A 57,229-nucleotide genomic window follows, 5' to 3' on the forward strand; every position below is an offset into this window, starting at 1 on the left:
AAGGGCTCGAAGTCGCGTCTGATCGGACCGAACTGCCCGGGCGTGATCTCGCCGGGCAAGGCGAAGGTTGGCATCATGCCGGGGCGGATTCACAAGGAAGGCAACGTCGGTATCGTCTCGAAGTCGGGCACGCTGACCTACGAGGCGGTGTATCAGTTGACGACGCGCGGGATTGGCCAATCGACGGCAATCGGCATCGGTGGCGACCCGATCATCGGAACGACACACATCGATGCGTTGAAGATGTTGAATGAGGACCCCGAGACTGCAGCGATCATTATGATCGGCGAGATCGGTGGGACGGCGGAAGAGGCTGCTGCGAAGTACATTAAGCAGAACGTAAAGAAGCCTGTAGTTGGGTTCATCGCCGGTCAGACTGCGCCTCCGGGCCGCAGGATGGGTCACGCAGGCGCGATCATCTCGGGCGGTGAGGGAACCGCTGCAGAGAAGATGAAGGCGATGGCTGAGGCTGGAATTACAGTTGTGAAGTCGCCTGCTGAGATTGGCGAGGCCATGGCACGGGTGTTGGGCAAGGCTTAGCTTTGCTCAGCGTTGCTGTGCGCGATAGAAGAAGCCAGCGACAAGGAAGACCATTGCTACGCAGAAGGCCAGACGAGCGTGGAGCGGGTCATGGTAGCGAAGGCTGATGAAGCCATCGAAAACCCATGCTGCGCAGCCCACGAACCATATCCAGAGTGTCTTCCGCATCAGCGTCCTGCCCAACGTTAGAACGATGCTGACCGCAGCGAAACGCCACTTAAGAGGCATTGTTCTACACTGTTATTAGACACTTTTCCTGAGGAGACACACGTTGTCACAGCGCACATTCAGCATCATTAAGCCCGACGCGGTCCGGAAGGGCCATGCAGGAGCCATTCTTGCCGAGATTGAAAAGGCAGGGTTTAGGATCGTTTCCATCAAAAAAGCTTCCATTTCAAAGGCTCAAGCCGAAGGTTTTTACCATGTTCATGCGGCGCGTCCGTTTTTCGGTGAACTCACGGACTTCATGTCAAGCGGGCCGATCTTCCCGATGGTTCTCGAAAAGCAGAATGCCATTGCAGACTTGCGCAAGCTGATGGGGGCGACTAATCCGGCGCAGGCCGAAGAGGGCACGATCCGCAAGAAGTTCGCAGCGTCGATTGGCGAGAATGCAATTCATGGATCAGACGCCGAGGAGACTGCAGAGTTTGAGATTGGGTACTTCTTCGCTGGCTATGAACTGAAGTAGCTTCGTTATAAAGCAGGAGCAACGGCAGTAGCGGTCATGACGGCCTGACTGTTGGATGCTCCTGATTTATTTTGAGGCAAAGGAACAGTGCTATGACGGCAGATGTTGCTACAAAACGGGCGGTATTTCGAGAGTTGCACCGTGAAGGCTGTTTCGTTTTGCCAAACGCCTGGGACGTAGGTAGCACTGTGCGACTGGTACGAGCTGGGTTCAAAGCAATAGCCTCAACAAGTTCCGGTGCGGCATGGGCTATGGGGCGTGAAGATGGTGAGCTCTCTCGCGACACAATTCTGGTTCATCTTCGGATGCTGTGTTCGTCGACAGACCTGCCGATCAACGCTGATTTTGAAGCTGGCTTTGCGGATGATCCCGCGGGTGTTGGCGCGAATGTTGAGCTTGCTGTGGCGACTGGTGTAGCTGGGCTTTCGATTGAAGATCGTACGGGTAGAGAACTCTACGAACCTGCTCTTGCAGTAGAGCGGATTCGTGCTGCGCGGGAAGCGATTGATCGTACCGGCGAAGACGCTTTGCTCGTGGCACGTTCTGAAGGTTTTCTGATTGGCCGCACACAAGTGGACGCGACGATTGCGCGCCTTACTGCCTATGCCGATGCTGGCGCTGATTGCCTGTATGCTCCAGGCGTTAATGACATTGCGGCAATTCGTGAGATCGTGGCAGCAGTTGCGCCAAAGCCGGTGAACGCCTTATTGATCAAGCCGGAGATGCGGGTTGCAGATCTGGCTGCAGCGGGAGTGCGAAGAGTGAGCGTTGGTGGGGGGCTTGCTGCGGCAGCCTGGAAGGGTTTCGATCAGGCCTTGCGAATGCTAGTTGAAGACGGTCGGATTCCGCCGCGCTGATCTCTTTTCCAGCTTGGCGACTCGGCCCCATTCATTACTAATGATCACGTCGACCGATGCAGCGCGCTGACCTCATCGAAGGCGGTTCTCGGCGAGAGCCACCCCTTTATCACCCAGCAGAGATCTTCAAGCACCGCCCAGCTACCACCGGCAAACTCTCGCTATCATGCATGCTCGCCACTCAGGTAGCGGGGCAAATCTTTGTAGTGCCCATGCGGGCAGCGTTGGCCTGCTACAGGCAGCATCATGGCTGGCTAGTCAACGCTAGAGGCGAATCTCGTCGCTGTCCTCCAGGAAAACCCAGGGCCGCAAAAGGCAATACTGAGGAACGCTACCTATTGTCTTAGCGCAGCAGATCTTCGAGTGCTGAGGAAAGCGCTGTTTTCTCGTCGCGGTATTTCACGATTACTGGTGTGGTGACGCTCAATCCCCACTCCTGCCCTTTACCCTTGGTGACGGAGCGGGACCCAGGAACTACGACAGCTCCCTCGGGAATCACCAGCGGCGACTCGTCTGAAGCTTTGTAGACTTCACCCTTGACCAAGTCATAAACCGGGGTTCCGCGCGTTAGGATCGTTCCAGCCGCCAGCACAGCCCGCTGGCGCACCACTGTGCCCTCGTAGACTCCAGTGTTGCCGCCAACCAGACAGTCGTCCTCGATGATGACTGGCGATGCATTTACCGGTTCCAGCACTCCGCCAATCTGTGCTGCCGCACTCAGATGCACGCGCTTGCCGATCTGCGCACAACTGCCTACCAACGCATGGGAATCTACCATTGTCCCTTCGTCCACATATGCGCCGACATTCACGTAGGCTGGCGGCATCACGACGACGCCCTTCGATACATACGCGCCAGCCCTTACGCTTGATCCTCCGGGTACTACTCGCACACCGTCGGAAGCTGAGAACCGCCGCGCAGGATACGTGGCCTTGTCTACGAACGAGAGGCTTTCTCCGCAGCCCATCTCGGCCAATTGTCCCAAGCGAAAGCCCAGCAATATTCCGCGTTTCACCCAGGCATTTACCCTCCAGCCAAGGGGCAGGGAAGCGTTCGGCTCCGCCGATCGCAAGGTTCCGGCCTCAAGTGCTGTTCGCAGTTCCAGAAATGCTGCTTCGGCGTCTTTATTGCCAACTGCTTCAGCGCCTTGCGCGAAAAAATGCTCAATTCGTTCCTGTAATGTCCCGTTCAAAGCCACAGAACCTTTCTCTTGTTGTTTGTTGGAAAAACTAGAACATCCGCAGATCTTCGCCCGTCGGTCCTACTCCGGCAAATAGCCCCAGTTCACCTATGATTCGTTCCAGCTTGCGTCGTGTGGATTCTGTTACCGGAACCATGGGAAGGCGGAGCACATCCTCTCCACGACCCAGCATAGCTAGCACAGCTTTCACTGGAGCAGGGCTCGGCTCCCAGAAGTGTGCCTGCATCAAACGGAAGAACTGGCGGTTGATGCGCCGTGCTGTAACCCAATCATTATCAAGGGCTGACCGAACCATCCGTGCCATCTGTGCAGGAACTGCATTCGATGCCACAGAGACCAATCCACTGCCACCCAGCGCCATCACAGGCAGCGCCAAACTGTCATCGCCGGCGAGCACTTTGAAGTGCCGTGGTACTGTCGTGATCAGTTCCGTGATCTGAGCAATGTTGCCGCTCGACTCCTTCACCCCGATAATGTTCTTGATCTCCGCCAACCGCAGAACAGTCGCAGGTTCGAGATTTGTGCCCGTTCGAGAAGGAATGTTGTAGAGCAGAATCGGTAGCTCTACTGCCTCGGCAATTGCCTTGAAGTGCTGATACTGCCCTTCCTGCCCTGGCTTGTTGTAGAAGGGGTTCGCGGTCAGGATGCCGGTCAATCCATGAATCTTAGCTAGCTTCCGCGCCCGTGCCACAGCCTCGTGCGTCGCGTTGTGCGTGCATCCGGCAAAGACGGGAACCCTGCCAGATGTGGCTCCAACGACGATCTCAACAACCCGCAGCCACTCCTGCTCTGTCAGGGTCGCGGCTTCGCCCGTCGTGCCGCATGGCACCAGGAACTCAATCCCGCTCTCAATTTGCCAGTTGACCAGCGCATGAAGCGCAGATTCAGCCACACTGCCATCTCTTCGGAAAGGAGTGACCAGTGCGGTCCCACAGCCCATCAGTTCCATAATGATTCAAAGTTTAGCATCGGTCATGCGGTGAATAATTGCACTGGCCGACGCTAGACCCATTCACCCTTTCGCATCAGCGGCTCGGCGGTTCCATCCGCACGAATGCCATCTACATCCATTGATCCTGAGCCGATCATCCAGTCCACGTGGATCAGACTGGAGTTTGCGCCATGAGCAGCCAATTCGTCGGTGCTCATTTTATCGCCACCGATTAGACAGGTTGAATATGCCTGACCCAGAGCAATGTGGCTCGCAGCATTCTCATCGAACAGCGTGTTCCAGTAGAGCAGGCCGCTCTGAGCAATTGGTGAGCCATGCGGCACCAGAGCTACCTCGCCTAGCCTGCGCGCCCCATCGTCCGCGCTGATTAGGCGATTCAACGCATCTTCTCCTGCTGTGGCCGTTGCTTCGACGATCTTTCCATTTTCAAATCGCACGACAATGTTTTCAATCAATGTTCCCTGGTGCGAGAGCGGCTTCGACGCGCGCACTCTGCCGTTCACGCGGTCTTTATGCGGAGTTGTAAAGCACTCCTCGGTAGGAATGTTTGGCTGGCAATAAACTCCGTTTCCGGCAGTCGTGCCACCCCCAGCCCATAGATGGTCATCCGCAAGCCCAACCGTAAGATCTGTGGCACCATCTTGCGATTTAAAGTGCAGCGCCGAATAGCGTTTCGCATTCAGCATCTCGACGCGTTTCTTCAGACGTTCGCCGTGTGTACGCCACTCAGCGACAGGATCGTCAACAGCAATGCGCGATGATACAAAAATGGCATCCCAGAGCTTTGCCATGGCAATGTTTTCGGGATCGTTTGGGAACACGAGCTTTGCCCACTCCGGAGTCGCGCAGGCCACAATTGTCCAATTGATCTCGTGACGCGTGATGAGTTCCATCGCGGGCTTGCTCGCCTTCGACATCGCTACATTTGCGCGTGCAACTTTCGCCGGGTCTTGCTTTGAGAGAAGCGCTGGATTCGCGCCAGCAATCGCCAGTCGCGCCGCTCCGCTTCTGAAGCCGTTGGCAATACCGTCCTGCAACCACACGGGAGCGAAATCAAAGCTCGCATCCTGTGCATGCTCGTAACGCGCGAGCACGCTAGGATCGTCTGAATAGAATGTCGTCACCAGCAGCGCTCCAGCCTTGTACGCGTGCCCAGTAATGCGCCGTACCAGCGGCAGCGCTTCGATGGGGGCAGACATAATCAGTTCTTGCCCCGAGCGCAAACCCAGGCCAACTTTCACTGCAACTTCGGCTAGTCGATCCAGCTTCTCTTCGAAGGTCAACTCGGCAAACTTCGTCTTTATCGCGACTGCTTCCATTACGCTCATGTTCAGGTCCCCTTCGCGCTACATTTGAGCAAATACGTCGCGGAAGTCGTAGCATCCTGTCCGCGTCGCGAGCCACTCTGCTGCGCGCACCGCACCTTCAGCAAAGCCGCGCCGCGAAAACGCCTCATGTGTCAACACTAACTTGTCTGCTCCGCTTCTAGCGTTCAGCGTATGCAGACCCATCACGTCTCCCTCGCGTTTTGCAGTAATCGGTACCTTGCCGCCTGTAGCCGATTCAACCGCCTCAGCAAGACTAATGGCTGTTCCTGACGGCGAATCAAGTTTGCCCACATGGTGCGATTCGTCGATAGAAAATGTGTACCCCGCGCTCTTAAGCGCCTCGCCCATCCTTTGAGCCAGTTGCAGCATGACCTGTACGCCGACGGAGAAGTTCGTTCCATAAAGCAGGCCAGCATGTTTACGCTCAGCCAAGCCGCGCATGTCGGCAAGATGCGAGTACCATCCCGTCGTGCCTACCACCATCTTCGCACCTGTCGCCAGGCAAGCGCGCATGTTGTGTATCACACCTTCGGGCGTTGTGAAGTCGATGACTACGTCGAACCCAGCCACAAATGGGGGAGTCAACGCCCTTGCTCCGGCATTCTCCTTGGCATCCAGCACACTGACGCTGTGGCCTCGCTCCCGAGCAATCTCGGCGACCAGCTTCCCCGTCTTGCCCATTCCAAGGATCAGTACCCGCATGGTTCGCCTTTCTATGCCTTGCCTGCCACCTGCATCCTTGCCGTAACGTCGAAGACCTTCTCGTCGGGGTCGGTGAAGAACTCTTTATGCAAACTCCTCACGGCTTCTTCCACGTCTTGTTCGTCGATCATAAAGCTCATGTTGATCTCGCTGGCCCCCTGCGAGATCATCCTCAGATTGACATGCCTTACCGCACCGAACACCCGGCCCGCGATGCCATTGTGACCACGAATATCCTCGCCTACCATGCAGATCAGAGCTTTGTTGCCCTCCATCTTTACATCGGCAATCTTGCCTAGCTCCTCGCAAATCTCAGGGAGTCGTTGCGTTGAGTCTACTGATAGCGAGATGCTTACCTCGCTGGTCGAGACCATGTCGATAGCGCATTTGTATTTGTCGAAGACATCGAAGACAGACTTCAGGTAGCCGTGCGTCATCAGCATCCGGCTGGCAACAATATCGATGATCGTCAGCCGCTTCTTCGCGGCAATACTCTTGAACGGGCTCGCGCACTTCACCGGTGTCGCCGTAATCTTCGTGCCTTCGTTCTCCGCATTACGCGAGTTCAGTACCCATACGGGTATGTTTTTCTGCACTGCTGGCAAGATTGTTGCCGGATGCAACACTTTCGCGCCAAAGTAGGCAAGCTCAGCCGCCTCCTCGAAACTGATCGTCTTCACCCGCAGCGCGTCTGGGCAAATGCGAGGATCGGTAGTCATGATGCCGTTCACATCAGTCCAGATCTCAATCGCTCCAGCGTGCAATCCGCCACCAACCAGCGCTGCAGTGTAGTCACTGCCGCCACGACCCAGTGTTGTCGTAATGCCGTCTGCGTTTGAGCCAATGAAGCCGCCCATCACTGGGGTCTTTCCCTCGGCAATCAGAGGCAGTACATGCTCGTGTAGCTTTGCCTCGATCGCAACCTCTTGGGGAGCAGCCTTACCGTAGGTTGAGTCCGTAATGATGCACATGCGCGCATCCACGTGTGCGCCATCCAATCCGCGCTGCTCAAACGCTGCCGCAACCATCCGACTTGAAAGTCGCTCGCCGAAGCTAACAACTAGATCGTTTGTCCGAGCCGTTAGTTCCCCAACCGCCGCGATGCCGCGCAGCAGATCATCCAGCGCATCGAACTCCAGATGAATTGTAGGATGCAGACGCGACGCGCGCTCCTCATCCAGCAGATCCGCGGCTGTGTCGATGTGCCGGTGCCGCAGCCGCGCACTGATGGCCAAAGCCCCAGCCTTATCGTCGCGTCCAGCGGCAGCCGCAGCTGCAATCAGATGGTCGGTGACCTTCGCCATAGCTGAGACGACTACCACCGCATTCAATCCGCGCTTACGTCGCCCAGCAACAATCGCGGCTGTGCGCTCCATGGCAACGGCGTCTTCGACGGATGTGCCGCCGAATTTCATCACTACTAGATTCTCTCTCGCGATGCTCAAGCCATCACCGCCTGTAGCTTCGCTTCTGTATTCACAGGCACGCCCAGCTTGTTCAACTGCCCAGTCCGCGCTAGTACTTCGGCATTCAGCAGGGCAGCCCCAGCTGCTCCGCGGATTGTGTTGTGCGAGAGCACGACAAACTTCCAGTCCAGCAGGCTGCACTCACGCAGCCGCCCGACGGTAGCGGTCATGCCGCGCCCACGCATCCTGTCCAGTCGCGGCTGAGGACGATCGACCGCGTCATCATACTCAACTGGCTGGTCAGGGGCCGTAGGCAGGTGTTGTCCTGACAGCGGTGCAAACTCACGCCAAGCCGCAAGTATTTCTTCACGCGTCGCCTTTTTGCGCAGCTTCACACTCACACACTCTGTATGCCCATCTTCCACGGCCACTCTGTTGCAGTGTGCGCTCACCTTCGCGTCGAGCATCTTGATGGAACTGCCGTCGACTTTGCCCAGCAGTTTGCCCACCTCTTCCTGCATCTTCTCTTCTTCGTTCTTGATAAATGGAACAACATTGCCCAGAATGTCCAGTGACGGCACGCCCGGATAGCCTGCCCCGCTGACTGCTTGCATCGTAGAGACAAACAGTCCCTCAATCCCAAAGCGCTCCTCGAGTGGCTTCAGCGCCAGCACAAGACCGATCGCACTGCAATTCGGATTCGTGACGATATACCCGCCGCGCTGTTTCCGCCAGCTCTGTGCGTTAATCAAAGCCAAGTGGTCTGCGTTCACCTCGGGTACCACGAGCGGTACATCTGCGGCCATACGGAACGCACTCGAGTTCGAGATGACTGCGCAGCCTGCGGCAGCAAACTTCGGCTCCAACTCGCGCGCAATATCTGCGTCGAGAGCGGCAAAGATAATCTTCGGTAACTCGCCCGTGCATCCTTCGGGCACATTCGGCTGCACTGTCATGGCGGCAATATGCTTCGGCAGCGGAGTGTCCAGTTTCCACTTGCAGGCTTCGCCATACGCTTTGCCGGCACTGCGATCGCTCGCCGCCAGCCACGCAATCTCAAACCACGGGTGATTGCTCAGAAGTTGAATGAAACGCTGTCCGACCATGCCGGTAGCGCCAAGAATCCCAACCTTACGCCGTTCCATATCTTTTAAGAATAACCGACCCACCCGAAACAGTCACATCCCTAGATCATGGCGCTGCGAATGATTCGCTATTCAATCTGGGCAGGGCCTAGAGGTTTTCGCAGCTTATGTTTAGCGATATCGTCGATGAGTTATCTTGTGCCCACCGCCTGCCCACACCAACAGTGCCACTATCAAGTGGATCACAAACCACAGGCTCAGTCCCTGATCGACGTAAATCAGAAACATTATCAGCACTCTGGGTAGAAATATGCCGAACAGCAGCGGAATGATGCCGTGAAGATGGAAGGGAACCAATCCGCCTTGAAACCAGGCAACGATCAATGCAATGCGAGGCAGAAATAGTGCAAATACCAAGAACCAAAGCGGCAGTTGATGCGTTGCGAGCGAGAGCGAGATCGTAAATTGTCGCTCTACCAGGCCAAGAAACGCTGTTCCGCTGCTCAGAAGTGCCGCAACCATCATACGAATCTCCTTACTTCATCAAATAAGTAAAGTCCGCTTTCGTGGTCTTCTGAGGAGCGACCGTGACCGTCATCGTCTGCTCGCCCAGCTTTTCGTGAACTGCTGCCAAAGTATACGTCCCCGCCGGCAGCCCTTTGATCTCAAAATGCCCATCAGCATCCGACACTGCATAATAAGGCGTCGCAGACACATTGATGAACGCGTTCATCCAAGGGTGATTGTTGCAGCGTACCGGCATCATCGCCTCGGGTTTGTCGAAGATTTTGCTGTCGGGCACTCCGTTCGCTCCCTGGGATATGTCTACAGTGGAATTGCCCTGCACATTCGGCATGATGTGGATGTTGTGCATGGTTCCGTCGGAGTTCTTGAACTCAACTGGCTCACCCTGCATCACTGCGATTACGTGAGGAACATATTTGCAGCCAATCTGGTCCAGCACCACAGGTACTGTGTTCGTTGCAGGCTGGGCCATCGCGGCTGCCGGGCCATCCTTGATGTAGATATAGACATTGGCCAGCTTGCCATCGTGGACTACGTATTGTTCGGCATAATTGTCGCCGCCCGTCATCGCACACACCGGATCCTGACTCATGTCAATCTTTAGCCGCTCCGGTGGTTTGCCCGTAAAGTGGATAGTTCCGCTTAGCGAGCCCAGAGTAGCTGGATCCAGTGGCGCAATTGCTTCAGATGCCTGCTGGGCCGGCTTGACGTTTTCTGTGGCTGGATTGCCAGCTTTCTTCTTGCATCCCGCGAACCCAAACACCATGCCTGCTGCTACAACCCAGCCCAGATACCGCTTCATCACCACTCCTGTTCTCTGTGTTAATCAACCCATCGCCGCAATAACTGCATCGGCGAACTCCTTCGTTCCGCTTGTGCCGCCGACATCCTTCGTCAGCGTCTTGCCCTCGCGGTAAACCTGCTCCAGTGCCGTCTGAATCTTCTCTGCCGTTGGCCCTTCGTTAATGTGATGCAGCATCAACACTGCACTTTGCAGAAGGGCAGTGGGGTTGGCGAGATTCTTCCCCGCAATGTCGGGGGCCGATCCATGCACTGCCTCAAAGATCGCGCATTCTGTCCCCAGGTTTGCTCCCGGAACCAGTCCCAGTCCACCCACAAACGCGCTGCACAGGTCGCTGATGATGTCGCCGTACAGGTTTTCTGTCAGAAGAATGTCGTACTGGTAAGGATTCATCACCAACTGCATACAGGCATTGTCCACAATATGCTCGGCATACAGTATCTCCGGGAAGCCTTCGGCTACTGCTCGACAGCAGCGCAGAAATAGCCCATCCGACAGCTTCATGATGTTCGCCTTGTGGATTGAGTGAACCTTCCTGCGGCCATGTTTGCGCGCATAGTCAAACGCAAACTGCGCAATCCTTGTCGAGCCTTTCTCCGTGATGATCTTCAACGCCTGCACCACGCCCGGCACGACTACATGTTCAAGGCCTGCATATAGGTCCTCCATGTTCTCGCGCACGATAATCAGGTCAATATCTGGATACTTCGTCTTCAACCCTGGCAGGCTCTTCACGGGGCGAAAGTTCGCAAACAGTTCAAATTTCTGCCGCAGCGTCACGTTGATGGAGGTGAACCCGCCTCCCACTGGCGTCGTCACCGGCCCCTTTAGCGCTACGCGCGTTGCTTCAATCGACTCGTATAGCGCCTTTGGGATGTATTCGCCTGTCTTTTCGAATGCCTCCGCACCCGCATTATGAGTGTGCCATTCGAACTTCACCCTAGTGGCCGCGCCTGCGGTTTCCACAATCTTAACTACTGCACCTGAAACCTCAGGCCCTATCCCATCGCCGGGAATCAACGTAATTTTGTGTGTCGTCATCGTTGCCTTTACTGCTACTTTCGCTTCTTCGTATCTTTGCCGCCGTTCAGTAACTCTTCCAACTCGGCCTTGAACTCGCGCACATCTTTGAAGTCGCGATACACGCTTGCAAACCGTATATAAGCCACCGTGTCAATGCTCTTAAGTCGCGTCATAATCAGTTCGCCAACCTCGCTTGTCGAGCGCTCACGCTCCGGCGAATCGACCACGAAAGCTTCTGTTTCATCGACGATCTGTTCGAGCTTCACGGCAGAAACGGGCCGTTTCTCACATGCATGAAGCAGTCCGCTCAGCACCTTCTGTCGATCAAACTTCTCCCGTCGCCCATCCTTCTTCACCACCATGTACGGAATTTCGTCGATTCGTTCGTAAGTGGTAAACCGCTTGTTGCAACCCTCGCACTCGCGCCGTCTGCGGATTGAATCCGCTTCTTTGCTCTCGCGTGAGTCAACCACTCGATCCTGGGTGAAACCACAGTAGGGACATTTCATGGGGGCTAGTTTGATTCTAGCAGCGCACTATCCACCTGGCGTCGAAGCACCACCGCGTCAAATACCGCGCCAGCCACAATTGCCAGCCAATATGCAACGATGTTACGCACAGAAAAGTACCGTCCCAAGAGGATGATTCCCGGCAGGCTGACGCGAAATGTATCAAGCCATGCCACGTGGTACAGCCTCGAAAGCTCGGTTACGGTCGCAATCGCCCCGGAGGTCAAGGCCAATCTGGTTACGTTGCTCTGTGGCCAAGCCAGCGCAAGTACCCAGTAAATCATCGCCGCCCATAGTGCTGATCCGGCATATTTCACCACAATCCATGGCAATCCTAGCGGAGCAAATCTTGCCGTAAGGCCTGCAATGGCTGTCAGGAAGGACACGATCAGATAGATTAACCTTCGATGTCGCGAGAGGTTTTTCTGCATCACGCAAATATCTTCTCAGTTGGAGGTCAGTATCGCCAGCTTGTTGTATCGGCGCCCGGTGGAGCCGTCTTCAGCATGTGCTCGGTCATCAGCGGCAGAACCCGCTGCGCCCAGGTAGCGGAGTTCTCCTGCATCGTATATTCGGTCGGTCCACCGGTGTAGCAATGTGGCTCGCCCGGCCCATATTGAAACGTTGCGTCCGAATGAGGGTTCCGCGTGTCTTCCAGCGTCTTCTGCAAGAGATGGACAGCGTTATTTAGAAAGTAGGTGTCGCCATCGCCTACAGCCAGGTGCAGCTTACCCTCGAGCTTCGGGCCTAGGGTCGGCCAATCCTTTTGCAGGATTGCCGTCAGATCGTAGTGATCGTGCCAGTACTCAACCACTTGTTTATTGATCGTGCCCATTAGTGGATCGATGACCTCGGCAGGATAGCCATCAGGACCAACTGGCGAGAAGACCGCTTGCCAGATATCCCATTGCTCGGTGGAGCGTCCGTGCGTGCCTAGCACATATTCAAAACGATACTCAGGCCTGGTGTTGGCAATGATACTGCCATCTGGCTTGCGATCAGCTGCAATAGGAATCTTCCCGAACGACCCCTGCCGATAAAATGCGTTGGAGTCGTCATACAAATCGACATTCTGGTACGCGTGGAAATCGACCGGATCGGGGCAGGCTGTATATGTTCCGTTATAGCTGTCCGGGTAAAAAATCTGTGTAGCCAGCGATTCCCACCCCCCCGTCGAACCGCCATAAGTTGCCCGCGCCCAACCTTGTCCGATGCCACGATATGTCTTCTCTATATATGGAATCAGTTCATCATTAATAGCTGAGCCATAAGGTCCCACGTTGGCAGAATCGACTGCATACGAGTCGTCATAGTACGGATTAGCGTGCTGCACGTAAAGGATAATGACCCGCGGTAGCCTTCCTGAAACCCAATCCTGATAGAACTTATAGCCGTACTGCTCGCGCATCTTTTCCCGTCCTTGTGCGCCAGGCTTTGGTGGAGTGGTAAGAAATGGTAGTGGCGCGCCAAAACCTGCATGGTAGTGATCCTGGTACACCACTAGTGGGTAGTGTGCGTTCGGATGTTCGTCGAACCCATCTGGTAGTAATACCCAGGCGCCTAGGTACATATCGCGTCCCCAGAACTTACTGAGCTTCCCGCTCTTGAATCGGACGTACTTTAGCCACTTTGCTGCTGGACTCGTCGCGGCGATGTGCTCTGGATCCTCGTCGGTGCCCGCAATCGTCGGAATCACCTTGTCGAGCGTGACCCGGATTGGCGTGCTTGACTTCGGGTCAATATGCAGTTTGACCGGTGCGTTGTATGGATTGCCCGGCTTCGAATACCAATGCTGCCCTTCGCCCTTGTCCGGCGGCAGCCAAAGATTGCGTCCATCCTCTAGATGAAACTGCTCGTAGACGTTGAAGACTGCCTGCACAAGATAGTCACCAGCCGGAACTGCCGCGAGGTTTTCGAGCGGATAGCCGACTGTCCTCTCGTCAATAACAATCGGCTGGTTCGGCGAAGCTCCATCCACATCCACGCCAAACCCCTGTGCCGACCAGTAATCCTCATTCAACTGGAATCGTGGCTCTTCTTCAGCATGATGCCCCTGTGGCTTCGCATCGGGCTTCGTCATGACCAGAATCAGATGTCCGTGCAGCGGAGTCTTAGAGGGGACTGTCACTTCAATTCGAAGTTGAGCTTGTGCTATGAATGTGATGGGAAAAAATAAAGCGGCTGCGAGAAAAGCAGATCGGTGCATGAGCGAATCAGCTCCTTGCTTGGTATCAGTACCCGCGCCAGTGTAAACGACTAGACGACGGGAGAAGAGGATTTCAATGTATTCATGAGTTTTGTGGATGACTTGATGAAGCCGTGAGATGAAATAGCGATGGCAGCGCATAATAAAGGCAATGGCACTTCGCTCTGGTTTCGTCTCCATCATCGGCCGTCCCAACGCGGGCAAGTCTACGCTGCTGAACGCTCTGCTTGGCCAGAAGCTGGCCATCGTCACTCATAAACCGCAGACGACCCGTACCCGCATCCATGGGGTGCTAGAAGTTCGACTGAAGAAGAACACAAAAGACGAACCTGGTCATCCGGCCGCGCAGATTGTCCTGGTGGACACGCCTGGCGTACATAAACCCACAACACAACTAGACCGCCGTATGATGCAGGAGGTGCATGATGCACTGGAATCACGCGATGCCGTGCTGTTTCTAGTAGATGTTACGCACCGGTTGGCAAAGAAATCAGCGAGCGGTGAGGCAAAAGCCACAGGCAGGATGTCCATGTCGCAAGCGGAAGACGACTTTGCCCTCTCACTCGTGAAGAAGCTGGAATGCCCGGTCATTCTTGTGCTTAACAAAATCGACGCAGTCAAAAAAGAAGAAATGCTGCCGCTTATTGCGCATTGGAGTGCTTTGCACACCTTTGCCGATGTGATTCCAATCTCCGCTCGAAAGAAGCAAGGGCTGGGCTTATTGCTTGAAAAGATCGTTGGGCAGCTGAAGGAGGGTCAGCGATACTTTCCGAAACATCAACTGACCGATCAACCTGAGCGCTTTCTGGTTGCCGAGATCATCCGTGAAAAGATTCTGCTGTTGACAGGCGAAGAAGTTCCTTATGCAACAGCGGTCGTAATCGAACGTTATGAGGAACCGTCCTCACTAAAGAAGTCACGTGATGGAAAGCTGCCAGTTACTAAGATATCCGCAGCAATTTACTGCGAGCGAGTTGGTCAGAAGGCGATTTTGATTGGCAAGAGCGGCGAAATGCTGAAGCGCATCGGAACTGCAGCGCGTAAGGAGATCGAAGAGCTGCTGGGCACGCGCGTATTCTTGGAACTCTTTGTCAAAGTACAAGAGGAGTGGCGTTCGAATCGCGTCTTCGTCGAAGACCTTGATTGGAGGCGGCAGCTTGAACAGATCGCAGCTAAGCAGGCGGAAGAGGAGTAGTCCCTACTCCTTCACGCTAACTCCAAGTGCCTTCATCTTACGGTAAAGATGGCTGCGCTCAAGCCCAAGACCTTCCGCGGTACGGCTGACGTTGCCGTGGTTCTCATCAAGTTTCTTCAGAATGTAGTCCCGCTCATAAGCCTCGCGCGCCTCAAGCAAGCTTGAGAATTCCTCATTGCTGCGCCCCGATTCGGGCGATTTTTGACTGCGATAAACAAGCATTGGTAAGTGTTTGCGCTCAATACGCTGAGCCTTCGGATTAAGGATAACGACTCGTTCAATAAGGTTCCGCAGTTCACGCACATTGCCAGGCCAGTGATACTGTTTAAGTGCGGCCAGCGCGTCTTCGCTCATCTCCACATGGGGTCTTCCATATTGTTGGCCAAATTGCTGCAGGAACTCCTTCACCAGTAGAGGAATGTCTTCTCTGCGGTCACGCAATGGCGGAACATAAAACGGAATCACGTTGAGTCGATAGAAGAGATCTTCGCGGAAGTTGCCACGTGCGATCTCTTCTTCAAGGTTTTTGTTAGTTGCAGCAATCACCCGTACATCGACGTGAACAGGATTCGAAGCTCCGACAGGAAGGAAGCGCTGCTCGTCGAGCGTACGCAATACCTTGGCCTGAGTCTTCAGACTCATGTCGCCGACCTCATCCAGAAAGAGGGTTCCACCGTCGGCGCGCTCAAAAGTACCACGTTTTTCCTGCGGCCCTCCAGGGCCTGAAGGACCAGCGCCGTGGCGGAAGCCGAAGAGCTCGCTCTCGATGTAATCTTCTGGAATTGCAGCGCAATTGAGTTCAACAAAGGATCGGTCTTTGCGCAGGCTCTCGGCGTGCATGGTACGGCCAATAAGTTCTTTACCTGTGCCAGATTCGCCAAAGATTAATACGCGGCCGTTCGTTGGTGCCATCAACTTAATCTGCTGACGCAATGCCTTCATCGCAACGCTCTGGCCTGTAACACTTGCCCGCGCAGTAAACTGACGAGCGAATTCCTGGTTGTCCTCACGCATCTGGCGCGCTTTCATTGCATTTCTCAGGACAATCAGAGTGCGGTCCAGCGAGAGAGGCTTTTCGAGAAAGTCATATGCGCCAAGTTTGGTCGCTCGTACCGCAGATTCAATAGTTCCATGACCACTGATCATGATGACTTCAGGGATATTCATCGGTTCCAGTTGACGAATATCGTTAAGCGCATCGAGGCCATCGCGATCAGGGAGCCAGATGTCGAGCAACACCACGTCATATGTTGCGTCGCGCAGCAATTCCAATGCTTCGCCTGCTGTAGCGCTTGTTGTGACCAGATAGCCTTCCTCGCGGAGAATACTTTCGAGCGATTCGCGTATCTCGGCTTCGTCATCCACGATCAGAACGTGGTTCAAGGCGCTCCTCCATTGCTGTTCGCAGCAGCAAGAGGCTCGGTGCCCGATTCAATGCTGCTGGCAGTCTTGAGTTCGATGATGAATCTGGCACCAACAGGATCGTTCTGTTCGGCACGGACCGTACCTTGGTGCTCTTGAATAATTTTTGCGGCAATAGCAAGGCCCAAACCGGTGCCACGTTGCTTGGTCGAGAAGTACGGAAGAAAGAGCCTTTCACGCATTTCATCGGTCAGTCCCGAACCGGTATCAGCAATCGTGAGTTCGACGATGTTGTTTTCCAGCAACATCGTCGATATGGTCAACTCGCGCAACAGGCTCTGCTGCATGGCTTCAGCAGCGTTGTCAATTAGATTGCCGAGCGCTCGTTTGAGTGCTTCCGGGTCCGCCATGACGAGCGGAAGGTCAGATTCCATCTTTCGAATAATTCGAATGGTTGTCATGCGGCCAGCGAAGAGTGCAAGCGAGTTCTCGACGATAGTATTCAGATCGGCTGGCCTTGGTTGCGCTGTAGGAAACTCAGCAAGCGCAGCGAACTGATCAACAAGAGAGCGCATGCTTTCAACCGACGAAGTAATAACTTCGCTACAACGGCGGATGATCACGGTCGATTGCGATGGTATTTCATGTTCGACGAGTACATTGCCCAGGCGGTCGATGTGCCTGCGGATCTGCTCCGCGCTGAGGCTGATCGGCGTGAGCGGGTTCTTGATCTCATGCGCCACACGGCGCGCGACCTCTTTCCAGGCAGACTGCTTTTGTGCTCGCAAAAGCTCGGTAGCGTTCTCGATCACGAGCACGTAACCACGATGCATCCTGTCAGCAATTGTCGGCATTTCTAAAAGCGCTACCGTTGCCAGCAGGTTTATTGCGCCACTAAATCTGTCATGCGCAATGCTGGAAACTTCAATCTCGTTTGATGCCGATCCCATACGATGGCTGCGTTTTATGAGCCGGTCGAGCACTTCAACAACTTCTTGAGGAAAAACCTCTTCCATCAGACGGCCAATGAAAGGGCGTTGGCCGCCAGGATCAATCATTTCAATCAGGGCACGGTTAGCGAGGATGATGCGCCGTTCTGAATCGAGTGTGGCTACCCCGTTGGGGATTGTTTCAAGCATCGTTTCCAGTTCACTGCGACGGGCTTCGAGCGCGGTGTTCGCAGCGCTGAGCTGTACTGTTGAGTGCTCAACCGCGCGACGGCTGCCTTCGAGGTCCGCAGCCATGTGGTTAAAGCTGCGGACAAGCTCTCCCAGCTCCTCGGTGGCGCTTTCACCGACGCGATGAGCATAATCGCCTGAGGCAATCGCCTCCATTGCGTCAGCAAGAGCTTCGACGGGCTTGGTGACCTGCTTTGAAAGATGGAGCGCCAGCCAACTAGAAGCGAACAACGCAAGGCAGGTCATCATCAGCAGAAGCAGCATATACAGGTTTCTAATCTGATTGCGGCTACGATAGACAGTCCAGTAAGACTCCGCAGATGTGCGAAGAGAAGCCATTGTGGACGACATGCCATAGGGCATGGGGAGACCAACTACGATGGTCTCGCCGGATTTGAGAGTTGTTGCACCGAGCGCATAGTCTGTTGTTCCAATACTGAAGATTGGTTCGTCAGAGCGTTTGGCTGTAGCGAGGATGGCAGCATCTGTGGGGCCGTCCTGCAACTCATGCCGCGCTGCATTTTCGCCGTTTCTGCCTACACCAGGCTCCGTCAGCCACGGCTTGATCTGTGCGGCAACTCCATCGCGCAGGGGCATCTGGAACGATACGAGTGGAGAGCCATCACTGTAGACGATGGCAAAACCATTTTGAAGCGTAATTTCATGCCCGCGTAGAACGCTATAAATCGCATCCCGGCGTTGCGAATTGTTAGGTACCTCGTTTGTAGCGGGCAGACTGGTAGCGATGGAGTCAGCCTCGGCCCGCGCATTGGCAGTGGTGTACTGTGCCAGATCTACCGCCATACTGTTACTGGCATCTCGCATCTGAGTCACTGGCTGTGAGAACCAGCGATCCACGGCTCGGTTCATCAGGCCATAGCTGAAGAAGGCCATGAACGAGATAGGCAGCAGGCTTACGAGGATCGCCCCGACCAGCATTCGCGTACGGAGGCGAGTTCCCATGACACGGCTGCGTTGTTCTGCATAGAGCTTGAGCACATTGCGCGCAAGCAGAATGAGGACTGTGACGAACAAAAGAAACGCCACGATTGAGAGTCCTGTAAAGACAAAGATCTGCTCAGTCGTGGCGGGATTTAGAAATTTGAGGTTGAAAGCCTGGAGTGCAACTAGTGCCGAAAGTAACACGAGAAGGCATGTTCCAAGAGCGATGATCCATAACTTGCGTCGGTTGGTCTCATTCGCCATTGCAGGCCTCTGTGATGCTATTTTAGTCAACCCGCCGTTATTGAACGAGTGTAGAGACCGGTTGCCATTCGCGTCTCTGTGCGGTAGCGACAGCTTCATAGGTTAGTGTGCCGTTGTAAGTATTAACTCCCTCGGCAATTCCCTTATCTTCGCCTATAGCGGTCTTCGCGCCCATACGTGCCAGCTTCAGAACATAGGGAAATGTTGCATTCGTCAGCGCGAGTGTGGATGTATTTGGTACTGCTGCGGGCATGTTGGTTACGCAGTAGTGGACTACGCCGTCGACCTCGAACGAGGGATTGCTGTGAGTTGTGGGATGGGCAGTTTCGATGCACCCACCTTGATCGATCGCAACGTCCACAACAACAGCTCCCTTTTTCATCTTCGACACCATTGCCTTCGTGACAATCTTCGGCGCGGCAGCTCCTGGAATCAACACGCCGCCGATGACCAGGTCAGCTTCACTGACAGCTCGTTCGACGTTGTAACTGTTGGAAGCGACTGTAAAGACGCGACCGTTGAAGATATCGTCGATCTCACGCAGACGGTTCAGGTTTAGGTCAATCAGGGTCACCTTTGCGCCCATGCCCAATGCGATCTTTGCAGCGTTGGTTCCTACAATCCCCCCGCCGATGACGCAGACATTGCCCGGAGGGACGCCTGGGACTCCACCCAGCAACACACCGCGTCCGCCATGCTCTTTCTCTAGATAAGCTGCACCGACCTGAACGCTCATGCGCCCCGCTACCTCGCTCATTGGGGTCAGGAGGGGTAGGGAGCCGGCACGGTCGCGCACTGTTTCGTACGCGATTCCAGTGACTTTCTTGTTCAGTAGGGCCTCAGTCAAATCTGGTACGGGTGCAAGGTGCAGATAGGTGAATAGCACAAGTCCTTCGCGAAAATGTTTGTACTCTGATGTGATGGGTTCTTTAACTTTGACAACCATCTCGGCTAGCCGCCAGACATCATAAGCGGAGCCGACGATCTCCGCGCCAGAAGCCTGGTATTCATCATCGGGCATAGCGGAAAGGGCCCCGGCATTATGTTCAACAAGGACTTTGTGTCCGGCTTCAACTAGCGCCTTGACACCTGCGGGCGTGACGCCTACCCGGCTCTCGTGATCTTTCACTTCCTTGGGCACGCCAATAATCATTGTCTTATTCCTTTCACATCGTTCTTGATTGTATCCATTTGTAAGTTCCTGAGTATTCCGTCTCAAACAGGACTGCGGCATGATTTAGATTGAGCGCATGGCATCCACTTTTGATGTCGCGGCCTCTCGAACGGCGCGAAGCCGCTGGCTGTTAGCCGGTCTCTGGGCTGCAACTATCGCCATCGCCCTTGCCGCCACCTGCGTATTCAATCGCGGCAGTATTGTCAGACCCCTCTTTAATCTTTCCGATTTGGCTGGCCCCACGACCGAAAGCTTACTTGATGGTCATGGACTTATGGTCTGTACAGAGGCAATGGGAACGCCGGGAAATCCTATTTGCTTCCATGCAGCACATATGCCGATGACGGCGCTCGTACTTGCGCTTGGAATCAAGCTGCTGGGCAATCGCTATCTAGCCGTCGCGTATTTCAAGGCTCTTCTTTTGCTCATCCCGATAGAGTTTGCCGTCTATCTAGCTTGGTTGCGCATGCCGGCGGATCGAATGCGACGAATAGCCATGGTGCTGCTCCTTCTTGCACCGTTTACGATGACTGCATTTTTAGCTAGTGTTATCAACCTCGCCGTAGAAGAAGGCTACTCCTACGCCTTTCTTGCTCTCGCTGTGGCGATTCTATTTCTGGCAAAAGAATTGAATACGCCCTTGACGATTCTCTTTGCTCTGGCACTCGACTGCCTTTACCTTTCCAAAAGTTCAATGGCGCCAGCAGCGATGGTCCTCTTGTTTGGCTTCCTGATGATGCAACGCCGTTCGCGGCTGCGGATTATTGCCGTCGTTCTTGCGCTAGCCGCACCGGCGGGGTGGGCGGTCTATCAACACCGTGCCAGTGGGAGATATGCCTTTGGCACTAGTTTGGACGGCATCAATTTCCACAAGGGGAACAATGCGGATTTTCTTGATCGCTATCCGCCTCAGGATGGCGGCACCCTGGATAAGTTTGATCCGGACCTGAATTATGGGCTGTCATTTAAGGATGAGTGGAGCTTTAACGACTACCATTTTCGCGCGGGGATTGACTACGTTCTCCACCATCCCGAGGAAACCATGTTAGGCGACCTGCGTAAGCTGGACGTATTGTTGGTCTCAGTTCGAAAGGTCGGCTCGACAAGGCTGAGTGGGATGAGGTTGCTTTGGGAGACAGCGACACTGGCGTTATTTCGGTTGATTTTGTGGGCGGCAATTGCTTCGGCAATCTTTACAATGTTCACGCCACTCGGCGAGTACGATCCGGCATGGCGACCGATTGCAGGAACATTCCTCGCTTTGGTTGTGGCTTGTGTGTTGCCCTACGTTCTCGGCTTTGCTTTTACCCGGCATGCCAGTGTTTTGATATTTCCCGCTTCACTTTTCTGTTGCCGGATGCTGGCTGTAGCACCAAAGTAGGACGTACTGACCGAACCGTGTGCTAACTGGTTAGATGACGGTGGAGATTCCCGTCTTGCAATGGGATTACACTAGTGGGAGCCTCGTTCTCAGGAAGCGATCTCAGTTACCTATGTCTTCAAACGGTTTTCAGATGCGGTACTCCCGCATACACAATATGCGGTCTCTCTTCAGCCTCTTTTCCAGCGACCTTGCCATTGATCTCGGCACGGCGAATACGCTTGTGTACGCACATGGCAAGGGGATCATCGTCAACGAACCTTCGATCATTGCGGTGAACAAGATTACCAACGAGGTCGAGGCCGTGGGCAAAGAAGCCAAAGACATGCTTGGCCGCACGCCGGGCAACATCGTTGCGATCAAGCCGATGAAGGATGGTGTGATCGCCGACTTCCGCCACACGGAGAAGATGCTGAATTACTTTATCCAGAAGGCGCACAACCGGAAGATGATGGTGCATCCGCGGATAGTCATCGGGGTGCCTTCGGAGATTACGCAGGTGGAGAAGCGGGCCGTGATGGACTCGGCTTACCGGGCCAAGGCTTCGGAGGTGCACCTGGTGGAGCAGGCGATGGTGGCGGCCATCGGCGCGGGGCTTCCGATTACGGAGCCGGGCGGGAATATGGTGGTGGACATCGGCGGCGGGACGACGGATATCGCGGTGATCTCGTTGGCGGGCATCGTCTACTCGCGGTCGGTCCGGATGGCCGGGAACCAGATGGACGAGGCGGTGATGACGTACCTGAAGCGGAAGTACAACCTGCTGATCGGGGAACGCACGGCGGAGCAGATCAAGATTTCGCTGGGGTCGGCGTACCCGCTGGAGAAGCCGATCGAGATGGAGGTCAAGGGGCGGAACCTGATCGAGGGCGTACCCAAGACGATCACGATCGAGGACTCGGAGATCCGGGAGGCGCTTTCGGAGTGCATCTCGACGATCATCAACGCGATCCGGGTGGCGCTGGAGCGGACGCCGCCGGAGCTTTCGGCGGACATCTCGGACCGAGGGATTGTGCTGACGGGTGGCGGGGCGTTGATCAAGAACCTGGACAAGCGGATTCGCGAAGAGACGGGGCTGCCGGTGTCGATTGCCGACGACCCGCTGGCTTCGGTGGTGCTGGGGACCGGGAAGATGCTCTCAGACTTCAACCTGCTGCGGAAGATCTCGATTGACTGAGACCCCTCCCCCTGGTTTTTGTGCAAAGCCTTCATGACATTCGGGTTAGGGTTGGACTTGGGCTGTGCGTCTCGCCGTAAATCATTGATTTTATGGAGAGGCACGGGTTAGCTCCTTGTAAAGTCTTGATTTAAATGAGCAAAGCCCGGCGATTGGCCGGGCTTTCTTGTTTTTTTTCTGTTTCTATTTTAGCGGATTCGATAAAACTAAACCGCCAGGTTTCCGGGATTTATTTGCCGGTTGTTTTGTTGGGCTTGTGGGGATTTGCACAGATTTTGGGGGTTGACACGACTCGCTCAAAGCTCGAAAAAGTTGAGGAATTTCTCGATGAAACATGTTGATAGGAGCGCTCTCCGGTTTTGTTTGGAGCTAGAAGTCCCGGGTCTTGACGACTGCGCCTGCCGTGAAAAGCAGCACCAGTGAGAAAAAGAGACACGCGGCGAGATCGAGCCAATGAAAAGTGCCGGTCAATAGCTGGGTTTGCGGATTGATCGAGGCGGTCGCGCTCATCACGTCGAAGACGTTCCAGCCCCGGAAGGTATGACTGCGATAGCCTAGAAAGATCGCTGTAAGCGAGCAAAGCCCGACCACCGGTGCGGTGAATTCTCCCTCAAATACTTCTGAGATCAACAACCCAAATGTCAGGATTACGAGCCCCGCACCGGTCATCCACGCACCGAACCCCAGTGCCTGCGAGAAGGGATAGGCTTCGCCGACGAGCGACGAAAGTGCCGGAATGAGTAACGCTGAGGCAAGTCCTAGTACAACTGACTGAGCAAAAGCCATAGCGGCGCGGATCAGGAAGAGGTTCATTCGACGTACCGGAAGAGCGAGCGAAAAAGGAGCCACGCCCGTGGCTTTCTCTCGTGCGAGACCTCCCAACGCAAGGACCAGAGCGGCCAATATCCACAAACCCTCGAAAGCGTAGTGGAAAAGCCCGGTCCAGACATAGACGGAATAGAGCAATGGTTTATCGGGAAAGTGCGCGTTGTAGCGTGTGATAAATCCAGGACTGGTGAGCACCGCATAGATCACCAACGATATGAGCAGCACAAGCGCACAAAAGAAGCGTGAACGAGACTCGCGCCATGCCTTCCAAAGGACAACGCGTGAACCGCGTGGAACAAACTGAAGGGAGCGCGAAGAATTAGTAGTCAAGACGATCACCATGAGCCACGGTAGCTGCAAATAAGGCTGCTGTGAGCAGCCACGCCACAAGCAGTGGCAGCCATGGCATGGTGCTCCAGTTCAGTTGCCACGGCCCTGCCATGGTATGTGCAAGATCCAAGTACCTGAACCACGGTGTGCGTCCCAGGTAACGCATGTGCTGCATGTAGGTTTGAATCCATAGATAGGGCGCTCCAAGGAGCGCCAGAGTAAGAATCAGGCTGAGATAGTTGCCTGGGAAGAGCGTGTAACAGAGATTGCCCAAGGCGACTATAAAAACTCCGGCAGCCACCATAAGAGCCGAATGTAAAAGTAGCTGAGAGAGGGAGTAGGTTTGATGAATGACCGCTGAGCCGATAACGACCACGAGCACAGCAAACAGACTCAACGCAATGCTCTCCAGCAGGGCAACTGTCAGACGCGTGAAAAGCCATCGCCTTCGGCTAACCGGAAGACCGAGACTGAATAAAGCTGTTCCGCCATTCCGCTCGCGAACCAACCCACCGAAAGCAAACAGGATGGCAAACAAGGCCCAGACCTGTTGCAGGTAGTTGTTATAGAGATAATGCCAGAGATACCAGCTATATTCGTGAATTCCGAGCGGCATCCACTTCATGTGATAGCCGTGAGGATTTTGCATATCCGCAGTCCACATCCGGACCAGCCAAGCGTGCTGCTCCATGTAAAAGATGCAGATGATGGCCGCCGCAATGAGTCCGGCAACAAAACGTGCACGCGTCTCGATCCAAGCTTTGTAAAAAAGCATACTCATGACCTCGTCTTCACCTTTTCGAGGAAGATCTCCTTCAACGAGATAGGGAGCACATCGATGCTGCCGGCGCGCAACATGCGGACGTGTTCGACGATGGAGTCTATGTTGTGGCTTGCCACAAACGAGGCGGTTCGCCCTTCGAGATGAACCCGTTCAATGCCCGGAAGCCGGAGGTCGCGCTCTTCGATAGCATCAGGAAAGACGGCCTGGATTTGCCGATATTGTTCCTTGATCCGGTCCATGGACGCGTCAAGAACGAGCTTTCCGCGATGGATCATCAGGACGTGATCTGCCACCTGTTCCACTTCCGCGATCTGATGCGATGAAAAGAAGATAGTGGTTCCGTCCGATGCCAGGGACACGACAATCTGCAGGACATCCTCGATAGCGACGGGATCGAGCCCTTCGGTGGGCTCGTCCAGAATCAATAGCTCGCAGCCACGTGCGAAACCAAGAAGCAAGGCGAGTTTCGTCCGCATCCCCTTCGACAACTGTCGGACTTTACGTTCAGGAGGAAGTTCAAACCGCTCCAGAAGATTGGCTTCGAGAGCGTGGTTCCAGTTTGGAAAGAATGATCGTGTGAAGTGAATGATCTGGCTGACGCTCATGTAGTCGTATAGCCGCTTGTCTTCCGCAACAAAGGCCACTTTCTGGCGGATCAAAAGGCTTTCGCGCTCTTTGTCGATGCGGTGGCCGAAGATGCTGCCGGTACCCGATGTCGGGTGGATCATTCCTAGCAACATCTTGATGGTCGAGCTCTTCCCTGCGCCATTCTGGCCGAGAAAGGCGCATACAGAACCGGCCTGAACCGAGAGATTTAAGCCGCGCACAGCCTCCTGATTTCCGTAATTTTTCTTCAAATCGATGGTTTCGATGACTGATGCCATTGCTACCTCCGTTGAACCTCTCCGGCGAGTTCGGCCTCAAAGAGCCGACGAATTTCGCCCTCCGCCAGACCCTGTTTTTTCAATGTGTCAACGAACTCGTGGACCAGTTCCTGCGCGCCACGTATCTCTTCTGCCCTGGACAGGCTTCGCCTGCAGGAAGCTACGAATGCTCCGAGTCCATGGAGTATTTCCAGCACGCCTTCCTGTTCCAGCTCGCGATAGACCTTGATGACGGTATTGGGATTGATGATGAGCGTTTCCGCAAGACTCCGAATGCCTGGCAACTGGTCTCCGGCAGAGATTGCGCCGGTTTCGATTGCATGGCGAATCTGTTCCTTGATTTGAACGTAGATGGGGACGCCGGATGACGGGCTTGGCTTGCGAAACACTGTGCTACATAAATAGCACAGTAGAACTGTCAGAGCAAGCCGAATTGCAACCGCACTGGCTGGCTGGTCCTGAATCAGTTCTCAGTTCTCGGGTATCAGGAAGTGTTGGTGGTCTGCCCTCAGATGGCTGCTGGGATTTGGACCTCGCGGCCGGTGTGGCGGGATTCGTTGGAGGGGATGACGCAGAGGTCGGAGCCGTAGCCTACGTGGACGTTGGAGATGGGGTCGGCGCCGGTGCGGACGCAGTAGACGAAGGCGCGGGTGGCTGCGGTGGTGGGGTCTTCGGCGGTGGTGACTTCGACTGGTTTGCCCGGTCCGCGGTAGGGCATCTCGCCTGCCGGTTGGTAGGACGCGCTGGTGACGACGGCTTTGCCCGCGGCTTTGGTTGGGACGACGTGGGCCTTGTGTTTCGGCTCGTAGAAGAAGGTTGCGTCCATGAGCGTGAGGTTGAGTGAGCCCTTGTCGCCGTAGACCCAGAGCTGGTCGCCCATCTTGGCGTTGTTGGTCATCGAGGTGAAGATGCAGCGGCGGCCGCCGGGGTAAGAGAGCACGGACTGGACGTTGTCGTCGGTCTCGCGGCCGTCGTGCCAGTAGCAGACGGAGCCGGATGCAATCGCCGAGGTGGGTGTGGCGTCGAGGATCCAGTTGGCGATGTCCATGTGGTGGGAGCCGAGCTCGGCGAAGAGGCCGAGGGACCACTCGTTGTAGAGGCGCCAGTTGATGAGGCGTTCGAGTGAGGGGTCGGGCACGGGGCGGCGCCAGTTGTTGTTGCGGTTCCAGTAGGCCATGATGTGCGTGACCTGGCCGATCTCGCCTTGCTTGACGCGCGCTACGGCTGCGCGAATCCACGGGGAGTAGCGGTATTGGTGGCCGATCTGGAAGATGCGCTTGTTGGCTTTGGTGGCTTCGACGATCTTGCGCGCGTCTTCGAGATGGTAGGCCATCGCCTTTTCGCCGTAGACATGGTGGCCGGATTCGAGCGCGGGGATGACGTGGCTGGCGTGCAGACCGAGCGGCGTGGAGACGATGACCGCGTCGAGGTCTTTGCGGTCGAGCAACTGGCGGAAGTCGGAATGGGGCTCGACCTCGTATCCGCAGACTGCGTTCAGTTCGGCGAAGCGCGGCTGGTAGACGTCGGCTGCAGCGACGATCTTGACGCCGGGGACGCGGAGGAAGTTGCGGACGAGTTCTTTGCCGCGGCTGCCGGGGCCGATGATGCCGATGCGGAAGGGCGACGAGTCGGTGGTGCGGGCGATCTGGCGCTCGGCTTCTGCCTCGGTCTTCGATGTGGTTTGGGCGAATGCCTGGGCGAGGGAGTCTGTGGTGAGTGTGGTGGCGGCGACGGCGGCAGAGATGCCACGGACAAATTCACGGCGATCAATCATGAGGCTGGGATCCTTTGTGGAGATTGGGTGTGCGACAGGGATCGCCTGTCCAGTGGATGGCGGTGCAGGTGGTCTGGGTGAAGATGAGTGCTTGAACTTTGGGCATGGTGCTGAGCAGGCGCTGGGACTCTGCGGGGCTCATGACGAAGACTACCGTGGAGAGCGCGTCGCTGTCGGTTGCGCTGGGGTCGATGACGGTGGTTTGGAGCACGCCTTCGACGGGGCGCTCGGTGCGTGGGTCGAAGATGTGGCAGTAGCGGTGGCCGTTTTTGATGAAGAACTTTTGCGTGCAGGCTCCGGTGGAGAGCGACGTATCGCGGAGCTGGATGGTGCCGGCGAGTTTGCCTGGGTGTTGCGGGTCGGGTACGTCTACGGGCCAGCCTGCGGTGCCTGGGATTGCGCCGATGGCGTAGAGCGTGCTGCCGCCGGCGTCGATGAAGGCGGAGGTGACGCCTTGTGCGCGGAGGAGCTTTTCGACGCTTTCGACGGCGAAGCCTTTGCCGATGCTGCCGGGGTCGAGCTCCATTGGTTCGTGTTGGGTGAAGGAGACGCTGCGCGTCTGCGGGTCGAGCGCGATGTGCTGCCAGCCGACTTTATTCTTGAGGGCGTTGAGCTCGGCTTGTGTGGGGACGCGGCCCTGGTGGAAGAAGAAGCCCCAGGCGCGGAGGAGCGGGCCGACGGTGATGTCGAATGCGCCGTTGGAGACGCGGCTCCAGTAGACGGAGCGGGTGAGGAAGCGGAAGGTTTCGGGGTCGGTGGTGACTGGGCCGGAGCCTGCTTCGCGGCTGATGCGGGAGAGCTCGCTGGATGGGCGATAGTTGCTGAGCAGGGCTTCAAGCCGGTCGATCTCGTTGAAGGCCAGGGTCATGTCCTGGTCGGCGGTGGCCTGGTCGGGGGCGTAGAGGTCGATGGTGAAGATGGTGCCCATCGCGGGATGGGTCTGATGGAAGCGCTGGAGCGCGGATTGTGCGGTGAGGGGGGCGCTTGATAGAAGCGCAAGCAGCAGCGCCGGGATGAGTCGCTGTTCGAGTTTTCTACCGCGTGCTGCCAATTCGACCCGCTTCCGCCTTCAGTTGGAAGTACGAACAATTGTACGGAATATGGGGTGGAATGGTCATCCGGCGGCTGGAGTGGAAGGATGATAAGAGTGGTGGCGGAATAAGCAAAATACAGGGGTCTCTCCACTCCGCCGCTTCGCGGCTCCGGTCGAGATGACGTGCTTTTTGGGCGGCTTTCTTCGGGATGGCGGGGTTTGTGCAGCCGCGAGCAAAATGCGGGGGTTCTTCCCATTCGACTTCGCTCAGGGCAGGCTGCTGCGCTCAGAATGACATCGACAGATAAGAGCTGCAGATGTGGATAAACGGTGTTACGCGCTGGCTGGTGGATGGGTGAGGCTGACGTGGATGCGGTCGATGCGGCGGTCTGTGCTGGCGAGGACTTCGAGGCGTAAACCGTCTTCTTCGACGACTTCGCCGGGCAGTGGGATGTGGCCGGCGATTTCGCTGACGAGGCCGCCGAGGGTGGTGGATTCGTAGTGGCCGGAGAGGCGCAGGTCTACAGCTTGTTCGCGGGCAGGTTCGTGGGTCTCTTCGGGCTCGCCGTCGTACTCTTCGGGCGAGTCTGCGGGGTTGCGGGGCGCGTCTTCGTCGGAGGTGTGGATGTGCACGAGCTGGTCGCTGAAGAGGTCGCGCAGGCGTGAGAGCTCGAAGGTGCCGGAGACGATGTAGGAGCCGTCGGGCTGGCGCTCGGGTGTGTCGTCGGGCTCGGACTCGTCGTGCTCGTCGGCGATGTTGCCGACGATGGCTTCGAGGAGGTCTTCGATGGTGACGAGGCCTGCGACGTTGCCGTACTCGTCGATGACGATGCGCATGTGCTGCTTCTCGCGCTGCATCTCGCGGAGCAGCTCGGCGACTTTTTTGGTTTCGGGCACGAAGGCGACGGGACGCTGGATCTCGGCGACGGTGCGGGTGCTGGCTTCGATGTCGAGGACCTGGAGGAGGTCGTGCGCGAAGGCGAGGCCGGTGATGTGGTCGAGCGTGCCGGAGTAGACGGGCACGCGGGAGAAGGCGCTCTCGTTGATTTTCGCGGTGAACTCGCGCAGGGTGAGGGTGCCGGGGACGCTGAAGATTTCGGGGCGCGGGGTCATGACCTCGAGGACGATCTTGTCGCCGAACTCGACGGCGGAACGGACGAGCTCACGGTCGGACTCCTCGAGGATGCCTTCTTCTTCGCCGGCTTCGAGAAGGGCGTCGACGGCTTCGGAGGGGCTGTCTTCGGTGGCCTTGTCTTCGGGCTCGGCTAATGCGGCGATGGAGAGCAGCAGGCCCAGCAGCAGCGTGACGGGAAGGATGAGGTAGAAGAGCGATTGCAGGATGAAGCGGATGCGGACGACCCGGAGACCGCGGGTGCGGGTGAAGAGAAGCTGCGGGATGAGCCAGTCGAAGACGAGGATGAGCAGGATGATTTCGACGGCGGCGCGGGCGATCTCGATGGCGCTGGGCGTGCGGGCGAGCGTGGGCAGAAGCGAGGTGGTGTGGGTGTAGAGGCGGAGTCCGGCGAAGAGAGCGATGGCGGCGAGCGTGAGTTGTCGCAGGACCGAGGCGGAAAGGGCGATGGATTCGTGACTGAGGCCGAGGCGAGGTTCGACGAGGTGCTCCCAGGCGTCGATGTTCTCCTGGTACTCGCGGGTGAGGAATTTGCCCATCTCGGTGTAGACGCGGTCGACGTAGGCGGCGAGCGCGAGGATGATGAGCAGCAGGATGAAGATGATCGTGCTGATGGCGTCTGTGCTCATGCGCGCCTCTTTTTGCTGAGGCTTTTTGCTGTTGGCTTGTGGGCGCGCTCGATGAGCGTGACGGGCAGGCGAAGCTTGCTGCGGAGTTCGGCTTCGCGGGCGGCCATTTCGCCGTGGTCGGTTTCGTGGTCCATGCCGGAGAGATGCAGCAGGCCGTGGAGGATGAGGATGCGGAGCTCGTCGGTGAGTGGGTGGCCGTAGGATGCGGCTTGACGTGACGCGGTTTCGAGCGAGATGGCGAGGTCTCCGGCGTGCTCGGCGGCGATTTCGGCGGGCGCGGGGAAGCTGAGGACGTCGGTGGGTTTATTTTTGCCGCGGAAGGTGCGGTTGAGGCGCTTGAGCTCGGCGTCGGTCGAGAGCAGGATGCTGACTTGGCCGGTGAGTCCGATGGCTCGGCGGGCGGAGTTGGCGAAGCGGGAGAGCGCGGGCTTCGAGAGCGTCACTGATTTTGCAGCAGGGTCGATGGTGATCATTGTTCGGCCTGCTTTGCTGTTTGCATCTTCGATGGATGCTTCAGGGAATAGACGCGGACGTAGTCGACGAGCATCTGCTGCGGGAATTTGGTTGTTGCGTCTGGAAGGCCCGGCCAGTAGCCGCCTACGGCGAAGTTGAGGATGATGAAGAAGGGGTGGTCGTAGACCCACTTCGTGCCGGGTGGCAGGTCGGCTGGGGTACGGTGGGCTACGAGGTGGTCGTCGAAATAAAATTTGATGTCGTTGGGGGCCCACTCGACCGCGTAGGTGTGGATTGCGGAGTCTACGGCTTCGCCTGGGGGCAGCGTGAATTTTTGCGAGATGCCGTGGGCGCCGCTGTAGCCGGGGCCGTGGAGAGTGGAGTACATGGTGTCAGGCGCGCCGATGGTTTCGAGGATGTCGATCTCGCCGGAGTTTGGCCAGCCTACTTGTGGGATGTCTTCGCCGAGGAGCCAGAAGGCGGGCCAGATGCCTTTGCCGACGGGGAGCTTCATGCGGGCTTCGAAGCGTCCGTAGGCCTGGGCGAAGTGGCCCAGCGTGCGGATGCGGCCAGAGGTGTAGTGGCGAGGGATGTTGTCTTTGCCGGTGAAGTCTTCCTTGCGCGCGGTGATGACGAGGTTTCCGTCGCGCTGCTCGACGTTAGCAGGACGCGAGGTGTATGTTTCCTGTTCGTTGTTGCCGTGGCCGCTGCCTCCGGTCTCGAACGACCATTTGGCTGGGTCGGGGCTGGAGCCGTTGGGGCCGTTGAACTCGTCGCTCCAGGTGAGCTGCCATTTGGTATTTGGTTGCTGCGCTTGTGCGGCTGCGAAGGGTACGAGCAGCAGCGCGAGGCAGGCCAGCTTGAAGCGATGAAGACTTGGAGGCTCGGTCATAGGATCGAAGTTCAAAAAGATAACAGAGGGCCCGAAAGCCCTCTGCTGATGTATGGTATCGCAGGCTGGTTGCGTTACTGCGGTTTGGCCGCGATCTTTGCTGGCGCGGCTGGAGCGATTGCAGACGGTTCGGGCAGCGTCGTTTCGCCGAGGGCGAGCGGGAGCTGTTGCTGGGCGCGGCCGTAGCTGTCGTAGGCGCGGACGATGCGCTGGACGAGCTGGTGGCGGACGACGTCGACGTCTTCGAACTGGCAGAAACGGATGCCTTCGACGCCGTCGAGGACATGGATCGCTTCAATCAGACCGGACTTCTTCGGGTTGGGAAGGTCGATCTGGGTGAGGTCGCCGGTGATGACGGCCTTGGAGTTGTTGCCCATGCGGGTGAGGAACATCTTCATCTGCTCGGTGGTGGTGTTCTGCGCCTCGTCCATGATGATGAAGGCGTCGTTGAGGGTGCGTCCGCGCATGAAGGCGAGCGGTGCGACCTCGATGACATTGGTCTCGAGCATCTTGTCGACCTTGACTGGATCGACGAGGTCGTAGAGTGCGTCGTAGAGCGGGCGCAGGTAGGGATCGACCTTTTCCTGGAGGCTGCCGGGCAGGAAGCCGAGACGTTCGCCGGCTTCAACGGCGGGGCGGACGAGGATGATGCGGCTGATCTTTTTGGCCATGAGCGCGGAGACGGCCATCGCCACGGCGAGGTAGGTTTTGCCGGTTCCGGCGGGACCGAGGCCGAAGGTCATGTCGCATTGTTCGATGGCCTCGACGTACTTGCGCTGGTTGGGCGAGCGCGGCTGCACCATGCGCTTGACGCCGGCGGAGCGCTGTTTGCTGGATTCGACGAGGGAGCGGAGGGTGACGGAGGGATCGGCGAGGAGCATGCGCAACATGCCGTTGAGTTCGCCGTTCTGCAGGTAGACGCCGGAGCGTCGGAGGTGGTCGAAGTCGGTGAAGATTTGTTCGACGCGGGCCACACTGGCGGGTTCGCCTGTGACGTGGATGGCGTCGGAGCGGAGATCGATCGTGACGTTGAGTTTGTCCTCAAGGAGCCTGAGGTTTTCGTCGTGGGTCCCGTAGAGGGGCTCAATGCCAGGGGTGATTTCCAGGGATTGTTTGATCAAATCGGGTGCTGACCTCCGTCAGGCGATGCTGGGTTACTCGCCCTGTTAATTAGACAGGCGAAGTGGGCTGGGAGTTGCTGTTTTTGCAAATGTAGAGCAGGGAAGGGTTTTGGTAAGGGGATTGCGGCCGGGATGGTGAAATGCACCAATCGAGTACCAAAGATGCGCACAGAGTAGCCCGCTCCGGGTGGGGCGTCAAGGGGCAAATTCTGTGGCGGGAATCGCTGGAAATACAGCGTGCCCTCACAAGATATGCGGTTGACCGTTGGCGGCAAGTCTCGTAGACTTAGAAATTGCAGGGTGTGCGGCAGGCGTGTGTTTCAGCCCGCTTTGGCCTGCACCCCATTCCCCCCTCCAAACGGGTTGAGAGAAGAGAGTTCTATGGCAAATCATGTTTCGTCGTTGAAGCGCGCACGTCAGACCGAGACCAAGACCGCGGTGAACCGCGCCAACAAGAGCAAGCTGCGTGGCACGCTGCGCACGCTGCGCGAGGCCATTGCGGCCGGCGATAAGGGGACGCTGGGCAAGGCTTACAGCGAGACCGTTTCGGTGCTCGATAAGAGCGTCCAGAAGGGCGTGCTGCACAAGAACACCGCCAGCAGGTACAAGAGCCGGTTGAATGCGCGCGTCAAGGCTGTCGCGACGGCCAAGTAGTCCGGCCCCTGCGCTTTTTTGCGCATGCTGGGTAAGATTTTGACTTTGTGCAGGTTATTGCGTTTTGTTTACTCAAGAGTAAAGCCCCGTTTTCGGGGCTTTTTCTTTTTGAGATGGCAAGCGAAGATCCTTTGACTAGTGCAGGCGGGCGATCTCGCGGGTGTAGAGGGTGTTGCGGGGGAATTCGTGTGAGAGGGAGATGAGGATGGCTTTGCACTGCTCGGTGTGGCCGTCGCGGAGTTCGCCTACGGCGAGCATCAGGCGGGCGAACGGGGCGGTGAAGTGACCGCGTTCGGCTGTGAGGGTGAGCAGGCGGACGCCTTCGGCTTTGCTGGTGCCTGCGCCGGTGAGGCCGAGAATCCAGCGGATGGGCGCGGCCTTGAGGCTGAGCATGTAGTTCTCGATGCCGACGGCGAGGTTGGCGTCGTAGAGGGTGGGATCGACGGCGAGGGCTTGTTTGGCGTAGCTGCTGGCGATCTCGCTGTAGCGGTAGGCGCCGTACTCGTGGCGATCGATGAGCGAGGCCCAGTCGGCGCGCATGCCGGAGACGACGGCTTTGGCGTAGAGGGCGTTGGCGTCGCGCGGGTTGCGCTTGAGGGCGGCGTCGGCGAGCTGGTCGGTCTGGGTGGTGCGATTGAGGAAGCCCTGCTTGATGGCTGGATCGACCGCGGGGGGCTTGCGGGATTCGAAGCGGCTGTCGTCGGCGAAGAGCTCGATGTCGAGGACGCCGAGCTGGTCGAATTCGTTGAAGATGTAGGCGGCGGCGTCGGAGGCGGGGCCGAGCGGGTCTTCGGGGTGCTCGGTCATCCACTGGTTGAAGTCGTTGTGGGCCTTGGCGAAGTCGAGGTTGTACATGGCATAGTAGCCGTCGTTGAGCGCGTTGCCGGTGAGCGGTGTGCTGGCTTGGGCAACGGAGACGGCTGTTAACAGGAGCAGCAGGAGATGGATCGGGTTGGGCTGCCTGCACCTGCTGCGTCGATGTTTGGGCCGGTGTGACATTCGCTTCTTTTCTACGCTCTTTGAGACGGAGGTCGAGGGCAAAGGGGTGCCTGGGGGTGGAACCTCTTTGTTTGCAGTGCTTCAATATGGTGAATCTCTAACGCTGCAAGGCCGTCTCTTTTTTCTCTTTCTCCTCGACGTACCAGGCTACGGTCTTTTTGAGGCCTTCGTGGAAGAGTGCTTTGGGCTGGTAGCCGAGCTCTTTGGTGGCGCGGGAGATGTCGGCGAGGGAGTGCTTGATGTCGCCTTCGCGCTCGGGGCCGTAGTTGGGCTTGCGGGTGAAGCCGAGATGCTCGGCGATGGTGGCGTAGACCTCGTTGAGGGTGTGGCTGTGGCCGGTGCCGATGTTGAAGACGCGTCCGGTGGCGACTTCGCTGGGAGCGGTCGAGGCGAGCAGGTTGGCGCTGACGGCGTTGTCGACGTAGTTGAAGTCGCGGCTGGTGAGGCCGTCGCCGAAGATGGTGGGGGTCTCGCCGGCCATCATGCGGAAGGTGAACTGCGCGATGACGCCGGAGTAGGGCGAGTCGGCCGCCTGGCGGGGCCCGAAGATGTTGAAGTAGCGCAGGCAGACGCCTTCGAGACCGTAGGCACGATAGAAAGACTGGATGTAGTACTCGCAGGTGAGCTTCTGCACGGCGTAGGGCGAGAGCGGACGCGGGAGCATGTCTTCCTGCTTGGGCTGCGTGGGCTGGTCGCCGTAGGCCGACGAGGAGGCGGCGTAGACGATGCGCTTGACGCGGGCGTCGCGCGCGGCGATGAGCAGGTTGAGCGTGCCGTTGATGTTGGACTCGTGCGAGGTGAGCGGGTCTTTGACGGAGCGGGGAACGGAGGCGAGCGCGCCCTGGTGGAGGATGTAGTCGACGCCTTCGCAGGCGGCGCGGACGCCGGTTGTGTCCTGGAGGTCCATCTGCTGGAAGTCGATGGAGGAGCGGATGTCGGCGAGGTTTTCGAGGTTGCCGGTGGAGAGGTTGTCGAAGCCGCGGACCTCGTGGCCCTGCTCGAGGAGCGTGTGGGCGAGGGTTGAACCGATGAAGCCTGCGATGCCGGTGATCAGATAACGAGCCATCTTTCCTCCGCCCGGTGTGCTGCTTCGGGCTTGTGTTTCGTGTTTGATTTTCGGCGCCGCCGGCTTGCGCCAGCGAATGCTCCGGCGGCGTTTGTTGAACACTTCATCTCATCAATGAAATTCGTTCAGGTCGATGGCACTTTTGTGCAGTTTGCGCGATGGTGCGCGATTTTGAGTTTTCCAAAAGGTCGTTTGAGTGTTCTTTAACACTATAGGAGCGCCGGATTGCTGGAGTGTGACGCGATTGCGCGAGCGGGATTACCAACGTTTTCGACAGATGCAGGTTGCGAGGAAAAGGCTGTATCGAAGATGCGAAAAGCACGTCCTCCCACTCTCGCGGAAGGATGACAACTTTGTGGTGTGGGCTTTCTGCCGCAGAAAACAGGGGATGCGATAATCGGGAAGTATGCCGACTAACCTACCTGTTGTCCTGCCGAAGATTGCCGAGGAACGCCTTAACCGCTTGAAGAACCGCACGGCCAGGATTGGCGTGATTGGCCTGGGCTATGTTGGATTGCCTCTGTCGCTGCTGCTGTCGGAAGCCGGCTTCAAGGTGACGGGCTTCGATATCGATGAGAAGAAGGTCGTCGAGCTGGAGGCGGGGCGCTCGTACATCTTCCGCATTCCTGCGGAAGATATTCAGGCCGCGCGCAAGCAGGGGTTCTCGGCGACGACGGACTTCTCGCATCTGTCGGAGCAGGACGCGATCATTATGTGCGTGCCGACTCCGCTGACGGAACACCGTGAGCCGGACCTGAGCTACGTGGAGAACACGGCGAAGTCTGCGGCGCCGTGGGTGCGCGAAGGGCAGTTGGTGGTGCTGGAGAGCACGACGTATCCGGGCACGACGGAAGAGCTGATGATTCCTGTGCTCGAAGCCGGCAATACGCAGGGCCTGAAGGTGCAGGGCAAGGGCGCGGTTGCGGAGAAGGGCGTCTTCTACGTGGCGTTTTCGCCTGAGCGCGAAGATCCAGGCAACACGACGGTCGCGCGGCGCGATATTCCGAAGGTTGTCGGCGGGCACGAAGAGATTGCAACGGAGCTGGCTTCGGCGCTGTATGAGGCCATCTTTACGCGCGCGGTAAGGGTGAGCTCGACGCGCGCGGCTGAGATGACGAAGCTGCTCGAAAATATTTATCGCTGCGTGAATATTGCGCTGGTGAATGAGCTGAAGGTGCTGGCGCTCAGGATGGACATGGATATCTGGGAGGTCATCGATGCGGCTTCGACGAAGCCGTTCGGGTTTCATCCGTTCTATCCGGGGCCGGGGCTGGGCGGGCACTGCATTCCGATCGATCCGTTCTACCTGAGCTGGAAGGCGAAGGAGTACGACTTCAACACACGCTTTATCGAACTGGCTGGCGAGGTGAATGAGGCCATGCCTGCGCACGTGGTGCAGTATGTCGCGCGTGGGCTGAATCAGCACAAGAAGGCGCTGAATGGAGCGCGGGTCCTGATGCTGGGGATGGCTTACAAGAAGGACATCGACGATCTGCGTGAGTCTCCGTCGCTGACGGTGATTGAGCTGCTGCGCGAGCAGGGCGCTGAGGTGCTGTACAACGATCCGTACTTCGCGAAGGTGGGACGCGGGCGCAGGTACAACCTGAACATGACCTGCACGCCGCTGGATAATCTGGAGCAGTATGACTGTGTGCTGATCATGACGGACCACTCCGACTACGACTACGAGGACATTGTGAAGCGTTCGCGGCTCGTAGTGGACTCAAGAAACGCAACGAAAGGCATTCAGTCAGAAAAAATTGTTCGTTGCTAGCTAAATGCAGATGTATGGCTGGATGTGGCGGGGTGAATGTCGCTAAGTCGATTAACATGCCGGAATATTGGGATTTTCCACATGCAGAGGCACGAATCTGTGTGCTATAAAGGCTGAAGCCAGCGCAGACTTCAACATAGTCGCAATTGTTTGCGTTATTTGTGCATTCGATTGATGCGCGCGGCTGATTTTACGGAACTTCCTGCCTTGAAAATTTGTGACCTCTGCTGCGGAGCTATCTCTGCGGTGAGGACTGTTTTTTTGCGCGAGGCTCCGGCCTACTTTGGCGCTACTTGATTCTGCCGGTTCTGAATGATCAGGAGAGGCCGCTCGGCGAGCGGATTTTATTCTCAGGCAGGCAATCAGAGTTGATGTTTCTCCGCAATCCCTCCCCAGTTTTCAACTCCATCCTTGATGGCACTACGAAGGTGCTGAGCCGTGCCTCGGACAGCGCTTGCGCAATGACCTGAGGCCAGTTCAGGAGAGGTTCCTGAAGGCTTCGATCTGAGACCCGTAACAGGCCTGCAGGCTTGTGCGCCACTGACCATACATTACGAAAGTAACATACGACTTGGCGGTGAAGGTGAGCCGCAGATGAGGCCGCGGGGTCGTGTGCTTATCCAGCATAAATAGGTACTTTCGGCTGTTTCCGAGCTCAAGTTTCGGTGTCGATTACCCGAAGGTGTTAATTGGGTCTGCCACTTTTTATGACTGTAGTAACCAGTGCCTACTCCGATAAGGTTGGGGTTGGGTGGTGCAAAAACTTGCATGTATGCAGTGCCTAGCAGAGTTGACTCGGCAAGACCGTTTTCAACCGATTTAGAGGTGTAATTTTGGCGACATTGAAGACGATCGGGGCCGGGGTAGGCGTGTCACTTTTGCTTTTTTGCGTAGGCTGCGGCATGGTCGCGATTCCGCAGGCGGAACCAAGCATCAGCCAGGTTTTGCCCCAGACGGTTGCCGCGGGCGCGCAAGGCGTGACGATGACGGTGGTGGGGGCGAATTTTTCAAGCGACGCCGTCGTGTTGTGGAACGGGAATACGCTTTCGACTTCGCAGGAGAATGGAAGCACGCTGGCTGCGACGGTTCCGAATGGAAATGTGGCGTCGCCGGCGGTAGTGCAGTTGATGGTGCAGGACCGGAAGTCCGGCCACAAGTCGAACCCGGTGAATGTCACGATTACATCGCAAAGCTCAGGTAGCAGCGCGGGGCCAGTGTCGTTGACGATTGCAACGGCATCGTTGACTCCGGGCACGGTGGGCACACTGTACAGCGCGGATCTATCGGCGGCTGGCGGCACGATGCCCTATGCCTGGTCGATTGCGTCGGGAGCGCTTCCTGCTGGTCTGACGCTGGACCGTTCCACAGGCGCGATTTCGGGCACGCCGTCAGCGAGCGGGACGTTTAATTTTTCCGTCCAGGTGAAGGATGCTGGATCGCCGAGTCAGAGTGCATCGGCAAGCTATTCGATGGTAGTGAACGCTGCCAGCAATAACGCTTCGAGCGTGACGGGACTGCTGCTGAGCGCGGCGACGCTGCCTGAAGCGTCAGTTGGACAGAGCTATGCTGCATCGCTGGTTGCGAATGGTGGCACGGCACCATATGCATGGACGGTGATCTCTGGCGGGTTGCCAACGGGAGTGACACTGTCGCCGTCGGGAGTGTTTTCTGGGACGCCGTCAGTGAGCGGCACGTTCAGCTTTACCGTTTCGGTGACGGATTCGGGAAATCCGGCCCAGAAGGCCACGGCCTCGGACTCGATTACGGTTCAAGCGCCTTCGCGAGGCGGAAGCGGCGGCACAACGACGACTTCTGGCGGGAGCAGCGGCACTACGACGACCTCCAGCGGGAGTGGTGGCACAACGACGACGACGACTTCTGGCGGAAGCAGCGGTACGACTGTCACGTTGGCGATTACGACCACGTGGTTGCCGCAGGGGATAGATGGCACGGCATATTCGACGCAGTTGCAGGGCAGTGGAGGAACGCCTGCGTATACGTGGTCGATCTCTTCGGGGAGTTTGCCTGCAGGATTGACGCTGGGCGCGTCGAACGGAATTATTTCGGGTACGCCTACCGGGCAGGGAACTTCCAACTTCACCGTTGCGGTGAGTGACAATAGCAGTCCGGCAGAAACGATCTCGCTCGGCGAGTCGATTACGGTTTCGGCGACGGCGCAGCCTACTGGACCAGGGACGACCTGGTATATCCGTCCTGATGGCGGAACGCGCTACAGCTCGAACATGACGAACGGACAGTGCGATGGCATGGGCGATGCGGCCTATCCTGGGACTGGCACAAATCAGCACTGCGCGTTCAACGATTACCGCTACCTGTATCAGGATGGGTCGTATTCGGATGGCTCGACGTTCCCGGCCTGGGGATGGGTTATTGCCGGTGGAGATACGGTCATCATTCGCGGATCGATTGGAACGGGCGTGTCGTATCGCGTGGGTGCTGCGCCGCCGAGCCAGACTTCGTACTGCGATGCGAACAATATCTGCTGGGGACTTGCGGGAGATCCGGCCGATTCTTTCAATCCTCCGATACCGGGGGGGACAGCTTCGCAGCCGACGCGCATTCTGGGGGAGAATTACGCTGCGTGCACAAACCAGTCCGCACGTACGCAGCTGCATGGCGGGACGGGGTTGTACTACGTACTGGATTTGCGGAACACGTCGTACGTGGATGTGCAGTGCCTGGATATTACGGACTTTTCAGGTTGCAGCAGAGCCGCGGGAACCTGCACCAGCGCGGACGATACAGCTTTGAACGGAATCAGGCTGTACAGCAATGCCACGAACATTACGCTGGACGATATACGAGTGCATGGGTTGGGGTATTCGGGTATTGGCGGGCCTCCGGGCACGGGATTCAACGCGAACGATCTGGTCATTCTGGGTAACGGCGGTGCCGGATGGAATGCTGATCCGGGTGACGGCACGACCGGCGTGGGCACGATGAATGTGACGAACTTTGTCATCAGTTGGAACGGGTGTGCGGAGGAGTATCCGATTGTCGATGCGGTACCTTATCAGGATTGCCGTGATGACTCGACGGGCGGCTATGGAGATGGATTCGGGACGACCACTTCTCCGAGTCCTGCTCCAGGATGGCAGATTCACTTCGACCAAGGTGTTGTCAGCTACAACACGCAAGACGGACTGGATGCGCTGCATGTAAATGGGCCGGGGACTTCTGTTTCATATACTCGAGTGCTTGCGTTCGGCAATGAAGGCCAGCAGCTGAAGGTGGGCGCCATCACGAACATTCAGAATAGCCAGATCGTGGGCAACTGCGCGGCGATATTGCAGACGATTCCGGGAAGGCCGGCGACGACGGGGGACAACCTTGGTGATACGTGTCGCGCGGCGAACACGGCAGTGGCAATTGTTACGTATCCGGGTCAGCCGTCGGTCTTTCAGAACAACACGATGATTACTGGAGGAGCTGTAGGGGTCGAGGTGGAGTACGCAACTTCAGACCACGGCGCTACAAACATTCTTCAGTACAACAACAACGTGTTTATTGGCTATCAGAATTCGGGCAACGGGGAGTATCCATCACCCATCTATTCGAACAGCGATACGAACATGCTGACGAACCCGGGTGCGAGCTGGACGAACAATGCCTATCTTGGGCAGAAGTGGACGTGTCCGCAGGCGGGCGAGAGCGCGGCGGTTTGTACCGACCCCGGTCTTGTGGATGAGACGCTGCACGCCTACGGCTATGGGAATATGGCGCCAGCATCGAGTTCGAGCGCAGTTGTGGGCAAGGGCGCGGCATTGCCGAGCATTACCCTGGACTACAATGGCGTGACGCGGCCGAATCCGCCGTCGATTGGAGCTTTGGAACCCTGATGAATCGTGGTCAATGGCTGAAGGCCGTCTTTGCGCTTCTTCTTCTAGGGGGTGCGGGCCTTCAGCTTTCGGCCACCACCTGGTATGTGCGTCCTGATGGCGGGACGCGGTATTCTTCGGAAGTTCCGAACGGCCAGTGCGATGGCCTGACGGATGCGGCGTATCCGGGCTCGGGAAAGAACAAGCACTGCGCGTTCAACGACTATCGCTACCTTTACCAGGATGGCTCGTATGCGAACGGGACGAAGTTTCCTGCGTGGGGCTGGGTGATTAAAGGCGGCGATACAGTTATTATTCGTGGCTCGATTGGCACGAAAGCTGCTTACCGCGTGGGAGCGGCGCCACCGAGTCAGAAATCCTATTGCGATCCTAAAAATGTCTGTTGGGGTCTTGCCGGCGATCCGGCAGATTCTTTTAATCCGCCGATTCCGGCTGGGACGGCTTCGCAGCATACTCGCATTCTGGGCGAGAACTATGCCGCGTGTACGGACCAGAAGGCAAGGACACAGCTTTATGGCGGGACAGGACTGTACTACGTTCTCGATTTGAGAAATACGTCCTACGTCGACGTGCAGTGCCTGGATATTACGGATTTTTCCGGCTGCAGCAGAACTGCGGCGAACTGCTCGGGGGCGAATGCAGACTTCGCTACCAATGGCATCCGGTTGTCGAACAAATCGACTGACATTACGTTGCGCGATGTGCGCGTGCATGGCCTTGCGTACTCGGGTATCGGCGGGCCTCCGGGCACGGGGTTTGTTGCGACGGACCTTGCCATTCTGGGTAATGGCGGTGCGGGATGGAACGCGGACCCCGGAGACGGCACGACCGGCGTGGGAACCATGCTGGTTCAGGGCTTCGACATCAGTTGGAACGGGTGCGCTGAGGAGTATCCGATCGTCGATGCGGTGCCGTATGGCAATTGCCGCGATGATTCGACGGGTGGCTATGGGGATGGATTCGGAACAACAACGGCTCCCAGTCCTGCGCCGGGATGGCAGGTGCACTTCGATAACGGCATTGCGAGCTACAACACGCAGGATGGTTTGGATGCGTTGCATATCTCCGGGCCGGGATCGACTCTGACGATCACGCGTGTGCTTGCCTTCGGGAATGAGGGGCAGCAACTGAAGGGCGGCGGCGCGATTGCTACGCTGCAAAATAATTTGATCGTGGGGAATTGTGCGGCCATTCAGGCGACGATGCCCGGAAGGCCGACACCTACGGGAGACAGCCTCGGGGACGTCTGCAGGGCAGCGAATACGGCTGTGGCGATTGGTGTGACTCCGGGCGACCCGGCGACGTATCAGAACAACACGATGATCTCAAACGGTGCTGTGGGGGTAGAGGTGGACTACTCGACTCCCGACCACGGGCCGACAAATATGTTGCACTATGACAACAACGTGTTCATCGGACATATCAACCCAGGACGCGGAGAACGTCCTTCGGCTATTTATACCGATCCGAAGATATTGACCAATCCGGGTGCAAGCTGGACGCATAACGCCACCTATGGTGCGAAGGGCTCCTGTCCGGAGCCGGGAGAACACAATGCGATTTGCAAGGATCCCGGCCTTGTGGACGAGACGTTCCACGCATACGGTTACGGCAACATGGCTCCGAAGCCGGGCGCGGCCGTGATCGGTGCTGGAGCAGCAATTCCTGACATCAAGGTGGACTTCAATGGGACGAACAGGTCGTCTTCGCCATCGGTTGGTGCGCTGGAATCATCCGGAAAAGTGAGCGGGGCGTCACCACCTACTGCGTCGAACGAGCCTGCAAGCTCCGGCAAGCCGCAAGCATCGGTTGAGGTGAAGGTGCTGAGCGGGGCTGTGGCTGTTGCAGTCTTGTGGGCGGGGATGCGATATCTTCGGGGACGGTCGACCGGAGCCTGATCAACTGCTGCGCAATCCGAATGAGTGAAGCAGCAGCGAGGCGGCAGTTCGTGGATTGTCCATGTCGAATGGGTAGGTGGCCAAGGCGCGGAGCGAGCTTAGAAGAGCTTTGCGCGGCTTTCCCTGCCGCTGGAGCGCTTCAGCATGTTGCTTATAGGCGCGTGCAAGAGCGACCTGGCGGGCGCGCAGTCCACAGCCGGGCGCGCCATAGTGCTTGTGAATGAACTGCATCTGCGCCTTCAGCATCCGCTGCGGGTCGGTCGACATCGAGTTGGGTGAGACTCGGTAGTAGGCAATGACTTTGGGAACAAAGGCGACTTCGTAGCGCAAGGCAATGCGCAGCCAGAGGTCGCGGTCTTCAGTGGCGCGCATGGTCTCGTCGAAGAGGCCGACTTCATCGACACATTTGCGACGGAACGTCATGGTCGGGCAGGGCAGCTCGACCTTGCGCATGTAGATGTACGGCGCGATGTTTCCCTCGGCGTTGCTCTTGTTGCCTTCGAAGGTCGCTCCGGTGACGCCTTTGTGGTCGATGTATGTGATCAGCCCATAGGAGAGACCGGCGCGGGGGCGATCTTTGAGGATTGCAACTGATTCGGACAGGCGGTTTGGCAGCCATACGTCGTCGGCATCGAGCAGTGCGAGGAATTCCGCTGTAGAAGCTTTGATTGCAGCGTTTCTGGCAGCGGGAAGTCCGTGGTTGTGTTGCTTGATGTATAGAATTCTGGGACCAAGGCGCTCCAGAAATGGGGAGACAACTTCATCGGTGTTGTCGGTGCTGCCATCGTTGACGAGGACAATCCTCCAGTCATCGAAGGTTTGAGTGGCTACGCTTTCGATGGCGGTTGGCAGATATCTGGCAGCGTTATACGCGGGGATGATGATGTCAACCGTGGCCATCCTGATTATTCTGCCATATCGTGTGAGACGCTTTGTGGCCTGAAAGTGGGATCGGAGAATGCATCAGCGGCGATTTATACATACATTAAAGCTTCTGCCGTAAGTTCTGATGGTTCACGTGCTAAGCTGATGCTCGGTAAGCGTTAGAAGGTGGCTAATCCACGGTGGGACAAGAAAAATTGATGCGCAATGGCGGGTCAGCGGGTTGGATACAGCGAATCGTTCTGGTTCTGCTGGGTATGGCTGCGCTTGTCTCCCTTGCAATTGGAATTCACCACGCGATGGAGTTTGGCAGCCATGATATGCAGTGGATGGCGGCGCGTCTGGTGGGACAGCATATGGACCCATGGCAGGAAGAGCTTGCCCATGGGCCTCATCACTACGCTCATTTTGGGCCACCGAACTATCTTCATTTCCTGTATCTGTTGCTGCTGCCGATGGGCGCGCTGAATTTTCCGGCAGCGCAGGCGCTATGGACGGTTGGAATCATCTGCATGTCGCTTGCGAGCATGTGGGTTCTGCGAAAGCTCTTCAATCTGAGTGGCTTTCAGACGGCGCTGGCTTTGTGCCTGCTCTGGATGAGTTCGCCTTTTCGTGTGGTGATTGAAGTTGGGCAGATGTCGTTCTTCGAGCTGTTCTTCCTGGCGGGCGCGTATCTGGCTGTGTCGCAGGCAGTGGGCGGCGTTTCGTTTGGCGTCAGCCTGGTGAAGTACAGTTTCTCGCCTTCGGCGGCGATGCTGTTTCTGCTGCGTGGGCGGTTTCGCTTCCTCGCTTATGCGGCGCTGGTCTGTATCGTCGGATTGGTTGGCGTGTGGGCGTTCATCAGAACGCCGATGACACAGCTCGCGCTTGAGCCTTTTACCGTGTCCGCGCTTCCCACTGCGGTCAGTCCGGGCTTTGCCGATCTGATGACGCTTGCGGAGCACACGCTTAAGTTTTATGTGCCCATCGAGAGCGCACGGCATATCTCCTACCTGCTTGGGCTGATAGGCAGCGCGGCTTATGCGCTTTTGCTAAGCCGCTTCAGACTCTCGCGCTCGGCGGAGTTCACACTGATCTCTGTTGCCAGTCTCTTCTTTGTGAAGCACCTCTCTTACGACTACATCTTTCTGGTGGTGCTGCTCTGCTTTGCGCTGACCCAGACGAGTGTGAAGGCCAAAGGAGTGCTGGCTGCGGGGGTGATGGCGTTCTGGTTTGTTCTGCCGTATTTCGCGCGCAAGACACAGAATGATCCCAATGTGCACCTGGGCCAGCTTGCGACGAATTGCTGCCTGCTGGCTGCGCTTCTGGTCTTTACGACCTACGTGGTGCTGACGGATGCGGCGCAGAAAGCGGACGGTCGTGCATCTGAAGAGACTGTTGCCACGACGGCCAATCTTTAGTTCAGGCTGCTTTTCTCTTCTGCGAGTTTTTCGCTTTGCTTGATGGAAGACGAATCAGCGCAATGTCTGTTCTGCGAGCAGGTTCTTGTAGATGGCGGTGGTCTTCGACATCATTGCCGCTGTAGTGAAGTTCTCCTCGACGATCTTTCTTCCGGCTGCTCCCATTGATTTTGCGCGAGGCGTGTCGTTCAGAAGTTGGATGACTGCATTGGCGAGCTTGTCAGCGTCGTCCGGTGGGACGATGAATCCGCTGGTACCGTGCTGGACCGCTTCGGCGTTGCCTCCAACGTTGGTTGCCACGACGGGAAGTGATGCTGCCATGGCTTCGATGATGGCGTTCGAGAAGCCCTCGCTGCGGGAGGGAAGAACGAAGATGTCTGCAGCGGCTAGATATTCGTGCAGGTCGGTGATGTTGCCGACGAAATGGAATCGTCCTAAGAGATTGAGATCACGGACGAGGGTTTCGAGCTCCGCGAAGTATTCCGGCTCCATGACAGCACCTGCGATGCTGAAGGTGGTGCCGGGAAAGTGGCGGACGATCTCCGCGGCAGCTTTGATGAGAACATCATGTCCTTTCACGCGGCGAACATTGCCCACGGTTGCTATGTGGACTTCAGAGGATGTTCTGGTGGGCGGAGCTATCGCGTTCCAGATGGCAAGATCGAGGCCGTTGTAGATGGTCTGGACACGCGAGGGGTCGATGTGGTCCACGTCGATGCAGTGCTGACGGACTTGTTCGGAGACGGCGAAGACGGCGTCGGGAACGCCAGCCATGAGGCGGTACGCGAGGTGGTGCTTTCCTGCGCGCAGAATGCCCATGTCTCTGCGGCTCCAGATGAGCGCAGTCTTTGCAAGCTTTTTGGCTACAAGCCCGGCCCATAGGTCGGAGCTTTCAAAAAATGTCTGGACGATCTGGATTTGCTGCTGATGGAGAAAGCGCTTCAGCTCGAAAGCGGCGCGGAGCGCCTGGAGGTCGTAGGTGCGGCGCAGCGGCAGCAGATAGATCGGGCATGGCGGAGATTTAAAAGCGGGGCTCTGTGGGTCTGCGGCGAAGGTCAGGATCGACGCGCGATATCCGTAGGCTGGTAAAAGCCCGGCGAGCTTGAGGACGATGCGCTCGCCACCTCCGAGCGTCTTCGGGAGCTGATCGACGACAAGCAAGACGTGGGGGAGAGATTCACGCGAAGGGTCCGGCGAGGCGACTGATAGAGGCCTGATCATGTCTCTGTGGGGCTCCGCACGCTTATCGGTATGCCATATATGGGTTTACTGAGTCTGAACTTGGAGCAGCCAATTGCGCTGGAGCCTCTTCAGGGGCTGTTTGCATCAACTGGTTTGCGCGTGCAGCAGCACCGAAGAGAACCCACAACAGCCCCGTAATTTCGAGATAGGTCCAGCGGTCACCGAAGAAGTTGGCAATGACGCAGGAGGCCATGGCTGCGATGAGACCCAGACCAAGGCCTTTGTAGAGCGGATCTTCCGCTTTGAAGAATAATCGGAACGACAAGGCAAACATTTGTTGAAGCAGCCAGAAGGTGATGATGAGGCCGACGATGCCCGTCTCTACGGCCACTTTGACGTACCAATTGTGAGTGTCCCTGAGGTTGTCGACGTGTTCTCCAAGCTGAAACGTTGCGTACCCGTTACCAACGATGGGGCTGTGCAGGAATGATTTCTCGGCGTTTTCCCAGAGGTCAACACGCTCTTGCGCGGAGGCTTCGAGTTGGCCGTTGGAGTTCTCCGTCATGTTGACGCGTTCACGCACTGCAGTGGGTACGACTGCTTGCCACACCATGAGAAAGACCGCGAGCACAATGAGGAGTTGGCGCTTCTTCAGGATGCCAATCATGAAGACACCGACGAGTACAGAGAGATACGCGGCGCGAGAGAAGGTATACATCGTTGCCAGCAGCGTTGCTGCCACAAGCGCGTAGCAGAGCAGCTTATATCGCCCCTTCTTGAGGAAGGGAAGAAATCCCCAGAAGAACATGCCGAACTGTGCGAGGAATGCGGCTGTGATGTTTGCTCCCCAGGCAAGCGGGCCAGGGTCACGCTTGTTCTCGTCGAAGGCGGCCCAGGAGTGCGAAAGGCTTTCCATCAAGGATGCACGGTCGATGAACAATAGAGAGATTGCTGTAATAAAGACAATGTTCCGGATCGCTTTTCGATCCTCGATGACCAGGCTTGCAGCTACGAAGACCAGCGGTATGAGGATGTAGTCTTTCCAGGTTACAAAGTTGGTGTCGTTGAGCCATAGGGGAGCCCTGGAAAGTCCAAGGGCAGTTCCCAGCCACATCGAGCAATAGAGATAGGCTGCATAGATGAGCCAGACAGTGAAGAGCTTTGATGGAGGCAGCCTCTTGCCGCGGAAGAATGCTCCGATGATGACGGCAAAGATCAAGATGGTGAGCATATTGCTGCCCAGAGGGTAGATCAGGAAATGATCCCTCATGGTGCGGTAGGGCAGGAATGGCATGAGGTAATACAGGCCATACAAAGGGTTCTTGACCAGAGACACGACGATCATGACCCAGAAGCCCAGGTAGGCTACGAGCGGAATGTAGTGTCCGAGGCCTGTTCCCACGATCGAATCTCCGTACGCGTGCGGGGCGAAAAACCGCTTTACACGCCGCTGCTGGAACTAGATTACTAGACCCATACCTTGCTGCGTCCGGTAAGAAAGTTGTAGAAAGCGACCGCCGCTGCAGCGTTAAGCATGACGAAGGTGTTGGCAATCGCAATCGGTTTGAACTTCCTTACGGACGAATTAAGTTCCCCGATGACAGCCAAGGCATAGAAAAAGATTTGTATCCAGAAGAGTGTCTTATAGAACGGGCCACCCGCCATGCCAGAGGTTACAAGCATGACTGCCAGCAACAGCGGTACGGCAAGGCGAAGCAGTTTGTGGCTGATGAGGCGGAACAACAGAGGGTTAGCTGGCGAAAGGAGCCAAGGCGCGAGCTTCAGTAATTGGTAGTTGCCTGTCAGTGTGCGAACCTTGCGCGAGAATTCCTTACCCTTCTCATTGAAGATGCGGTCACGCGCGATAGCGGTTGGCTGGAAGATGACCCGTTTGCCCGTGCGGGCGACGTTCATAGGAACAAAAACATCATCGAGCAGGGTTCCAGCGGGGATATCTGTGTATAACTCGCGGCGCATCGCGTAGATAGCTCCGGTCACGCCGACGACTGAACCGGATGCGGATTCGAGCTTGCGGACAACCTTTTCGATCTTCCAGTAGATGCCGAGTGCGTCAGTTTGCGGGGCGCCGGATGCGTTTTCGAGGAGGAGTTCTCCGCTGACGGCGCCGATGGTGCGATCGGCGAAGCAGGAGACCAGTTCTGCGACGGCATTGGCGTCGATGGTCTGGCGTGTGTCCATAAAAACCAGCACTTCGCCGGTCGCTTGTTTGACCGCGGCGTTGAGCGCGGAGGCTTTGCCGTGCGATTCATCGAGAATGACAGGGACAACGTGAGCAGGCTGTTCGCGGAGGATGCTGGCAGTGCGGTCGGTTGAGCCATCGGAGACGACGACTATCTGAATTCGGTCTTTGGGATAGGCGAGTTGCTGGAGGTTGTCGAGCTTGATGGGAAGATTGCGCTCTTCATTGCGCGCGGCAATGATGATGGAGACTGTCGGAGTGATGGGTTGCTGCAGCACGGGACGTCTGCGCACGCGAACGATGAGCCACAGGCAGATGGCATAGCCGAAGTATGCGTAGGCCGTGAGCGCAAGACAGATCCAGAAGGCTGGTTTCATCGTGAATGGTAGCTTCGTGAGGCACAGGCCCGGCTGGGCTTACAGCAGGTGCTGCTGCAGTCGAGCCTACCCTTTGATGATAAGGCACCAGGCGCCGTTGATAAGCCGGTAGCTGGTTGATACGAAAGTGTTAGAGAGACAGGCGTTAGAGGCAGTCGATGAATAAAAGGTAAATGCGTGTGCGCGGTAAAATTGAAGTTGCGCACCGGGAAATCGATGGTTGGAACCAAACGTTTTGCAATCAATGTACTGATGAACTGGGCCGCCATGGCTGTGGGCATGGTGGTGCCGTTCTTCCTGACGCCGTTTGTTCTGCATCGTTTGGGCGATGTTGAGTACGGCATCTGGATTCTGGCGGTCTCGACGGTCTCCTATCTGGCCATTCTGGATATGGGGATGCGGAGCGCAGTCATCCGCTTTGTCTCGAAGGCTGAGGCGCAACAGAAGCTGGAGGATGCTACTGCCGCAGTCGGCGCGGCTCTCTGGGTGAGGGTGCTTATCTCCCTTGGCGTGGCAGTGCTGAGTGTTTTGCTGGCGCTGGCGTTCCCGCATCTGTTCAAGATTCCTGCGGACTTGCGTCATGCCGGGCAGGTTACGGTGCTGATGTGTGCGCTGGGTGTTGCCGTTACGCTGGTATCGGGTGTGTTTGGCGCGGTGCTGGCGGCGACGCATCGCTTTGACCTGCTCAGCGCGATCTCTGGTGTGCAAACACTTTTTCGTGCGGGCGGGGTTGTGCTGATTCTCGAGACCGGGCATGGCCTGATTGCACTGGCGTATTGGGAAGTGACCGTAGTCTCGCTTGGAGCGCTGGCGACGGTGGTGGTGGCGTGGAAGCTGTTCCCGCCGTGCCGTGTTAAATTTGCCAAGCCGGACATGGGCATACTGAAGATGATCTGGTCGTACAGCTTTACGACGTTCATCTTCATCATCGCGGTGCAGATCATCATCAATTCGGACAACCTGGTAGTGGGTGCGTTTCTTTCGGTGGGGATGGTCGCGTTTTACTCGATCGGCGGCAGCTTGATGAACTACTCCGGGCAAGTGGTGTCGGCGGTCTCGACGACGTTTACGCCGATGGCCAGCAACCTGGAGGCAGTTGGAAAATTAGAGGAGTTACAGCGCCTGCTGCTGCGCGGGACTCAGGCGATGCTGGGGATTGGATTGCCGATCAGCCTTGCGCTGGTGCTGCGCGGCAAGACCTTCATTGGGCTCTGGATGGGGCCGAAGTATCAGGAGATATCGGGGACGGTGTTGCAGATCCTGATTATCAGCCAGTTCTTCAGCATTGCTGATGGAACCGCGGGATCGGTCATGATGGCCATTGATAAACATAAGCCTGTGGCTAAGTGGGCTGTGATTGAAGCGGTGTTGAACTTTGGGCTCAGCATTGTTCTGGTGAAGACCATTGGCATTTATGGCGTGGCCTGGGGAACGACGATTGCAATGGCGTTCGTTCACCTGACCTTCTATCCCAGATATGTGCGTAAGGTGCTGGATATTCCTATTCGGAAGTTTCTGTGGGAAGGGTGGACCAAGATTACGCTCTGCTCGGTTCCTTACGCGATTGCGTGCGCCATTACCGACCGCTATTGGCATGCCTCGAACCTTGCCGAGTTCTTTGTGCAGATTATCGCGGTGTTGCCGGTGTATGTGCTTTGCGTAATTGCTGCCTTTCGCAGTGAGGCCCGCGCGTTGTTCCTCAAGTGGCAGGCATCGCGTCTTGTACAGGCATAGTTGCAGCAGTGAACGCTTGCGTTACTTCTTTGCGTAGTACTTGTCCATGTCGATGAAGTGCTTGCCGTGAATGAAGCCGAATAGCTCCCACACGGCTAACTCGCCCGCAAAGGCCTGTGGCGCCAGCGATGAGATGAACTGGCTGGGGATCGACACGAGTCCTTTGAAGGCACGGCCAATTCTGTAGCGGGGGATGCTGAGGGTGTAGGGGACCTGCTCCTTCGTCTCCCGGTCTGCGTACCCTTGCGAAACTCCGCGCCAATAACACCAGCGGCGATGGTATTTTCGCGTGAGCCGGTCGGCGGGGATGTGGTGATAAATGATGAGGTCGGGCGTGTACATTCCGTGCAGGTCTGCTGTCTGGAGGCGGCGGTACATCTCGGCGTCTTCGTCTGTCAGCAGACCTTTACCGCTGCGCCCCAGCTTGGGCGAGTAGAGGCCGACCCGATCGAATGCGCGGCGACGAATGACTGCATTGCCTCCCATGAGATTGCCTGTGAAGTTTCCGCCGAACGGAGAGCGCGGCTTCGGGTCGATGACGCCGATTACTGCGTGGTATCCCGGTGGCAGCCATGACGGTGCAGGAGCAGCCCAGTTGGCCAGGTATGGGCCGCCGATGAAGTCTGTCGAGTCATCGGCGAACTCGCGCGCGACGACGCGGAACCATTCTTCGCCGATCTCTTCGTCATCGTCGATGAAGCCGATGATGTCTCCAGAGCCAGCGCGAATTCCTCCGTTGCGCGCTTGCGAGACTCCCGGGTTGGCTTCTTTGATGTATGTGAGGCGGCGGTCTGGCGGTTGCGGAATGGCGCGTACGACCTGCTCGGTGTCGTCTTTGCTGTTGTTGTCGACGATGATGATGGTTACGTCCAAGCCCTGCGGGATAGGAGCTTTCAGCAAGCTGTAGATGGTGCGGCGCAGCAACTGGCTGCGGTTATAGGTTGGCACCACGACGTCGAGTTTCACAGCAATCTCTACCCTTCTGTTTCAATCTGATTGTTAACGTATCCCACAGACCCGGAGTCGGAGACGACTTTGCCAGGGTTGCCTAGAACGACGGTGTTGGGAGGCACGTCGAAGTTCACATAAGCGCCGGGAGCGATGAGCGCATCGTGGCCGACGGTGATTTTGCCTACGATGATCGCGTTCGCGCCGATCCAGACGCGGTCTTCGATGGTGGGCGCTCCCTGATTCTCGCCCCTTCGAGTGGCTCCGATGGTGATGCCTTGCGCGATGTTTACGTTTTTGCCGAGGACCGCGTAGGGGCTGATGACGACGCCTCCGAAGTGGCCGATGTAGAGGCCTGGGCCGATATGGGCGGTGGGAGAGATGTCGAATCCGTACTTGAAGCGATAGTGCTGATACCTGGCACGGTTGTAGAGATAGGCGAAGAGGCCGAATGACTTCTTGTACCTGCTATAGAAGGCGACCTTGCGCATGTAATAGGTGAAGCGAAAGCCGGGGACTTCGAGATAAGTGGAGATGAAGGCGCGCATGCCTGTTTGACCGTGATAACGGTAGAGGTCGGCGTTGATTGTCTTCCAGAGCGACGAAGCCAAATTCCGTGTCCTCGAGCGCACGCTGCTGCGCAGTAATCCAGCACTTATCGTACCTTGAAGGGTTTGCTGGAGTGGCCTGATATGCTCAATCTTTTGTGGCATTGGAGCCGGAGGTGTTGCGGTCTAGCATCGTGGCTCGGCTATCTTAACAAGCAGACTGGTGAGCGGGGCACAGGCTTTGTCGAAGGAAGTGACATCTGGGTGGCAAATGCGGAAGCCTTTACCGAGGCTCTATTTGCTGTACCACGAGCTTCGTCCGGGAGGGAGCGAGTACTCGTACGTGACGGGAACGGACCAGTTCGAGCGGCATCTTGAGCTTTATCTGAAGGAGCGTGCAGAGAAGGCTGTGCTTTGGCCGGAGGTGACGTTTGATGATGGGCACGTCTCCAACTTTGAGTACGCTGCTCCAGCGCTTGCGGCGCGAGGCATGACTGCGCGCTTCTTCATCACGGTGGGATGGACTGGCAGGAAGGCCGGTTACATGGGGTGGGAGGAGTTGCGATCGCTGCATGAGGCAGGGCACGTGATTGGTGCGCATGGCTGGTCGCATACGTTGCTGACTCACTGTGATGAAGATGGGTTGAAGCTGGAGTTAGGCGGTGCGCGCAGAGAGTTGGAAGATAAGCTTGGCACCGCGATTACGACGATGTCACTGCCTGGCGGGCGGTATAACCGTCGTGTGCTTGGCGCTTGTGAAGAGGCTGGGTATCGAGAGATCTATACCTCGGCTCCGCAGGCGGAGGCTGTGCCGCATGGGCGGCTGGTGGGGCGATTGAATATTCGCGGAGACATGACGCTTGATTGGATATCGCGACTCTTCGAGCCAGACGGCAAGCTGCTGGGCGGGTTGGGGCGGCAGCATCGGATGAAGTCTTATGCGAAGGCGGTGCTGGGCGATGTTCTCTACGCAAAGCTATGGGCGAGGCTGAACAGGCAGGAGGCTGGCGCGGACGAGGGACAGATGCAATGAAGGTCCTGCATCTGATCAGCAGCGGCGGGATGTACGGCGCGGAGTCGGTGATTCTGAATCTCTCGCACGCGCTCAACGCTGGGCAGCATCAGAGTGTGATTGGCTCGTTTGCCAATGCTTCGAATCCGAATCTGCAACTGCATGAGCGTGCGACGGCGGAGGGGATTGAGTCGCATCTCGTTCCGTGCCAGGGGCAGATGGACCGCGCGGCGATTGCGAAGGTTCGAGAGCTTGCTGCTCAGGTTGGCGCGGATGTTATTCATGCTCACGGATACAAGGCCGATCTGTATGCGCATTTTGCTGTGAATGGGCGGGTGCCGCTGGTCTCGACCTGTCATAACTGGCTGGATGATGATCTGAAGGCGCGTCTTTATGGGGTTGCGGATCGCTTTGTGCTGCGACGGTATGGGCGGGTTGTAGCGGTCTCGGATGCGGTGCGCGACAGGTTGTTGCAGGCTGGTGTTCCTGCGGAGAAGGTGCGACAGATTCGCAATGGGATTAATCTGCACCCTTATACGGAAGCCGTGCCTTCGGTGCGGACAGAGTTGGGTGACGGGCCGATTGTGGGTGTGATTGCGCGGTTGTCTCAGGAGAAGGGTGTTGATGTTTTTCTTCGCGCGGTGCCGTCGGTTCTGGCCGAAGTGCCGGAGGCGAAGTTCGTCGTGGTTGGCGATGGGCCGGACCGGGAAAAGCTGACGGCGTTGATTGCGGAGTTGGGAATCGGCGCGAGCGTATCGATGCTGGGCAGGCGCGATGATATGCCTTCGGTGTATGCGTCGCTGGATGTGATGGTCTCGCCGTCGCGGCTGGAGGGATTGCCGATGGCGATTTTGGAAGGCATGGCGAGCGGGCGCGCGCTGGTGGCGACTGCGGTGGGAGCAGTGCCGACTGTGGTCGCGGATGATCGTACCGGAGTGCTGGTTGCTGCCGAGGATGAGCGTGCTCTGGCGAATGCGATTGTGGGCCTGCTTCGCGATCCGGTGCGGAGGCAGCGGCTTGGCGCTGCGGCGCGCAAGTTGATGGAAGATGAGTTTTCTGCTGAGCGGATGGCGGAGGATTATCTTCGCGTATATGCGGAAGCAATCGATGCGCGAGGTGTGAAGCGGTGAGCGCGCGTAAGGCGAATTCTTCTCGGCCTAGAGTCTTCATGATGGACCTGTGGGCGATTGTGCCTTACTACACGGCTTATCTGTCGAAGTCGTTGCTGGCGCGCGGAGTGGATTTGCAGGTGGGGTCGATCTCGTACTATCTCGATCCTGATTGTTTTTCTGCGCGTGGTATCAAAGTCGATCCGGGTTTGCTGAATGTCGTTGGACGCTTCCGGCTGCCTGCTTTTCTGCGTCGTGTGTTGAAGCTGGTTGAGGCGCTGGTGAACATGGCTGCGTTGACGGTGCGGTTTCTGTTTGCCCCGCCGGATGTGATTCATGTGCAGTTTCTGCCGATGTTTCGCTGGAAGCTGCCGCTGGATGTGTGGCTGCTCAGGTTCTGCCGCTGGCGTGGGTCGAAGATTGTGCTGACGGTGCACGATCTGTTGCCGCACGACACGGGCGACAAGTACAGGCAGACGTTTCATGCGCTGTATGGATTTGTGGATGGGATTATCTGTCATTCCGACCATGTCAAAAAGCGGCTTGTGGATGAGTTTGGTGTGCCGGAAGACAAGGTCTGGGTGATTCCGCATGGGCCGTTCTTCTACGATCTACCTGCGTCGGGTTCGGAGCAGGCGTTGCGCGGCTTTGAACTGGAGCCGGGAAAGATGATGGTGCTGTGGCAGGGAATCATCTTTCCGTATAAGGGGATCGATCTGCTGTTGCGCGCGTGGCAGCAGGTGGAGGTTGCGAGCGATGCGGCTTGCCTGGTGATTGCGGGGACTGGCGCGCCGGAGCTGCTGGACCAGATTCGTGCGCAGGTGGCGGAGCTTGGGCTGAAGCAGGTCAAGATGTACTTTCGCTTCATCTCGACCGAGGAGCTGGTGGCGCTGTATCGGGCTGCGGATGTTGTGGTGTATCCGTATCGCGCGATTACAACCAGCGGAGCGCTGGCGACGGGGCTGGCGTTGGGCAAGGCGATGGTGGCGAGCGATCTTGCCGTGTTTCGCGAGCTGCTGACGAACGGCGAGAATGCTCTGCTGGTCGATCCTGCGAACGCGGCGGAGCTTGCGGGCGCGCTGGAGCAACTGCTCGGAGATGCCGCGCTGCGGGAGCGGTTCGCGACGAGAGTGCGCGAGATGGACTTCGGCGACCGCTCTTGGCTTTCGATTGCCGAGAAGACGGCTGCAGTTTACGAGAGTGTTTTGTCTCGCTGACTCAACGCTTCGTCATGGTCAGGTTGTAGCTCATGGGGCGCTCAAGGACTTGTTGTATGCGCCATCCGCCTGCGTCGGCGAGCTTGCGGAAGGCTTCGAGCGTGCGTGGGACAGTTTTGATGGCGGAGGTGCCGTGCGCGGCCTGGATAACCTCGGAGTCGCGTGTGACCGTGCCGGCGATGAATGCATCGTGCGGGGTTCCGGCATGTAGCTGCTGGAGATTGGCGATGATCTCTTCGTCGGAGCCGTACTCGAAGAGTCCGCCTTCGGAAGAGATGGCGCAGGCGGATTCGTTTGCCCGGAGTGTGGAGAGAATCTCGGGCAGGCGCTCGGTCTGGGACCAGTTATAGCTGAGGTGCTGGTGCTGAACCTTCAGGCCGCAGAGTGGCGCTTCGGTATTGCAGAGTGTCTCCAGTGCGCGGCGTCCGAAGGATGGGCCCTGGTCGTCGAGGTCGAGCACGTTGAGGCTAATTTCACGACCTGCGAGCAGGTGCGGGTGCGTTTTTTGCAGAAGGATGAGAGCATTCCACACATCGGGAGCCGGGCCGCCGGCGATGTTGATGAAGGCGATTGGTTGCTTTGGGTGGTTCGGGAGAATGGCTGCGAGGCCGTCGGCCAGAAAGCGCGCCATGTCCTGCAGGCGCACACGAATGGCGAGGGCGGGAAGCGAAGCCGCGATGGCGCGGTCCATGTATTCGTCCTCACGGAACTGCGCGGGACCTAGCTTGAAGAGGTAGGTGTTCAGGCCAGTGAGGAACGATCCGTTGCCAGCCATCAGGCCGCTGCCGAGCTTGGAGCGCTTGAGCGCTTCGAGGATATCGGGCGGCATCTGCGCGCGCATGGGGGCGTTGGCGACGAACAACGCCGTTTCCTCGGCGAGATCGTCTTCGGAGACCGAAACGGCAAAGGCGGGGTGGGTGACGTCAATGATGGGCAGGGTCGAGCCGTCGTCGGTCGTTGCGTAGAGGATGGCGGGTTTCATCGTAGAACTACCTCAGATGACACAGGATGAATTTCAACCGCGAAGAATAGATTCGACGCGCTGGAGGTCGGATTCAGTATCGACGCCGATGGTGTCGTAGCGGGTCGGCTCGACGTGGATGTGAATGCCGTTTTCGAGAAAGCGCAGCTGCTCAAGGCGCTCGGCTTGTTCAAGGCTGCGGGCCGGAAGTGTGGGGAAGCGGTTGAGCGCGCTCTTGCGATAGGCATAGAGGCCGAGGTGCTTCCAGTACTCGGGTGCTTCGCCGGCGCGGGCATCGCGGTCGTAGGGGATGGTGGCGCGGGAGAAGTAGAGTGCGCGGCCATCGGTGGTGGTGACGACCTTGACGGCGTTCGGGTTGGCGATGTTTTCGGGCGCGCAGGCTACTTTGAGGGTGGTGACTTCGACTTGCGTGTTTGAGAACGGGCTGATGAGCGAGGCGATGTGCTCGGGGCGGAGCAGGGGCTCGTCGCCCTGGATGTTGACGTAGATATCGGCGTGGATGCGCTGTGCGACGGCGTGGAGGCGGTCGGTGCCGCTGGGAAGGTCGGGCGAGGTGAGCTGGAAGGGCCAGCCGTTGGTGCGGCAGAGGTCGGCGACCTCGTCCGAGTCCGTGGCGATAAGGACGTTGCCAAGCTGCGGGCATTTCATGGCGGCTTCGTAGACCCAGGCGAGCATCGGACGTCCGGCGATGGGGCGCAGGACCTTGCGTGCAAGCCGCGTGGAGGCGAGCCGTGCGGGAATGACACCGAGGATGCTTCCGAGGCCAGCTGCGTTCAGGGATGGATTGCTTTCAATGGGCATCGTTATGAGTAGTTTGCGCTTGTGCTCGCGGGCGGGTTTTCGCCTGCGGCAAGAATCAAGTATGATGGATTGTGTGGGTGTCGTAAACAGCCGTGCCGCCTGAATGCGTGGACGTGGCTGCCTTCCTGCCGGCACTGGAAACAAAACACATCGGCGGTGTAGCTCAGATGGTTAGAGCGACGGACTCATAACCCGTAGGTCGACAGTTCGATTCTGTCCACCGCCACCA

Annotated in this window: 52 protein-coding genes and 1 tRNA gene (1 of these 53 running past the window's edge); 17 read left to right on the forward strand and 36 right to left on the reverse strand. The window is 57.3% G+C overall.

Going from position 1 to position 57,229, the window contains the following annotated elements:
• Positions 1-540, forward strand: partial view of a succinate--CoA ligase subunit alpha gene (gene sucD / locus IEX36_RS14525; RefSeq protein ID WP_188760277.1) — the 3' portion only. The gene continues 336 nt to the left of window position 1, outside the view; only the last 540 of its 876 coding nucleotides appear in the window; the start codon falls outside the window, past its left edge; its stop codon occupies positions 538-540.
• Positions 541-546: 6 nt separating this feature from the next.
• On the opposite strand, the gene IEX36_RS14530 is transcribed toward sucD, so the two are convergent.
• Complete coding sequence (locus tag IEX36_RS14530) at positions 547-708, reverse strand: hypothetical protein (RefSeq protein ID WP_188760278.1); 162 nt, start codon at positions 706-708, stop codon at positions 547-549.
• A 103-nt stretch (positions 709-811) separates the two neighbouring features.
• On the opposite strand from IEX36_RS14530, the gene ndk reads away from it, so the two are divergent.
• Positions 812-1,228 carry a nucleoside-diphosphate kinase gene (ndk, locus tag IEX36_RS14535; protein WP_188760279.1) on the forward strand — a complete coding sequence of 139 codons (417 nt, stop codon included), beginning with the start codon at positions 812-814 and terminating at the stop codon, positions 1,226-1,228.
• Between the two features lie 92 nt (positions 1,229-1,320).
• Positions 1,321-2,085, forward strand: coding sequence for an isocitrate lyase/PEP mutase family protein (locus IEX36_RS14540; RefSeq protein ID WP_188760280.1), 765 nt, complete (start codon positions 1,321-1,323; stop codon positions 2,083-2,085).
• Positions 2,086-2,428: 343 nt separating this feature from the next.
• Here IEX36_RS14540 and IEX36_RS14545 read toward each other — a convergent pair whose 3' ends face one another.
• The 12 genes from IEX36_RS14545 to IEX36_RS14600 form a co-directional block, all read right to left on the reverse strand.
• Positions 2,429-3,283: a 2,3,4,5-tetrahydropyridine-2,6-dicarboxylate N-succinyltransferase gene (locus IEX36_RS14545; RefSeq protein WP_188760281.1), complete on the reverse strand. Its 855-nt coding sequence runs from the start codon at positions 3,281-3,283 to the stop codon at positions 2,429-2,431.
• 31 nt (positions 3,284-3,314) lie between these two features.
• Positions 3,315-4,235, reverse strand: a complete 921-nt coding sequence (gene dapA / locus IEX36_RS14550; RefSeq protein WP_188760282.1) for a 4-hydroxy-tetrahydrodipicolinate synthase — start codon at positions 4,233-4,235, stop codon at positions 3,315-3,317.
• Positions 4,236-4,288: 53 nt separating this feature from the next.
• A complete protein-coding gene (locus tag IEX36_RS14555; protein ID WP_188760283.1) occupies positions 4,289-5,566 on the reverse strand; it encodes an aminopeptidase in 1,278 nt (425 codons plus the stop codon).
• An 18-nt stretch (positions 5,567-5,584) separates the two neighbouring features.
• The gene (locus tag IEX36_RS14560) at positions 5,585-6,268 is read right to left on the reverse strand and encodes a 4-hydroxy-tetrahydrodipicolinate reductase (RefSeq protein WP_188760284.1); all 684 of its coding nucleotides are present in this window, start codon (positions 6,266-6,268) and stop codon (positions 5,585-5,587) included.
• An 11-nt stretch (positions 6,269-6,279) separates the two neighbouring features.
• A complete protein-coding gene (gene lysC / locus IEX36_RS14565; protein WP_188760359.1) occupies positions 6,280-7,683 on the reverse strand; it encodes a lysine-sensitive aspartokinase 3 in 1,404 nt (467 codons plus the stop codon).
• Between the two features lie 26 nt (positions 7,684-7,709).
• Positions 7,710-8,819, reverse strand: a complete 1,110-nt coding sequence (gene asd / locus IEX36_RS14570) for an aspartate-semialdehyde dehydrogenase (protein WP_188760285.1) — start codon at positions 8,817-8,819, stop codon at positions 7,710-7,712.
• Positions 8,820-8,930: 111 nt separating this feature from the next.
• Positions 8,931-9,284 (reverse strand): hypothetical protein, encoded by a 354-nt coding sequence (locus tag IEX36_RS14575; protein WP_229669032.1) that lies wholly within the window; start codon positions 9,282-9,284, stop codon positions 8,931-8,933.
• 10 nt (positions 9,285-9,294) lie between these two features.
• The gene (locus IEX36_RS14580) at positions 9,295-10,086 is read right to left on the reverse strand and encodes a carboxypeptidase regulatory-like domain-containing protein (protein ID WP_229669033.1); all 792 of its coding nucleotides are present in this window, start codon (positions 10,084-10,086) and stop codon (positions 9,295-9,297) included.
• Between the two features lie 24 nt (positions 10,087-10,110).
• A complete protein-coding gene (locus IEX36_RS14585; RefSeq protein WP_188760286.1) occupies positions 10,111-11,127 on the reverse strand; it encodes an isocitrate/isopropylmalate dehydrogenase family protein in 1,017 nt (338 codons plus the stop codon).
• A 14-nt stretch (positions 11,128-11,141) separates the two neighbouring features.
• Complete coding sequence (gene nrdR / locus IEX36_RS14590; protein WP_188760287.1) at positions 11,142-11,618, reverse strand: transcriptional regulator NrdR; 477 nt, start codon at positions 11,616-11,618, stop codon at positions 11,142-11,144.
• A 5-nt stretch (positions 11,619-11,623) separates the two neighbouring features.
• Complete coding sequence (locus IEX36_RS14595) at positions 11,624-12,049, reverse strand: ribosomal maturation YjgA family protein (RefSeq protein WP_188760288.1); 426 nt, start codon at positions 12,047-12,049, stop codon at positions 11,624-11,626.
• A 26-nt stretch (positions 12,050-12,075) separates the two neighbouring features.
• A complete protein-coding gene (locus IEX36_RS14600; RefSeq protein WP_229669034.1) occupies positions 12,076-13,746 on the reverse strand; it encodes an alpha/beta hydrolase-fold protein in 1,671 nt (556 codons plus the stop codon).
• A gap of 229 nt (positions 13,747-13,975) precedes the next feature.
• On the opposite strand from IEX36_RS14600, the gene era reads away from it, so the two are divergent.
• Positions 13,976-15,019, forward strand: coding sequence for a GTPase Era (era, locus tag IEX36_RS14605; protein WP_188760290.1), 1,044 nt, complete (start codon positions 13,976-13,978; stop codon positions 15,017-15,019).
• 3 nt (positions 15,020-15,022) lie between these two features.
• Here the strand turns inward: era and IEX36_RS14610 are convergent, their stop codons facing one another.
• From IEX36_RS14610 to ald, 3 genes are read right to left on the reverse strand one after another with little or no spacing between them, the layout of a single operon-like run.
• Positions 15,023-16,402, reverse strand: a complete 1,380-nt coding sequence (locus IEX36_RS14610; RefSeq protein WP_188760291.1) for a sigma-54-dependent transcriptional regulator — start codon at positions 16,400-16,402, stop codon at positions 15,023-15,025.
• Entirely contained in the window at positions 16,399-18,765 is a 2,367-nt protein-coding gene (locus tag IEX36_RS14615; protein ID WP_188760292.1) for a sensor histidine kinase, read from the reverse strand. Before IEX36_RS14615 ends, IEX36_RS14610 begins: the two co-directional genes overlap by 4 nt.
• Positions 18,766-18,802: 37 nt before the next feature.
• Positions 18,803-19,918, reverse strand: coding sequence for an alanine dehydrogenase (gene ald / locus IEX36_RS14620; protein ID WP_188760293.1), 1,116 nt, complete (start codon positions 19,916-19,918; stop codon positions 18,803-18,805).
• 97 nt (positions 19,919-20,015) lie between these two features.
• On the opposite strand from ald, the gene IEX36_RS14625 reads away from it, so the two are divergent.
• The 3 genes from IEX36_RS14625 (at position 20,016) to IEX36_RS14635 (ending at position 22,838) form a co-directional block, all read left to right on the forward strand.
• Positions 20,016-21,320: a hypothetical protein gene (locus IEX36_RS14625; RefSeq protein ID WP_188760294.1), complete on the forward strand. Its 1,305-nt coding sequence runs from the start codon at positions 20,016-20,018 to the stop codon at positions 21,318-21,320.
• Between the two features lie 112 nt (positions 21,321-21,432).
• Positions 21,433-22,497, forward strand: a complete 1,065-nt coding sequence (locus tag IEX36_RS14630) for a rod shape-determining protein (protein WP_308422322.1) — start codon at positions 21,433-21,435, stop codon at positions 22,495-22,497.
• A 134-nt stretch (positions 22,498-22,631) separates the two neighbouring features.
• Positions 22,632-22,838 carry a hypothetical protein gene (locus IEX36_RS14635; RefSeq protein WP_188760296.1) on the forward strand — a complete coding sequence of 69 codons (207 nt, stop codon included), beginning with the start codon at positions 22,632-22,634 and terminating at the stop codon, positions 22,836-22,838.
• A gap of 28 nt (positions 22,839-22,866) precedes the next feature.
• Here the strand turns inward: IEX36_RS14635 and IEX36_RS14640 are convergent, their stop codons facing one another.
• The 10 genes from IEX36_RS14640 to IEX36_RS14685 form a co-directional block, all read right to left on the reverse strand.
• Entirely contained in the window at positions 22,867-23,667 is an 801-nt protein-coding gene (locus IEX36_RS14640; protein ID WP_188760297.1) for a hypothetical protein, read from the reverse strand.
• Complete coding sequence (locus tag IEX36_RS14645) at positions 23,645-24,430, reverse strand: ABC-2 transporter permease (RefSeq protein WP_188760298.1); 786 nt, start codon at positions 24,428-24,430, stop codon at positions 23,645-23,647. Before IEX36_RS14645 ends, IEX36_RS14640 begins: the two co-directional genes overlap by 23 nt.
• Before the next feature lie 2 nt (positions 24,431-24,432).
• The gene (locus IEX36_RS14650) at positions 24,433-25,323 is read right to left on the reverse strand and encodes an ABC transporter ATP-binding protein (RefSeq protein ID WP_188760299.1); all 891 of its coding nucleotides are present in this window, start codon (positions 25,321-25,323) and stop codon (positions 24,433-24,435) included.
• Between the two features lie 2 nt (positions 25,324-25,325).
• Positions 25,326-25,712 (reverse strand): GntR family transcriptional regulator, encoded by a 387-nt coding sequence (locus IEX36_RS17730; RefSeq protein ID WP_188760300.1) that lies wholly within the window; start codon positions 25,710-25,712, stop codon positions 25,326-25,328.
• A 119-nt stretch (positions 25,713-25,831) separates the two neighbouring features.
• Entirely contained in the window at positions 25,832-27,097 is a 1,266-nt protein-coding gene (locus IEX36_RS14660) for a Gfo/Idh/MocA family protein (RefSeq protein ID WP_188760301.1), read from the reverse strand.
• Positions 27,090-28,148: an FAD:protein FMN transferase gene (locus IEX36_RS14665; RefSeq protein ID WP_188760302.1), complete on the reverse strand. Its 1,059-nt coding sequence runs from the start codon at positions 28,146-28,148 to the stop codon at positions 27,090-27,092. Before IEX36_RS14665 ends, IEX36_RS14660 begins: the two co-directional genes overlap by 8 nt.
• A 315-nt stretch (positions 28,149-28,463) precedes the next feature.
• Complete coding sequence (locus IEX36_RS14670; protein ID WP_188760303.1) at positions 28,464-29,891, reverse strand: hemolysin family protein; 1,428 nt, start codon at positions 29,889-29,891, stop codon at positions 28,464-28,466.
• On the reverse strand, positions 29,888-30,364 hold the full coding sequence (gene ybeY, locus IEX36_RS14675) for an rRNA maturation RNase YbeY (protein WP_188760304.1): 477 nt from the start codon (positions 30,362-30,364) through the stop codon (positions 29,888-29,890). The genes IEX36_RS14670 and ybeY overlap by 4 nt, the downstream gene beginning before the upstream one ends.
• Complete coding sequence (locus IEX36_RS14680; RefSeq protein ID WP_188760305.1) at positions 30,361-31,236, reverse strand: glycoside hydrolase family 16 protein; 876 nt, start codon at positions 31,234-31,236, stop codon at positions 30,361-30,363. The genes ybeY and IEX36_RS14680 overlap by 4 nt, the downstream gene beginning before the upstream one ends.
• Positions 31,237-31,310: 74 nt before the next feature.
• Positions 31,311-32,357, reverse strand: coding sequence for a PhoH family protein (locus IEX36_RS14685; RefSeq protein ID WP_188760306.1), 1,047 nt, complete (start codon positions 32,355-32,357; stop codon positions 31,311-31,313).
• Positions 32,358-32,738: 381 nt separating this feature from the next.
• On the opposite strand from IEX36_RS14685, the gene rpsT reads away from it, so the two are divergent.
• On the forward strand, positions 32,739-33,011 hold the full coding sequence (rpsT, locus tag IEX36_RS14690; protein WP_188760307.1) for a 30S ribosomal protein S20: 273 nt from the start codon (positions 32,739-32,741) through the stop codon (positions 33,009-33,011).
• 135 nt (positions 33,012-33,146) lie between these two features.
• On the opposite strand, the gene IEX36_RS14695 is transcribed toward rpsT, so the two are convergent.
• Positions 33,147-34,010, reverse strand: coding sequence for a hypothetical protein (locus IEX36_RS14695; protein ID WP_188760308.1), 864 nt, complete (start codon positions 34,008-34,010; stop codon positions 33,147-33,149).
• Positions 34,011-34,107: 97 nt separating this feature from the next.
• Positions 34,108-35,076, reverse strand: a complete 969-nt coding sequence (locus IEX36_RS14700; RefSeq protein WP_188760309.1) for an SDR family oxidoreductase — start codon at positions 35,074-35,076, stop codon at positions 34,108-34,110.
• A 406-nt stretch (positions 35,077-35,482) separates the two neighbouring features.
• Here IEX36_RS14700 and IEX36_RS14705 point away from each other — a divergent pair, with 406 nt between their 5' ends.
• The 3 genes from IEX36_RS14705 (at position 35,483) to IEX36_RS14715 (ending at position 42,608) form a co-directional block, all read left to right on the forward strand.
• A complete protein-coding gene (locus tag IEX36_RS14705; protein ID WP_188760310.1) occupies positions 35,483-36,850 on the forward strand; it encodes a nucleotide sugar dehydrogenase in 1,368 nt (455 codons plus the stop codon).
• 833 nt (positions 36,851-37,683) lie between these two features.
• A complete protein-coding gene (locus IEX36_RS14710; RefSeq protein ID WP_188760311.1) occupies positions 37,684-40,710 on the forward strand; it encodes an Ig domain-containing protein in 3,027 nt (1,008 codons plus the stop codon).
• Positions 40,710-42,608 (forward strand): hypothetical protein, encoded by a 1,899-nt coding sequence (locus IEX36_RS14715; protein ID WP_188760312.1) that lies wholly within the window; start codon positions 40,710-40,712, stop codon positions 42,606-42,608. Before IEX36_RS14710 ends, IEX36_RS14715 begins: the two co-directional genes overlap by 1 nt.
• On the opposite strand, the gene IEX36_RS14720 is transcribed toward IEX36_RS14715, so the two are convergent.
• A complete protein-coding gene (locus IEX36_RS14720) occupies positions 42,609-43,508 on the reverse strand; it encodes a glycosyltransferase family 2 protein (RefSeq protein ID WP_188760313.1) in 900 nt (299 codons plus the stop codon). It lies immediately after the preceding gene.
• Positions 43,509-43,672: 164 nt separating this feature from the next.
• On the opposite strand from IEX36_RS14720, the gene IEX36_RS14725 reads away from it, so the two are divergent.
• Positions 43,673-44,890, forward strand: a complete 1,218-nt coding sequence (locus IEX36_RS14725; RefSeq protein ID WP_188760314.1) for a hypothetical protein — start codon at positions 43,673-43,675, stop codon at positions 44,888-44,890.
• Positions 44,891-44,944: 54 nt separating this feature from the next.
• Here the strand turns inward: IEX36_RS14725 and IEX36_RS14730 are convergent, their stop codons facing one another.
• The 3 genes from IEX36_RS14730 to IEX36_RS14740 form a co-directional block, all read right to left on the reverse strand.
• On the reverse strand, positions 44,945-46,111 hold the full coding sequence (locus tag IEX36_RS14730) for a glycosyltransferase family 4 protein (protein ID WP_188760315.1): 1,167 nt from the start codon (positions 46,109-46,111) through the stop codon (positions 44,945-44,947).
• Between the two features lie 22 nt (positions 46,112-46,133).
• Positions 46,134-47,474, reverse strand: a complete 1,341-nt coding sequence (locus tag IEX36_RS14735) for an O-antigen ligase family protein (RefSeq protein WP_188760316.1) — start codon at positions 47,472-47,474, stop codon at positions 46,134-46,136.
• A 65-nt stretch (positions 47,475-47,539) separates the two neighbouring features.
• Positions 47,540-48,649 carry a glycosyltransferase family 2 protein gene (locus tag IEX36_RS14740; protein WP_188760317.1) on the reverse strand — a complete coding sequence of 370 codons (1,110 nt, stop codon included), beginning with the start codon at positions 48,647-48,649 and terminating at the stop codon, positions 47,540-47,542.
• 216 nt (positions 48,650-48,865) lie between these two features.
• Between IEX36_RS14740 and IEX36_RS14745 the strand changes: the two genes are divergently transcribed.
• Positions 48,866-50,383: a lipopolysaccharide biosynthesis protein gene (locus IEX36_RS14745; RefSeq protein ID WP_188760318.1), complete on the forward strand. Its 1,518-nt coding sequence runs from the start codon at positions 48,866-48,868 to the stop codon at positions 50,381-50,383.
• A gap of 21 nt (positions 50,384-50,404) precedes the next feature.
• Here the strand turns inward: IEX36_RS14745 and IEX36_RS14750 are convergent, their stop codons facing one another.
• Positions 50,405-51,349: a glycosyltransferase family 2 protein gene (locus IEX36_RS14750; protein WP_188760319.1), complete on the reverse strand. Its 945-nt coding sequence runs from the start codon at positions 51,347-51,349 to the stop codon at positions 50,405-50,407.
• 8 nt (positions 51,350-51,357) lie between these two features.
• Complete coding sequence (locus tag IEX36_RS14755; protein ID WP_229669036.1) at positions 51,358-51,942, reverse strand: serine O-acetyltransferase; 585 nt, start codon at positions 51,940-51,942, stop codon at positions 51,358-51,360.
• 208 nt (positions 51,943-52,150) lie between these two features.
• On the opposite strand from IEX36_RS14755, the gene IEX36_RS14760 reads away from it, so the two are divergent.
• The 3 genes from IEX36_RS14760 to IEX36_RS14770 are packed head-to-tail and all read left to right on the forward strand — an operon-like array spanning position 52,151 to position 55,217.
• Complete coding sequence (locus IEX36_RS14760; RefSeq protein ID WP_188760321.1) at positions 52,151-52,912, forward strand: polysaccharide deacetylase family protein; 762 nt, start codon at positions 52,151-52,153, stop codon at positions 52,910-52,912.
• A complete protein-coding gene (locus IEX36_RS14765) occupies positions 52,909-54,021 on the forward strand; it encodes a glycosyltransferase family 4 protein (RefSeq protein ID WP_188760322.1) in 1,113 nt (370 codons plus the stop codon). Before IEX36_RS14760 ends, IEX36_RS14765 begins: the two co-directional genes overlap by 4 nt.
• Positions 54,022-54,059: 38 nt before the next feature.
• A complete protein-coding gene (locus IEX36_RS14770; protein WP_188760323.1) occupies positions 54,060-55,217 on the forward strand; it encodes a glycosyltransferase family 4 protein in 1,158 nt (385 codons plus the stop codon).
• 1 nt (position 55,218) lies between these two features.
• Here the strand turns inward: IEX36_RS14770 and IEX36_RS14775 are convergent, their stop codons facing one another.
• Both IEX36_RS14775 and kdsB read right to left on the reverse strand, forming a co-directional pair.
• Positions 55,219-56,199 carry a hypothetical protein gene (locus IEX36_RS14775; protein ID WP_188760324.1) on the reverse strand — a complete coding sequence of 327 codons (981 nt, stop codon included), beginning with the start codon at positions 56,197-56,199 and terminating at the stop codon, positions 55,219-55,221.
• A gap of 33 nt (positions 56,200-56,232) precedes the next feature.
• A complete protein-coding gene (gene kdsB, locus IEX36_RS14780; RefSeq protein ID WP_188760325.1) occupies positions 56,233-57,000 on the reverse strand; it encodes a 3-deoxy-manno-octulosonate cytidylyltransferase in 768 nt (255 codons plus the stop codon).
• Between the two features lie 152 nt (positions 57,001-57,152).
• Here kdsB and IEX36_RS14785 point away from each other — a divergent pair.
• Positions 57,153-57,229: transfer RNA gene (locus IEX36_RS14785), tRNA-Met, on the forward strand.

This window comes from Edaphobacter acidisoli (assembly GCF_014642855.1).
Classification (GTDB): domain Bacteria; phylum Acidobacteriota; class Terriglobia; order Terriglobales; family Acidobacteriaceae; genus Edaphobacter; species Edaphobacter acidisoli.

What these genes read in the sequence shown, in the direction of transcription:
- IEX36_RS14530 (WP_188760278.1), bottom strand. Translation starts at nt 708, where the DNA reads ATGCGGAAGACACTCTGGATATGGTTCGTGGGCTGCGCAGCATGGGTT.
- IEX36_RS14540 (WP_188760280.1), top strand. Translation starts at nt 1,321, where the DNA reads ATGACGGCAGATGTTGCTACAAAACGGGCGGTATTTCGAGAGTTGCAC.
- dapA (WP_188760282.1), bottom strand. Translation starts at nt 4,235, where the DNA reads ATGGAACTGATGGGCTGTGGGACCGCACTGGTCACTCCTTTCCGAAGA.
- IEX36_RS14555 (WP_188760283.1), bottom strand. Translation starts at nt 5,566, where the DNA reads ATGAGCGTAATGGAAGCAGTCGCGATAAAGACGAAGTTTGCCGAGTTG.
- IEX36_RS14560 (WP_188760284.1), bottom strand. Translation starts at nt 6,268, where the DNA reads ATGCGGGTACTGATCCTTGGAATGGGCAAGACGGGGAAGCTGGTCGCC.
- lysC (WP_188760359.1), bottom strand. Translation starts at nt 7,683, where the DNA reads ATGAAATTCGGCGGCACATCCGTCGAAGACGCCGTTGCCATGGAGCGC.
- asd (WP_188760285.1), bottom strand. Translation starts at nt 8,819, where the DNA reads ATGGAACGGCGTAAGGTTGGGATTCTTGGCGCTACCGGCATGGTCGGA.
- IEX36_RS14575 (WP_229669032.1), bottom strand. Translation starts at nt 9,284, where the DNA reads ATGATGGTTGCGGCACTTCTGAGCAGCGGAACAGCGTTTCTTGGCCTG.
- IEX36_RS14580 (WP_229669033.1), bottom strand. Translation starts at nt 10,086, where the DNA reads ATGAAGCGGTATCTGGGCTGGGTTGTAGCAGCAGGCATGGTGTTTGGG.
- IEX36_RS14585 (WP_188760286.1), bottom strand. Translation starts at nt 11,127, where the DNA reads ATGACGACACACAAAATTACGTTGATTCCCGGCGATGGGATAGGGCCT.
- nrdR (WP_188760287.1), bottom strand. Translation starts at nt 11,618, where the DNA reads ATGAAATGTCCCTACTGTGGTTTCACCCAGGATCGAGTGGTTGACTCA.
- IEX36_RS14595 (WP_188760288.1), bottom strand. Translation starts at nt 12,049, where the DNA reads ATGCAGAAAAACCTCTCGCGACATCGAAGGTTAATCTATCTGATCGTG.
- era (WP_188760290.1), top strand. Translation starts at nt 13,976, where the DNA reads ATGGCACTTCGCTCTGGTTTCGTCTCCATCATCGGCCGTCCCAACGCG.
- IEX36_RS14615 (WP_188760292.1), bottom strand. Translation starts at nt 18,765, where the DNA reads ATGGCGAATGAGACCAACCGACGCAAGTTATGGATCATCGCTCTTGGA.
- ald (WP_188760293.1), bottom strand. Translation starts at nt 19,918, where the DNA reads ATGATTATTGGCGTGCCCAAGGAAGTGAAAGATCACGAGAGCCGGGTA.
- IEX36_RS14625 (WP_188760294.1), top strand. Translation starts at nt 20,016, where the DNA reads ATGGCATCCACTTTTGATGTCGCGGCCTCTCGAACGGCGCGAAGCCGC.
- IEX36_RS14630 (WP_308422322.1), top strand. Translation starts at nt 21,433, where the DNA reads ATGTCTTCAAACGGTTTTCAGATGCGGTACTCCCGCATACACAATATG.
- IEX36_RS14635 (WP_188760296.1), top strand. Translation starts at nt 22,632, where the DNA reads ATGAGCAAAGCCCGGCGATTGGCCGGGCTTTCTTGTTTTTTTTCTGTT.
- IEX36_RS14640 (WP_188760297.1), bottom strand. Translation starts at nt 23,667, where the DNA reads ATGGTGATCGTCTTGACTACTAATTCTTCGCGCTCCCTTCAGTTTGTT.
- IEX36_RS14645 (WP_188760298.1), bottom strand. Translation starts at nt 24,430, where the DNA reads ATGCTTTTTTACAAAGCTTGGATCGAGACGCGTGCACGTTTTGTTGCC.
- IEX36_RS14650 (WP_188760299.1), bottom strand. Translation starts at nt 25,323, where the DNA reads ATGGCATCAGTCATCGAAACCATCGATTTGAAGAAAAATTACGGAAAT.
- IEX36_RS14660 (WP_188760301.1), bottom strand. Translation starts at nt 27,097, where the DNA reads ATGATTGATCGCCGTGAATTTGTCCGTGGCATCTCTGCCGCCGTCGCC.
- IEX36_RS14670 (WP_188760303.1), bottom strand. Translation starts at nt 29,891, where the DNA reads ATGAGCACAGACGCCATCAGCACGATCATCTTCATCCTGCTGCTCATC.
- ybeY (WP_188760304.1), bottom strand. Translation starts at nt 30,364, where the DNA reads ATGATCACCATCGACCCTGCTGCAAAATCAGTGACGCTCTCGAAGCCC.
- IEX36_RS14680 (WP_188760305.1), bottom strand. Translation starts at nt 31,236, where the DNA reads ATGACCGAGCCTCCAAGTCTTCATCGCTTCAAGCTGGCCTGCCTCGCG.
- rpsT (WP_188760307.1), top strand. Translation starts at nt 32,739, where the DNA reads ATGGCAAATCATGTTTCGTCGTTGAAGCGCGCACGTCAGACCGAGACC.
- IEX36_RS14695 (WP_188760308.1), bottom strand. Translation starts at nt 34,010, where the DNA reads ATGTCACACCGGCCCAAACATCGACGCAGCAGGTGCAGGCAGCCCAAC.
- IEX36_RS14700 (WP_188760309.1), bottom strand. Translation starts at nt 35,076, where the DNA reads ATGGCTCGTTATCTGATCACCGGCATCGCAGGCTTCATCGGTTCAACC.
- IEX36_RS14705 (WP_188760310.1), top strand. Translation starts at nt 35,483, where the DNA reads ATGCCGACTAACCTACCTGTTGTCCTGCCGAAGATTGCCGAGGAACGC.
- IEX36_RS14715 (WP_188760312.1), top strand. Translation starts at nt 40,710, where the DNA reads ATGAATCGTGGTCAATGGCTGAAGGCCGTCTTTGCGCTTCTTCTTCTA.
- IEX36_RS14720 (WP_188760313.1), bottom strand. Translation starts at nt 43,508, where the DNA reads ATGGCCACGGTTGACATCATCATCCCCGCGTATAACGCTGCCAGATAT.
- IEX36_RS14730 (WP_188760315.1), bottom strand. Translation starts at nt 46,111, where the DNA reads ATGATCAGGCCTCTATCAGTCGCCTCGCCGGACCCTTCGCGTGAATCT.
- IEX36_RS14740 (WP_188760317.1), bottom strand. Translation starts at nt 48,649, where the DNA reads ATGAAACCAGCCTTCTGGATCTGTCTTGCGCTCACGGCCTACGCATAC.
- IEX36_RS14745 (WP_188760318.1), top strand. Translation starts at nt 48,866, where the DNA reads ATGGTTGGAACCAAACGTTTTGCAATCAATGTACTGATGAACTGGGCC.
- IEX36_RS14760 (WP_188760321.1), top strand. Translation starts at nt 52,151, where the DNA reads ATGCGGAAGCCTTTACCGAGGCTCTATTTGCTGTACCACGAGCTTCGT.
- IEX36_RS14765 (WP_188760322.1), top strand. Translation starts at nt 52,909, where the DNA reads ATGAAGGTCCTGCATCTGATCAGCAGCGGCGGGATGTACGGCGCGGAG.
- IEX36_RS14770 (WP_188760323.1), top strand. Translation starts at nt 54,060, where the DNA reads ATGATGGACCTGTGGGCGATTGTGCCTTACTACACGGCTTATCTGTCG.
- IEX36_RS14775 (WP_188760324.1), bottom strand. Translation starts at nt 56,199, where the DNA reads ATGAAACCCGCCATCCTCTACGCAACGACCGACGACGGCTCGACCCTG.
- kdsB (WP_188760325.1), bottom strand. Translation starts at nt 57,000, where the DNA reads ATGCCCATTGAAAGCAATCCATCCCTGAACGCAGCTGGCCTCGGAAGC.